Annotated in this window: 48 protein-coding genes (1 of these 48 running past the window's edge); 26 read left to right on the forward strand and 22 right to left on the reverse strand. The window is 65.0% G+C overall.

What is annotated here, in order from left to right:
• Window positions 1-312: 312 nt before the first annotated feature.
• From AC3ENJ_RS09760 to AC3ENJ_RS09780, 5 genes are all read right to left on the reverse strand, one after another.
• Window positions 313-3,678: a DEAD/DEAH box helicase family protein gene (locus AC3ENJ_RS09760; protein ID WP_431813889.1), complete on the reverse strand. Its 3,366-nt coding sequence runs from the start codon at window positions 3,676-3,678 to the stop codon at window positions 313-315.
• A complete protein-coding gene (locus AC3ENJ_RS09765; RefSeq protein ID WP_431814078.1) occupies window positions 3,678-4,814 on the reverse strand; it encodes a restriction endonuclease subunit S in 1,137 nt (378 codons plus the stop codon). The genes AC3ENJ_RS09760 and AC3ENJ_RS09765 overlap by 1 nt, the downstream gene beginning before the upstream one ends.
• Before the next feature lie 2 nt (window positions 4,815-4,816).
• On the reverse strand, window positions 4,817-6,277 hold the full coding sequence (locus AC3ENJ_RS09770; protein WP_431813890.1) for a type I restriction-modification system subunit M: 1,461 nt from the start codon (window positions 6,275-6,277) through the stop codon (window positions 4,817-4,819).
• Window positions 6,278-6,362: 85 nt separating this feature from the next.
• Window positions 6,363-7,025 carry a CPBP family glutamic-type intramembrane protease gene (locus AC3ENJ_RS09775; RefSeq protein WP_320415017.1) on the reverse strand — a complete coding sequence of 221 codons (663 nt, stop codon included), beginning with the start codon at window positions 7,023-7,025 and terminating at the stop codon, window positions 6,363-6,365.
• Window positions 7,026-7,089: 64 nt separating this feature from the next.
• Window positions 7,090-8,547 (reverse strand): SDR family NAD(P)-dependent oxidoreductase, encoded by a 1,458-nt coding sequence (locus AC3ENJ_RS09780; RefSeq protein ID WP_431813891.1) that lies wholly within the window; start codon window positions 8,545-8,547, stop codon window positions 7,090-7,092.
• A 161-nt stretch (window positions 8,548-8,708) separates the two neighbouring features.
• On the opposite strand from AC3ENJ_RS09780, the gene AC3ENJ_RS09785 reads away from it, so the two are divergent.
• Window positions 8,709-10,055: an APC family permease gene (locus tag AC3ENJ_RS09785; protein ID WP_431813892.1), complete on the forward strand. Its 1,347-nt coding sequence runs from the start codon at window positions 8,709-8,711 to the stop codon at window positions 10,053-10,055.
• Between the two features lie 49 nt (window positions 10,056-10,104).
• On the opposite strand, the gene AC3ENJ_RS09790 is transcribed toward AC3ENJ_RS09785, so the two are convergent.
• A complete protein-coding gene (locus tag AC3ENJ_RS09790; protein ID WP_431813893.1) occupies window positions 10,105-10,560 on the reverse strand; it encodes an Lrp/AsnC family transcriptional regulator in 456 nt (151 codons plus the stop codon).
• A gap of 262 nt (window positions 10,561-10,822) precedes the next feature.
• Between AC3ENJ_RS09790 and pdhA the strand changes: the two genes are divergently transcribed.
• Genes pdhA through AC3ENJ_RS09805 form a run of 3 tightly spaced genes read left to right on the forward strand, consistent with a single transcriptional unit; the run spans window position 10,823 to window position 14,664 of the window.
• Window positions 10,823-12,022 carry a pyruvate dehydrogenase (acetyl-transferring) E1 component subunit alpha gene (gene pdhA, locus AC3ENJ_RS09795; protein WP_431813894.1) on the forward strand — a complete coding sequence of 400 codons (1,200 nt, stop codon included), beginning with the start codon at window positions 10,823-10,825 and terminating at the stop codon, window positions 12,020-12,022.
• Window positions 12,022-13,032: an alpha-ketoacid dehydrogenase subunit beta gene (locus AC3ENJ_RS09800; RefSeq protein WP_431813895.1), complete on the forward strand. Its 1,011-nt coding sequence runs from the start codon at window positions 12,022-12,024 to the stop codon at window positions 13,030-13,032. Before pdhA ends, AC3ENJ_RS09800 begins: the two co-directional genes overlap by 1 nt.
• Before the next feature lie 3 nt (window positions 13,033-13,035).
• Complete coding sequence (locus AC3ENJ_RS09805; RefSeq protein ID WP_431813896.1) at window positions 13,036-14,664, forward strand: dihydrolipoamide acetyltransferase family protein; 1,629 nt, start codon at window positions 13,036-13,038, stop codon at window positions 14,662-14,664.
• Window positions 14,665-14,705: 41 nt separating this feature from the next.
• On the opposite strand, the gene AC3ENJ_RS09810 is transcribed toward AC3ENJ_RS09805, so the two are convergent.
• Both AC3ENJ_RS09810 and AC3ENJ_RS09815 read right to left on the reverse strand, forming a co-directional pair.
• Window positions 14,706-15,827, reverse strand: a complete 1,122-nt coding sequence (locus tag AC3ENJ_RS09810; protein ID WP_431813897.1) for a polyprenyl synthetase family protein — start codon at window positions 15,825-15,827, stop codon at window positions 14,706-14,708.
• 4 nt (window positions 15,828-15,831) lie between these two features.
• Window positions 15,832-17,130: a cytochrome P450 gene (locus tag AC3ENJ_RS09815; protein WP_431813898.1), complete on the reverse strand. Its 1,299-nt coding sequence runs from the start codon at window positions 17,128-17,130 to the stop codon at window positions 15,832-15,834.
• 352 nt (window positions 17,131-17,482) lie between these two features.
• Between AC3ENJ_RS09815 and AC3ENJ_RS09820 the strand changes: the two genes are divergently transcribed.
• The 9 genes from AC3ENJ_RS09820 to AC3ENJ_RS09860 all read left to right on the forward strand — a co-directional run bounded on the left by AC3ENJ_RS09820 (window position 17,483) and on the right by AC3ENJ_RS09860 (window position 24,986).
• The gene (locus tag AC3ENJ_RS09820) at window positions 17,483-17,785 is read left to right on the forward strand and encodes an urease subunit gamma (protein ID WP_190807783.1); all 303 of its coding nucleotides are present in this window, start codon (window positions 17,483-17,485) and stop codon (window positions 17,783-17,785) included.
• A 19-nt stretch (window positions 17,786-17,804) separates the two neighbouring features.
• On the forward strand, window positions 17,805-18,236 hold the full coding sequence (locus AC3ENJ_RS09825) for an urease subunit beta (RefSeq protein WP_190807784.1): 432 nt from the start codon (window positions 17,805-17,807) through the stop codon (window positions 18,234-18,236).
• Window positions 18,237-18,278: 42 nt separating this feature from the next.
• Window positions 18,279-19,994 carry an urease subunit alpha gene (gene ureC / locus AC3ENJ_RS09830; protein WP_190807785.1) on the forward strand — a complete coding sequence of 572 codons (1,716 nt, stop codon included), beginning with the start codon at window positions 18,279-18,281 and terminating at the stop codon, window positions 19,992-19,994.
• A gap of 77 nt (window positions 19,995-20,071) precedes the next feature.
• Window positions 20,072-20,563: an urease accessory protein UreE gene (gene ureE, locus AC3ENJ_RS09835; RefSeq protein ID WP_190807786.1), complete on the forward strand. Its 492-nt coding sequence runs from the start codon at window positions 20,072-20,074 to the stop codon at window positions 20,561-20,563.
• 18 nt (window positions 20,564-20,581) lie between these two features.
• Window positions 20,582-21,271 (forward strand): urease accessory protein UreF, encoded by a 690-nt coding sequence (locus tag AC3ENJ_RS09840; protein WP_223842115.1) that lies wholly within the window; start codon window positions 20,582-20,584, stop codon window positions 21,269-21,271.
• A 50-nt stretch (window positions 21,272-21,321) separates the two neighbouring features.
• The gene (gene ureG, locus AC3ENJ_RS09845; RefSeq protein WP_431813899.1) at window positions 21,322-21,933 is read left to right on the forward strand and encodes an urease accessory protein UreG; all 612 of its coding nucleotides are present in this window, start codon (window positions 21,322-21,324) and stop codon (window positions 21,931-21,933) included.
• Window positions 21,926-22,885: an urease accessory protein UreD gene (locus tag AC3ENJ_RS09850; protein WP_431813900.1), complete on the forward strand. Its 960-nt coding sequence runs from the start codon at window positions 21,926-21,928 to the stop codon at window positions 22,883-22,885. The genes ureG and AC3ENJ_RS09850 overlap by 8 nt, the downstream gene beginning before the upstream one ends.
• 58 nt (window positions 22,886-22,943) lie before the next feature.
• A complete protein-coding gene (locus AC3ENJ_RS09855; protein ID WP_308495943.1) occupies window positions 22,944-24,032 on the forward strand; it encodes a HoxN/HupN/NixA family nickel/cobalt transporter in 1,089 nt (362 codons plus the stop codon).
• Window positions 24,033-24,986 (forward strand): urea transporter, encoded by a 954-nt coding sequence (locus tag AC3ENJ_RS09860; protein ID WP_308495944.1) that lies wholly within the window; start codon window positions 24,033-24,035, stop codon window positions 24,984-24,986.
• A gap of 54 nt (window positions 24,987-25,040) precedes the next feature.
• Here the strand turns inward: AC3ENJ_RS09860 and AC3ENJ_RS09865 are convergent, their stop codons facing one another.
• A complete protein-coding gene (locus AC3ENJ_RS09865; RefSeq protein WP_308495945.1) occupies window positions 25,041-25,649 on the reverse strand; it encodes a LysE/ArgO family amino acid transporter in 609 nt (202 codons plus the stop codon).
• 185 nt (window positions 25,650-25,834) lie between these two features.
• Here AC3ENJ_RS09865 and AC3ENJ_RS09870 point away from each other — a divergent pair, with 185 nt between their 5' ends.
• Window positions 25,835-26,449, forward strand: coding sequence for a malonic semialdehyde reductase (locus tag AC3ENJ_RS09870; RefSeq protein ID WP_190782268.1), 615 nt, complete (start codon window positions 25,835-25,837; stop codon window positions 26,447-26,449).
• 102 nt (window positions 26,450-26,551) lie between these two features.
• On the opposite strand, the gene AC3ENJ_RS09875 is transcribed toward AC3ENJ_RS09870, so the two are convergent.
• Window positions 26,552-27,820, reverse strand: a complete 1,269-nt coding sequence (locus AC3ENJ_RS09875; RefSeq protein WP_431813901.1) for an MFS transporter — start codon at window positions 27,818-27,820, stop codon at window positions 26,552-26,554.
• Between the two features lie 256 nt (window positions 27,821-28,076).
• Here AC3ENJ_RS09875 and AC3ENJ_RS09880 point away from each other — a divergent pair, with 256 nt between their 5' ends.
• Entirely contained in the window at window positions 28,077-29,405 is a 1,329-nt protein-coding gene (locus AC3ENJ_RS09880; protein WP_431813902.1) for a CoA transferase, read from the forward strand.
• Between the two features lie 27 nt (window positions 29,406-29,432).
• Here AC3ENJ_RS09880 and AC3ENJ_RS09885 read toward each other — a convergent pair whose 3' ends face one another.
• The 3 genes from AC3ENJ_RS09885 to speB all read right to left on the reverse strand — a co-directional run bounded on the left by AC3ENJ_RS09885 (window position 29,433) and on the right by speB (window position 32,241).
• Window positions 29,433-29,939 carry a MarR family winged helix-turn-helix transcriptional regulator gene (locus AC3ENJ_RS09885; protein ID WP_190807793.1) on the reverse strand — a complete coding sequence of 169 codons (507 nt, stop codon included), beginning with the start codon at window positions 29,937-29,939 and terminating at the stop codon, window positions 29,433-29,435.
• Window positions 29,940-30,025: 86 nt separating this feature from the next.
• Entirely contained in the window at window positions 30,026-31,207 is a 1,182-nt protein-coding gene (locus tag AC3ENJ_RS09890; RefSeq protein WP_431813903.1) for an aminotransferase-like domain-containing protein, read from the reverse strand.
• Window positions 31,204-32,241 (reverse strand): agmatinase, encoded by a 1,038-nt coding sequence (gene speB, locus AC3ENJ_RS09895; protein WP_431813904.1) that lies wholly within the window; start codon window positions 32,239-32,241, stop codon window positions 31,204-31,206. The genes AC3ENJ_RS09890 and speB overlap by 4 nt, the downstream gene beginning before the upstream one ends.
• Window positions 32,242-32,433: 192 nt before the next feature.
• Between speB and AC3ENJ_RS09900 the strand changes: the two genes are divergently transcribed.
• Together AC3ENJ_RS09900 and AC3ENJ_RS09905 are read left to right on the forward strand one after the other, a co-directional pair.
• Window positions 32,434-33,879 carry a sodium:solute symporter family protein gene (locus tag AC3ENJ_RS09900; RefSeq protein WP_431813905.1) on the forward strand — a complete coding sequence of 482 codons (1,446 nt, stop codon included), beginning with the start codon at window positions 32,434-32,436 and terminating at the stop codon, window positions 33,877-33,879.
• A complete protein-coding gene (locus AC3ENJ_RS09905; RefSeq protein WP_431813906.1) occupies window positions 33,876-35,504 on the forward strand; it encodes a thiamine pyrophosphate-binding protein in 1,629 nt (542 codons plus the stop codon). Before AC3ENJ_RS09900 ends, AC3ENJ_RS09905 begins: the two co-directional genes overlap by 4 nt.
• A gap of 188 nt (window positions 35,505-35,692) precedes the next feature.
• On the opposite strand, the gene fdhA is transcribed toward AC3ENJ_RS09905, so the two are convergent.
• Window positions 35,693-36,916, reverse strand: coding sequence for a formaldehyde dehydrogenase, glutathione-independent (gene fdhA, locus AC3ENJ_RS09910; protein ID WP_431813907.1), 1,224 nt, complete (start codon window positions 36,914-36,916; stop codon window positions 35,693-35,695).
• Window positions 36,917-37,016: 100 nt separating this feature from the next.
• On the opposite strand from fdhA, the gene AC3ENJ_RS09915 reads away from it, so the two are divergent.
• Window positions 37,017-37,445 carry a hypothetical protein gene (locus AC3ENJ_RS09915; RefSeq protein WP_431813908.1) on the forward strand — a complete coding sequence of 143 codons (429 nt, stop codon included), beginning with the start codon at window positions 37,017-37,019 and terminating at the stop codon, window positions 37,443-37,445.
• 31 nt (window positions 37,446-37,476) lie between these two features.
• Window positions 37,477-39,990: an alpha/beta fold hydrolase gene (locus AC3ENJ_RS09920; RefSeq protein WP_431813909.1), complete on the forward strand. Its 2,514-nt coding sequence runs from the start codon at window positions 37,477-37,479 to the stop codon at window positions 39,988-39,990.
• Here AC3ENJ_RS09920 and AC3ENJ_RS09925 read toward each other — a convergent pair.
• The gene (locus AC3ENJ_RS09925) at window positions 39,947-41,254 is read right to left on the reverse strand and encodes an acyltransferase family protein (protein ID WP_431813910.1); all 1,308 of its coding nucleotides are present in this window, start codon (window positions 41,252-41,254) and stop codon (window positions 39,947-39,949) included. The two genes, AC3ENJ_RS09920 and AC3ENJ_RS09925, sit on opposite strands and share 44 nt — an antisense overlap.
• A gap of 170 nt (window positions 41,255-41,424) precedes the next feature.
• Here AC3ENJ_RS09925 and AC3ENJ_RS09930 point away from each other — a divergent pair, with 170 nt between their 5' ends.
• The 5 genes from AC3ENJ_RS09930 (at window position 41,425) to AC3ENJ_RS09950 (ending at window position 47,287) form a co-directional block, all read left to right on the forward strand.
• A complete protein-coding gene (locus tag AC3ENJ_RS09930; protein ID WP_431813911.1) occupies window positions 41,425-42,939 on the forward strand; it encodes a sensor histidine kinase in 1,515 nt (504 codons plus the stop codon).
• A 4-nt stretch (window positions 42,940-42,943) separates the two neighbouring features.
• On the forward strand, window positions 42,944-43,600 hold the full coding sequence (locus AC3ENJ_RS09935; RefSeq protein ID WP_431813912.1) for a response regulator transcription factor: 657 nt from the start codon (window positions 42,944-42,946) through the stop codon (window positions 43,598-43,600).
• Window positions 43,601-43,609: 9 nt separating this feature from the next.
• Window positions 43,610-44,830 (forward strand): DUF4097 family beta strand repeat-containing protein, encoded by a 1,221-nt coding sequence (locus tag AC3ENJ_RS09940; protein ID WP_431813913.1) that lies wholly within the window; start codon window positions 43,610-43,612, stop codon window positions 44,828-44,830.
• Window positions 44,831-44,947: 117 nt separating this feature from the next.
• Window positions 44,948-46,132: an MFS transporter gene (locus tag AC3ENJ_RS09945; RefSeq protein ID WP_223841460.1), complete on the forward strand. Its 1,185-nt coding sequence runs from the start codon at window positions 44,948-44,950 to the stop codon at window positions 46,130-46,132.
• Between the two features lie 624 nt (window positions 46,133-46,756).
• Window positions 46,757-47,287 (forward strand): putative endonuclease domain-containing protein, encoded by a 531-nt coding sequence (locus tag AC3ENJ_RS09950; protein WP_431813914.1) that lies wholly within the window; start codon window positions 46,757-46,759, stop codon window positions 47,285-47,287.
• Between the two features lie 64 nt (window positions 47,288-47,351).
• Here the strand turns inward: AC3ENJ_RS09950 and AC3ENJ_RS09955 are convergent, their stop codons facing one another.
• The 3 genes from AC3ENJ_RS09955 to AC3ENJ_RS09965 form a co-directional block, all read right to left on the reverse strand.
• On the reverse strand, window positions 47,352-49,559 hold the full coding sequence (locus AC3ENJ_RS09955; protein WP_431813915.1) for a M23 family metallopeptidase: 2,208 nt from the start codon (window positions 49,557-49,559) through the stop codon (window positions 47,352-47,354).
• A 138-nt stretch (window positions 49,560-49,697) separates the two neighbouring features.
• On the reverse strand, window positions 49,698-50,222 hold the full coding sequence (locus AC3ENJ_RS09960) for a mycothiol transferase (protein ID WP_190782251.1): 525 nt from the start codon (window positions 50,220-50,222) through the stop codon (window positions 49,698-49,700).
• 143 nt (window positions 50,223-50,365) lie between these two features.
• Entirely contained in the window at window positions 50,366-51,910 is a 1,545-nt protein-coding gene (locus AC3ENJ_RS09965) for an MFS transporter (RefSeq protein ID WP_431814079.1), read from the reverse strand.
• Between the two features lie 196 nt (window positions 51,911-52,106).
• On the opposite strand from AC3ENJ_RS09965, the gene AC3ENJ_RS09970 reads away from it, so the two are divergent.
• Window positions 52,107-52,646, forward strand: a complete 540-nt coding sequence (locus AC3ENJ_RS09970; protein ID WP_431813916.1) for a TetR/AcrR family transcriptional regulator — start codon at window positions 52,107-52,109, stop codon at window positions 52,644-52,646.
• Window positions 52,647-52,727: 81 nt separating this feature from the next.
• Here the strand turns inward: AC3ENJ_RS09970 and AC3ENJ_RS09975 are convergent, their stop codons facing one another.
• Genes AC3ENJ_RS09975 through AC3ENJ_RS09985 form a run of 3 tightly spaced genes read right to left on the reverse strand, consistent with a single transcriptional unit; the run spans window position 52,728 to window position 55,514 of the window.
• Window positions 52,728-53,048 carry an FtsX-like permease family protein gene (locus tag AC3ENJ_RS09975; RefSeq protein ID WP_431813917.1) on the reverse strand — a complete coding sequence of 107 codons (321 nt, stop codon included), beginning with the start codon at window positions 53,046-53,048 and terminating at the stop codon, window positions 52,728-52,730.
• Between the two features lie 22 nt (window positions 53,049-53,070).
• The gene (locus AC3ENJ_RS09980) at window positions 53,071-54,411 is read right to left on the reverse strand and encodes an MFS transporter (protein WP_431813918.1); all 1,341 of its coding nucleotides are present in this window, start codon (window positions 54,409-54,411) and stop codon (window positions 53,071-53,073) included.
• A gap of 35 nt (window positions 54,412-54,446) precedes the next feature.
• Window positions 54,447-55,514 carry an MBL fold metallo-hydrolase gene (locus tag AC3ENJ_RS09985; RefSeq protein ID WP_431813919.1) on the reverse strand — a complete coding sequence of 356 codons (1,068 nt, stop codon included), beginning with the start codon at window positions 55,512-55,514 and terminating at the stop codon, window positions 54,447-54,449.
• Window positions 55,515-55,613: 99 nt separating this feature from the next.
• Between AC3ENJ_RS09985 and AC3ENJ_RS09990 the strand changes: the two genes are divergently transcribed.
• Entirely contained in the window at window positions 55,614-56,543 is a 930-nt protein-coding gene (locus tag AC3ENJ_RS09990; protein WP_431813920.1) for a LysR family transcriptional regulator, read from the forward strand.
• Window positions 56,544-56,694: 151 nt separating this feature from the next.
• Here the strand turns inward: AC3ENJ_RS09990 and AC3ENJ_RS09995 are convergent, their stop codons facing one another.
• On the reverse strand, window positions 56,695-57,671 hold the end of the coding sequence (locus AC3ENJ_RS09995; protein WP_431813921.1) for an FtsX-like permease family protein. The gene runs 1,300 nt beyond the window's last position; only the last 977 of its 2,277 coding nucleotides appear in the window; the start codon falls outside the window, past its right edge; the stop codon is at window positions 56,695-56,697.

Here is a 57,671-nt window from a genome sequence, read left to right on the forward strand (position 1 = left end):
GGTTTAGGCTGGGATCTGCTGGATGCCAATCACCATGTTGATTGGCTTAGCGCACACCGACACCACGTGAATTAGATTTCCAGTATCGGCGCCGCCCACGGGCTTCTGCGCAGGCTAGGGAAACCCCACCGAGTGCTCCCACAAGCCTCACAGCCCCGATTCGCCACTCCACCCCCACCTTTTCCGTCATCCCGGGAGTAGGCATGAACAACGCGACCAACGACCTGCACGAAAGGTACTGCCATTGGGGCCGGTGTGAAGCGAACGCAGCCACGTCCCGGAAACTTCCGTGGCTTACACCTTTCCCAGGAGTTAGGCCACGCCGGCTGCCTCGGCACGGTTCCGCACGTCATGCAGGATGTCCACGATGATGGTCAGGTCCGGGTCGGAGAACACCATGTCCGGCCCGTGCGGCGCACGGTCGGTGTACGGGGACTCGAACAGTCGGGACGGGGCCATGACACCGTTGGACGTAAGTTCATCAACCATCAGCTGAATGAACCGCATCTGATCCACGGAGTACCGGGAACCGTCCAGGAACTGCCGGAAGGTCTCCGCCACGGCCTCTCGATCCAATCCCACCAGGGAACGGATGAATACGCCCAGCCCACCCGATTCGTCAGAAGCCCGTTGAATGTCGGGCTCCTCGCCACCAGCCGCAACGAGCATCCTCTCCAACGATTCCAGATCCGCTGCGGTGAGCTGCTTGTTCCGGCGCAGTTTCTGCAGAGCCACGTGGTCTTCGTGTTTGCGCAGATAAGCCGATGCCTTGGCCCGGAAGCGTTCGAAGTTGGTGCCCGGCGTGACGGCGGATAGTTCGACGTCCGCCCGCTCCCCCAGGGTGTCCTCGAAATCCGTGTAAACCGGGTGCTGCCCGGTCCTCTCCACGAACTGCACCAGGCCGCGCACCCGTAGCCGAACCCGCTCCAATAACTCCAGGGTGACGTCAACCCACCATTCCTCTGTTGCGACCGCTTCCAGTAGTTCCTTCTGCTCCACCACGGACGGAATGGTGAGCTTGCTCAGCAGTGCTCCGGCTATGTCCTGGACCGCCTCCCGAGTCCGCTCGGCCGTCGCGGCGTCGCCCTCGAGTTGCGCGAGCTGGCGTTTGAGAATCAGCAGATCGAACCGCTTGGCCTGTTCGTCCGGGTCCTTCGCCGCGCTGGGAAGGCCTGCGAGCGAGAAGGCCTCCTGGGCGGCGTCGGAGTCCAAGCGCTCCCAGGCGCCCTGGTCGGCGAAGTGCTCAACGGCTCGCCGGTGCTGCCGCACCAGCACATTGTCCATACTCATGCCGCTGACGTACTCGAACAACGACCACGCCGTAGACGCCCGCAGTTTCGCATCCGTGCCGCGCTCGTCCAGCGCGGTGACCAGACCCACACGCTGTTCAAAGATCCGCTGCGACAGCGACTTCTGGGTGGAACCTTCCACGGTAGGGAGGTCTTGCTGGAAGTACTCGAGGTTGCTGCAGAAGTCGAAGACGTAGAAGTTTTCCTTGTCCTGGCCCGGGCCGTAGAGGCCGGGGCACAGCCGAGTACCACGGCCGATCATCTGCCAGAACTTGGACTTGGAGAACACCGTCTTGAAGAACACGAGGTTCACGACCTCGGGCACGTCGATACCGGTGTCGAGCATGTCCACACTGATCGCGATGTGCGGGGCCTTGTCCTTGATCGAGAAGTCGTCGATGAGATCCTGCGCTCGTGACACCTCATGGGTGATCACGCGGGCGAATCGCCCGCCGTATTCGGGCCACCCCGCGTTGAAACGCTTCTCGATGAACTCCGCGTGCTTCTGGTTCTTGGCGAAAATGATGGTCTTGCCCAGCCGGTCTCCGCCCGCGACCTTATGGCCTTCGCTCATGAGCGTTGCGAGGACTTTGTCCGTGGTGTCCTCGTTGAACAGGAACCGGTTCAACTCCTGTGCTCCGACTTCGTCGGGCGTATCATCCTCTCCCCAATCAAGGGCGTCCCACTGATCTTTCTCGTCTGACGAGAGGTCGCTGTACTTGATGCCCTGGCGGAGAAACTTGGTCCCCACGGACACGCCCCTGGGGGGAACCAGGTACGGCGGGACGTGGCTGATCGCCTCCTCCAGGCTGTAGGCGTCGGTGGGCACACCGTCCTCCAGGTTGAACAGGCGGTACGTATTGTGGTCCACCTCGTCCTTGGGTGTGGCGGTCAAGCCGACCAGCAGCGAGTCGAAGTACTCGAAGATCGCCCGGTACTTGGCAAAAACGGAACGGTGGGCCTCGTCGATCACCACGAGATCGAAGAACCCCGGCCCATACTTCCGACCCGATGCCACGTCCACCGCGTTGATGAGATTCAGCATGGTCGGGTATGTCGAGAAGAACACGCGGCCCTCGCCGGATTTGTCTTCCGTGAGTTTGACCAGCGGCGCGGAAGGTAGATGCTCCCTGAAGGCGTTCGCCGCCTGCGTGACCAGGGCCGTGCGGTCGGCCAGGAACAACACGCGCTTGACCCACCCCGCTTTGGATAGCTGATCGACCAGGGAGATCACCGTGCGGGTCTTACCTGTGCCCGTTGCCATGACCAGCAGGGCCTCGCGCTGCTTCTTATCGAACACGTCGTCGATGGCCCTGATAGCGCGGGTCTGATAAAAACGACCGGCGATCTCGGAGCTGACGGGAAAGTCCGACAGCGAACGGCGCGTGGCCCGCCGCTGGATCAGCAGCTCCAGTTCGTCGCGAGTGTAGAACCCCCGGACCTCGCGCGGCGGGTAGCCCGCGGCGTCGTCCCACAGCCAGTGCTCATAGCCATTGGTGTAAAAGATGACGGGGCGCCGATCAGTCTCCCGCTCAAGAGCATCCGCGTACTGCTTGGCTTGTTCCTGGCCGGCGACGGCGCTCTTGCGCGTTCGTTTCGCCTCCACCACCGCGAGCGGCAGGCCGTCCGAGCCCCACAGGACGTAGTCGACGAAACCCCTGCCGCCACCGGGGAGACCCGAAACGGGGTACTCGCGGTCGCGTTTCTCCGACAATGTCCACCCGGCCTCGCGGAGCAGGACGTCGATGAAGAGGTCCCGGGTTTCCGCCTCGGAGTAGTCATGGGTGTCCACGGCGGTCTTGGCGGCCTGCGCCTGCCGGACCTGTTCCCGCAGCCGCGCGTTCTCTTCCTCGTACGCCGCCTCCCTGGCCTCGGACGCGGCGCGCTCGCCGGCGAGGGCCTCGTCCTGCTCCTTGAACTTCCGCGCCAGGTCCAGCACCTGGTCGTGGGTGAGAGGCGCGGACTTCGCGGCCAGGGCCGGATCGAACTGGGAGCCGGTGGGGACTGACTCGGGCCGGGTGGAGTAATTGAAGGCGGCCCAGATAATGACGTCGTAGAGCTGCCGGAGCACGTCGACCGCCGTGCGGGCCGGGATGGGGCGGCTGTCATGCACCGCCGTGTTGCCCACCCGGCGCAGGAGGTTCAGCTTCTGCTGGATCCCGCCGCCCACGGTTGCCGTGAACTGTGCGTCGTTGGTGAGCGCCGCGAGATCGGTCTTGTACGGTGCGGGCAGCGGGATGAGCTCGTAAAGATGGCGCACCAGCAGTTCGACCGCCCGGCGCGCGTAGAAGCACGCCGACCGCGGATCCGACGCCATGTAGGACTCCGCCTGCGCGCAGTCCTGATGGATCTCCGAACACTCCGTCTTGATGAACGCGAAGTTCCCCATCACAGCTCACCCCTGAACGCTCGGGACTGCAGGGAGGCGAAGAGCTCGTCGTCGCGGTCGAGGGCCGCAACCATGCTCTCGCGACTCAGGTAAATTTTTCGGGCCGCGCGTGAAAAACTTTGTTGTTGTTCCATCATGGGTAGCGAAATTCTTACGCTAGCGAGAGTTTTCTGGTTTATTTTGTATGTACCATTCGTGGTACGAGCCAGTGATTCGATCTGATCACGCACCATTCTCTGCTTCCAGGCTACATCGAGAAATATTCTGTCGACCTGCCGATCATCGACATCACCGGCAATCATAGTGTCCGGAAATACTGTGTCGTCGAGACTGCAGGTTGGGAACGCACCTGCACCCACGAGTGATTTATTGCCATTACCCCGGCAAATCAAAAAGTCGGAAACATTAACGGTTTTATCTTGGACTGGTGGATTCTCAAATAGGCCTAGTTTGACTGCGGATCCCTCAAAATATCCCCGGGTTATCGCTGACAACGTGAGAACTTTAAATTTGACATGTCCGGTTTTTGACGGTGATATTCCATTCCGAAAACTATGGAAGAGAGAGCCTGCTGAAACTAGGGGGTTTCGAGAGTCACTAAACATGGAGATGAAAATCGACCGCAAAAGGAGATCGGATTTCTCAATCTGTTTTCTGCGCTTGACGCGGATTGCGTCGGCCTGGTCGAGGATCGCCGCGATCCGCCGCTGCTCGCCGAGTGGGGGGAGGGGGATGGGGAACTTGGCCAGCGAGGAGGGGCTGAGCCGTGGAAGATTGACTCCCGTGGTGCGAGACGTTGCATATCGAATCATCTCAGGTTGAGAAAGATAATGGGCGAGATAACCGCGATCAAGTTCCGCATGGGGGCGCAACGGAAGAATATCCGTGCTGCATATACCCGCGAAATCGGGACGACTGATCTTGCCAAGATTTGGGCGCAACTTGCCGTAGAGGATATGTTCCGGAAAAAAATAAAACTTTGAGCTCTTGAGGTCAATGTCTCCGACCTGCGGGTGTGGCAGTATCCGTCCGCCTCGTTCAATATGCTCCAACCCAATGTATGGAGTTTCTGGCGAAACTTCAGAGGGATGCACTCCCTTGCGGTCGAGAGTTACTACTTCCGAAAGGGGAACCATACTCACGACAGCATCCCCTTCAGCTCGCTCAGGCCCTCGAAAATCTCCCGCTCCAGCAGTTCGATGTCCGCGATGATTTCCAGGGGTGAGCGGTGTTCCACCTCTTCGTACTCGATCTCCTTGTACCGGTTCAGGGAGAGGTCGTAGGCCTGGGCGACGATCTCATCCTTGGGGACGCAGAAGGACTTCTCGGTTCGTGTTCGGTCCCGCTCGGTCGTGGTGCGGTTCTGCCACCGCTCCAGCACGTCCGGCAGATCATTGGCCTCGACGGGGTTGCGCTTGTCGTCCAGCGAGAAGCCGTCCGCCTGAACGTCGTAGAACCAGACGTCGTCGGTTCCGCCGGAGTCGGTCTTGGTGAACAGCAGGATGGCCGTGGAGACCCCGGCGTAGGGCTTGAAGACCCCGGACGGCAGTTTCACCACGGCGTCGAGCTTTTGATCCTCGACCAGGGTGCGTCGCAGAGACTTGTGGGCGGTCGAGGAACCGAACAGAACGCCGTCGGGAACGATCACGGCCGCGCGGCCGCCGGACGCGAGCAGCTTGAGAAACAGCGCAAGAAACAACAATTCGGTCTTTTTCGTCTTGACCGTGCGCTGCAGGTCCTTGGCTGTGGATTCGTAGTCGAGCGAGCCAGCGAATGGTGGGTTGGCGAGGATCAGGGAGTACTTCTCAGTGTCGCCGGACGCCCCTTCCGAGAGGGAGTCACGGTAACGGATGTCAGGCGCTTCGATGCCGTGGAGCAACATGTTCATGCTGCCGATGCGCAGCATGGTGGAATCGAAGTCGTAACCGTGGAACATGTTCTGGTGGAAATGCCGGCGCTGCTCGGTGTCGGTGAGCGCCGAGGGGTGGTGCTCGCGAACGTACTCCGAGGCCGCGACCAAGAACCCCGCGGTGCCACAGGCCGGGTCGCAGATCTCGTCGTCGGGCTGCGGGGCCCACATGTCCACCATGAGCTGGATGATGTGGCGCGGCGTGCGGAACTGGCCGTTGGTCCCGGCGGAGGCGATCTTGGAGAGCATGTACTCGTAGATGTCGCCGTTGGTGTCCCGGCTGTCCATGGGAATGTCGTTGACCATTTCCACGACCTTGCTCAGCAAGGAGGCTGTGGGGATGGTGAAGCGGGCATCCCTCATGTGGTCCGAATACGTGGAGTTTTCACCGTTGGGTTGCTGCCCCAGGCGCTGGATGAACGGGAACACCTCGGTGCTAACCACCCGGTACATCTCGTCCGGGTCCAGATTCTTGAAATGACTCCAACGTAAACGTTCCTGCCCGGGCAGGAATCGAGGGTTAGCGATTTCCCCACTGCCGTTGAAACGGGCCTTCTTCTCCTCCAGAGTGTGGAGATCGTCGAGGCGACGGATGAACAGCAAGTACGTGATCTGCTCGATCACTTCCAGCGGGTTGGAGATGCCACCTGACCAGAACGCATCCCACACCCGGTCAATCTTGCTTTTCAATGTTCCTGTCACCATGGCATCGATCCTATGGGCTGGGTACGACGCTAATACGGAAGCGCGCGGCGTGAGCCAAAGGCCCGACCACCTACACCACCCACGGCAACACCAAGAGCATGCTCAGTGACCAAATGAGGTGGGCGATGATCGGCGGGGTCAGCGACTGGGTCCGCTCGCGCAGCACGGCCACCATCACACCCATGGCGGCGGCCGCGAAGGCCAGGAGCGGCACACCGGCCAAGGCGGTGACGGCGGTGTACAGCACCGTGGTCACCAGGATCCGGTAGCCCGGCTTCAGGATCCTCCACAGCGCAGCCCTGTAAAACATCTCCTCCGCGACACCGTTGACCGCGGTGACGAGCAGAACCAACGCCAGACTGCCCACGCGTGCGTAGTCCAGGAGTTCATCCACCGGATCGCGGAGAAAGGGAACGTAGCGCACGAGGAAAGCGCCCGCGAAGAACAGGAGGGCCAAGAGCACCCCGCCCACCACGGCGTCGCGAACTCCACGCCGGGACGCGTGCCATCGAAACCTGCTGCCCACCATCCGCACCGCCACGGAACTACCCACCATGTAGATGGCGGCCAGGATGAACGTGGCCGGATAAAACCACGGATCCCCCGCCTGGATGCGCAGGGACCACGCGAGGACGGCCCCCGCCAGCACCGCCGTGGCCACGACGGCCCTGCGAGAAGCCCCTCCGGGCAATACCGGCAGGTCATCGGCGGAGACTGCTTTTGAATCCCTCACGGTGTTGCCTTTCACAAGGGTTATGGTCGGGTCTCTGTGGTGCCGGACCGCGGGAGACCGAGCGTCAGTCCCGACGCGGGTTCAAGGCCCGAATGGTCCCCGTGAGCACCGCGGCGAACGCGGTCCACCCGGCGTACGGTGCGAGTACCACTGCCTTTTCCTTGGACACCTTGCCAGATCTGCGCACCAGGTCCGCCGTGCTCGCGGCCAGCGCTATTGATTCTACGGCGGCGGGGCCCAGCTTCCGGCGGTCGAAGAACAAAATGCTCCACCCGGCATTGAGCACCAGGTTGGTCGCGAGCGCAGCAATGTATCCGCGTTTTTCCTTGGTGCGCCCCTGCTCGCCCAGATCCGCAATCGTCAGGGAGCCGATCGCGGCGATATCCGCGTAGAGGGCCGTCCAGGCCACGGGGAACAGCCAGGCGGGCGGCTGGAAAGCGGGTTTCTTCAGGGTTTTGTACCAGGTCGAGTTCGGTTTGGTCGCCAGCGATCCAACGACGGCGGTCGCGGTCACTCCCGCGGTGGTCGCCCAGAAAATCTTGTTCCACCGGGTAGTGTCCAGGTTCTTGACCGCGGCGCGCACCGCGTCCCGGAACGAGGTGTAGCCACCCGGCGGCGGGCCGACATAATCGTCCAGGTCGCGCTCGCGCACCACGGTGTCGTGCTGGAGGCTACCGATAAGCGGGCGCACCAGAGTCGACTTCACCGGGGTGACCAAACCGATCCAGTACGCTGCCAGTTCCGCGGTGGTCACCGGTGCAATGAGGAAGAAGCGCGGGATCTTGTCCAACGCATTCGCGTACTCCTTGAGCATGTCCGCGTACTCGAGGGGCTCGGGCCCGCCCACGTCAAAGGTGCGGTTCACGTCCTCGGGTAGGTCCGCGGCCCCCACCAGGTAGTGCATCACGTCCGCCACGGCAATCGGGTGGATGTGGTTGCGCACCCACTTGGGGGCAATGGCACCGGGAAGCCGCTCGGACAAGTGCCGAATCATGGTGAAGGACGAGGACCCGTCCCCGATCACCACACCGGTTTGCAGTGCCGCGGTGGGAACGCCGGAAGCCATCAGCACCTGGCCCACCTCCACGCGGGACCGCAGGTGGTCGGACAGGTCTTCCGTGGCGGTATCCGCGGGGTGGAGTCCGCCGAGGTAGACGATCCTCTTCACGTGCGCGTTGCGTGCGGCCGTGGCGAAGGTGTCCGCCATGGACTTTTCTTCTTCCACGAAGTTCTCTGTGTTTCCCATGGAGTGCAGCAGGTACCAGGCGACCTCTACATCCTCCATGGCGCGGGCGATGTCCTGGGCGTTGGAGGCGTCACCCTCAATGACTTCCGCCTCACCGGGTCCTGCCTTGTGGCCATCGGCCACCACACGATCACCCCAGGACAGGTGACGGACCTTGTCCGCGCTGCGGCTGAGCAGGCGTACCCGCCACCCTTGCTCCAGCAGTTTCTGGGCTACGTTGCCGCCGATATATCCGGTGGCACCGGTGACCAGTGCCAATCGTGTGGTCTCACTCATGTTGCAGCTCCTGACATGGGCGGCGCCTCGATGGCGGGCGGCACCCGTGGTTTTTGAATCACTGTACGCGGAGCGAATCCGCGGCGCCGGGAAGGGGACGGCTGTAAAGCTGTGCGTATCCAATGCGTGCCGTCCGTGCGGCGGCGACCTATTGTCGTGTCATGAATCATGCCGCCGGTTCGTCACCCACTCGCTCCCCGTCCCTGGCCCGCACCGTCACCACCGGTGGGTTGTTCCTGTTCATCCTCGGAGACGTGCTCGGGGCGGGCGTCTACGTCCTGGCCGGGGAGATCGCCAAGATCTCCGGGGGTGCCTTGTGGGTTCCCCTGCTGGTCGCACTGCTGCTGGCCCTGCTGACCGCCGGTTCGTACGCCGAACTCGCCACCAAGTACCCCAGGGCCGGAGGGTCCTCGCACTACGCGACCCGCGCCTTCGGACCGTTCGTCGGTTTCCTGGTGGGCTTCTGCATGCTGTCCGCGGGCATCGTCTCCGTGGGCGCGTTGTCGCTCGGTTTCGCCGGGGACTACCTGGCCGTGTTCGTCGAACTGCCCACGATCCTGGTGGTGGTGTTGTTCCTGGGCTTGCTGGCGGCCCTGAATACCCGCGGCATCTCCGAGTCCCTGGGCGCCAACCGCGTGGCGACAATTATCGAGGTGTCCGGGTTGTTGCTGGTGATCGCCCTCGGTGCCCTGGTGGTGATCCGAGGGGAGGCCGATCTGGGGCGGCTCACGGAACTCGGCACCCCGGAGAACGGACCGATCGCCGCGGTGCTGGCCGGCAGCGTTCTCGCCTTTTACTCGTACGCGGGGTTCGAGACCAGCGCTAATCTCGCCGAGGAGACCAAGGACCCGGCTCGCTCCTACCCGCGCGCCCTGTTCGGTGCGCTGATCGTCGCCGGTGTCATCTACGCCCTGGTGGGGGCGGCCGCATCGGCAGTGGTGCCCACCGAGGAGCTCGCCGGCTCCAGCGCCCCGCTTGCCCAGGTGATCTCCGCGGCCGGGATCGTCCCGCCGATCGTGTTCAGCGCCATCGCGCTGGTCGCCGTCGCCAACGGCGCCCTGCTCACCGGGATCATGTCCTCTCGCCTCGCCTACGGGATGGCGGTCGACGGGCTGTTGCCCTCGGCCCTCACCCGGCTGTTGCCGCGCCGACGCACCCCCTGGGTCGCGATCGTGGTGACCACCGCCCTGTCGGTGCTGCTGGCACTGACCGGAACCATCGAAGTGCTGGCCGGGGCCATGGTGCTGCTGCTGTTGGTCGTGTTCCTCGCGGTCAATGCCTCGGTGCTGGTACTGCGCCGGGACCGCGCGGACCACCGCCACTTCCGCGTGCCCGTCTTCCTGCCCATTGGTGGGATCGTCTCGTGCCTGCTGCTGATGACACAGGTCGAGGGCGAGGTCTGGCGGCGGGGTCTGCCGTTCCTGGCGGTTGCGCTCGTACTCGCCGCAATCGCGGTGTGGCGCCGGAAGTCGAGCCGGGATAAGGCCGCCGTTTCCACCGACAACTGAGCGTCCCCGAGCGCCGGCCGGGAGCCCCACGGCCCGGCCTACTCGCGGCTCACCCCCGCGCATCCACGTCCTCGAAAATAAGGAAGGTCTGGGTGTCCACCACCTCGGGCATGGGTTGGATCATCTCGAAAATCACGTCGCGCAGTTCCGTGGTGCTACTGGCCCTCACCAGCAACATCACGTCGAACGTGCCGCCCACCAGCGCCACGTGCTGCACCTGAGATATTTTCCGCAGCTTGGCGCACAGCGACGGCCACGTGTTCTGCTTCAGCCGCACGGTCACGTACGCGGACGCATCCAGTCCCGCCCGTACCGGATCAATCACCGCCGTGTACCGCAGAATCACGCCCTGATCGTGGAGCTTCTTGATCCGTTCGTAGGCGTGCGCACGCGAAATATGCACCCTGCTCGCCAGCGCCGTCACCGACTGCCGCGCGTCCCGCGTCAATTCGTCCAGGATCCGCCGATCCGTATCGTCCAGATCCGCCCGCCGCTTCTCCGCCATCTCGTTCCTCGTTCTCCGTTCACATCACCGACGACGCCGCCGGCCTCCGCCACGCCCACCCCGCCCACCGGCCGAGGACCGACGGGGTCAATGAGTCATCTGACAAACCGTCATGACGTGCATCACATCAGATCATATTGTCCACGATGAGCCTCTGAAGCGCACTTTCGTCCAGTGTATCTCGGAATTGGGGAGACAACAGGCCGCCAGTTCCCATACTTGGATCACGAAACGTCTGAACCAACCATGGAAGGGGTCGGCCATGAGCGAGCCCACTTCACCCGGCGGCGATCCCGCCTCCGAGAACTCCACTCCCGTGATCCCCGCGGTGGAGGCGTCCAAGAACTTTGGCATCACCCCGGAGGCCTACATGCTTCCGGCGGCCAACGAGATCCAGCTGCTGGCCCCGGACGGTCAGCCCGTTCCGGACAGTGAACAGGGTCCCGAACCGGGACACGAGTACCCCGTGCCCTCCACCGAGCAATTGCTCAAGGCGTACGAGAAGCTCGTGGTGGGCAGGCGCATCAATGACCAGAACATGGCGCTGGTCCGCCAGGGCCGCATGGCCGTCTACCCCTCCAGCCACGGCCAGGAAGCCTGCCAGGTCGCAGCGGCCATGTGCCTGGGTGACAACGACTGGCTGTTCCCCACCTACCGCGATTCCGTGGCGGTGATGTCCCGCGGCGTGGACCCGCTCGAGGTCATGAGCACGTTCCGCGGTGACTGGCACGGCGGCTTTGACCCCCGTGAGTACAAGGTCAGCATTCAAGCGACCCCGCTCACCACGCAGCTGCTGCACGCGGTGGGTGTGGCCCACGCGGCCAAGCTGCGCGGCGAGGACACCGTCACGCTGGCCATGTGCGGTGACGGGGCCACCTCCGAGGGCGACTTCCACGAGGCCCTCAACTTCGCCGCGGTGTTCCAGCTGCCGGTGCTGTTCCTGGTGCAGAACAATGGCTACGCGATTTCCGTGCCGCTGTCCTCCCAGACTCACGCTCCCACCTTGGCGCACAAGGCGGTCGGCTACGGCATGGCCGGCGAGCGCGTGGACGGCAACGACCTGGCGGCCCTGCTGTCCGTGCTCGGCCGTGGCGTGGAGCTGTGCCGGCAGGGCAAGGGCCCGCTGCTGGTGGAAGCCATGACCTACCGCATGCAAGCGCACACCAACGCGGATGACGACACCCGGTACCGCGAGCGCGACGAGGTCTCCGAATGGGTGGCCAAGGACCCGATCACGCGGATGCAGCGCTACCTCACGGATCAGGACGCCCTGGGCGACGCCACCTCGGAGCGGATCTCCGCGCACGCCGAGGACATGGCCAAGCGCCTGCGCGAAGCCATGGCCGGCAAGCCGGAACTGGATCCCCAGGACTTGTTCCGCCACGTGTACAGCGAACCCACCCCCCAGTTGCGCGAGCAGGCAGACCTGCTGGCCGACGAACTGTCCCGAGAGGAGGCATGATGAGCGTTTCGAAAATCAGCTTTGCCAAGGCGCTGAACACCGCCCTCGCGGACGCCCTGGAAGCCGATCCGAGCGTGTTGGTCTTCGGTGAGGACGTGGGCACCCTCGGTGGTGTCTTCCGCATCACCGACGGCCTGACCGCCACGTTCGGTCGTGAGCGTTGCTTTGACACCCCCCTGGCGGAGTCCGGGATTATCGGCACCGCCGTGGGCATGGCCATGAACGGCATGCGCCCGGTGGTCGAGATGCAGTTCGACGCCTTCGCATACCCCGCGTTCGAGCAGATCGCCTCGCACGTGGCCAAGATGCACAACCGCACCCGCGGCAAACTGGGCATGCAACTGGTCATCCGCATCCCCTACGGCGGCGGCGTGGGCGGCGTGGAACACCACTGTGACTCCTCGGAGTCCTACTACGCCCACACCCCGGGCCTGAAGGTCTTCACCCCGGCCTCCGTCACGGACGCCTACCTGATGTTGCGCGAGGCCATTGATTCCCCGGACCCGGTGGTGTTCTTCGAGCCCAAGCGGCTGTACTGGTCCACCGCCCAAATCGACCTGGACGAGCTGCGCGAGCAGTACGCGAACGGCACCGCTGCACAACGCGAGGGGCACGCCGTCGTCGCCCGGGAAGGTACGGACGCAACCCTGATCAGTTACGGCCCGTCCGTCCCCGTGTGCTTGTCCGCGGCGGAAGAAGCCGCCCGGGACGGTCTGAACGTGGAGGTCATCGACCTGGGCACCATCGTTCCCTACGACGACGAGACGGTCGCCGCCTCCGTGCGCAAGACCGGCCGCGCCGTAGTGGTTGCCGAGGCGCAGGGGTTCGCGTCCGTGGCCTCGGAGATCGTGGCGCGCACCCAGCAGCGCTGCTTCCATTCGCTGGCCGCGCCGGTGCTGCGGGTGACGGGATTCGACATCCCCTACCCCTCGCCGGCCTTCGAGCACCATCACATTCCCAGTGTCGAGCGGATCCTCGACACCCTGGACGAACTGCAGTGGGAGGACTGACCCGTGAGTATCAATGTGTTTCACCTGCCCGATCTGGGCGAAGGTCTCACCGAGGCGGACATCCTGCATTGGCTGGTCGCCGAGGGTGACACCGTGGCCATGGACCAGCCCATTGTGGAGGTCGAAACCGCCAAGTCAGCGGTGGAGATCCCCAGCCCGTTCGAGGGCACCGTTCACAAACTGCACGGTGCCGAGGGCGAGACGCTCACGGTGGGCCAGGCGCTGATCGCGGTCTCCGACGGCGCCGAACCCCCGGCCTCGGAGGGTGCCCCGGCGCCCGCGGCGGAGGCCTCACCCGCCGGCACTGCCGATTCCCCCGAGCCCACCCAGGGCGCCGGCTACCGCGAGGAAGAGCGCGCGGGCACCCAGCCGACGGCCGAGGAATCCGCTGATGACAGTTCCGATGAGTCCTCCGGCAACGTGCTGATCGGGTACGGCACCACGTCCGGAGGTTCCTCCCGCCGACGCCGCCGCGGCAAGCCCGCGCGCACCTCCGGCGGGTCCGCGACCGGCCAGGCCGGTGCCGCCTCCCACACCCACGACGCGCTCACCGCCGCACCGAGGATGGCCCCCACGGTCATCTCGCCGCTGGTGCGCAAGCTCGCTAAGGAGCACGGCGTGGACATCACCTCGCTCACCGGCACCGGCCCGGGCGGGTTGATCATGCGCCAGGACATCAGGTCCGCCCTGGACCAGGTGGACGATCAAAGGCGCCGCTCGGATTCCGCGGGACCCGCGCCCACCGGTCTTGCCACGCCACCGCCCGCTCCCCCGGTTCCGACCGCTCCGGCGGCTCCCGTACCGTGGCCCGCCAACGCGTCCGACCCCGGCCATTCGCTTCCCACCAGGGGCGGCGCGGCACCGGCTGCGGGCGCGGCGGCGTCGTCGAACGTCGGCGCGCAGGACGTGGACCCGCGAACCGGCCTGGCCGTGGCGCAGCGTGAGCCCGTCAAGGGAGTGCGCAAGGCGATTTCCGACGCAATGACGCGCTCGCGCACCGAGATCCCCGAGGCCACCATTTGGGTGGACGTGGACGCGACCGAGCTGCTGAACCTGCGCGCAAGTTACAAGGCGAAGGACCCGGAGAACGCGCCAAGTCTGCTGGCGCTCCTGGCCCGCTTCACGCTGGCCGGGCTGCGCGCCTACCCGCAACTGTGCTCGCGATGGGAAACGCACGAGGACGGCACCCGGTCGATAGCGCGGTTCACCGGCGTTAATTTGGGCCTGGCCGTGGAATCCGAGCGCGGGCTGCTGGTACCGAACCTGCGCAACGCGGACCAGCTCACCACCGTGGAACTCAACCAGCGGATGCGCGAGGTCATCGAGGTGGCCCGTTCCGGCAAGGCGAGCCCGTCGGAACTGTCCGGGAGCACATTCACGCTCAACAACTACGGTGTGTTCGGCACGGACGGCGCCACACCCATCATCAACCACCCCGAGGTGGGCATCCTGGGCATCGGGCGCATCATCGACAAGCCGTGGGTGGTCAACGGTGAACTCGCGGTCCGCAAGGTCACCACCCTGACCCTGGCCTTCGACCACCGCGTGTGCGACGGCGGTTCCGCGGGCGGCTTCCTGCGGTTCATCGCCGACGCCGTGGAGGACCCGACCAGCGCGTTCCTGCGGATGTAACTGGTCAAATTCCTGCGGACGCAACGCATTGTGCGGTGGGCCTACCGGGTCCGCCGCATAATAGCGTCCGTGGCCTCCGTCAGTTGCGCCACCAGTGCGGCCGGTAGCTGCGAGTCCTCCAGCAGGTTCTTGGCCCGCTGGGCGGCCTGCTCGGCCATCCGCTCCACGCCGGCGCGCGCGCCGCAGCGTTCCAGCAGGTCCTTGGCCGCGTGGGCGTCCCCGTCGCTGAGACCGCCTACCGCGACCCGGTCCAGGATCTCCCGCAGCTTGGGCCCGTACGGCCCGTGCTCGGCCAAGGAAATGAGCATGGTCCGCTTGCCCTCGCGCAGATCAGATTGAGCCGACTTGCCGGTCCGTTCCGGGTCCCCGAAAACGCCCAGGACATCGTCCGCGAGCTGGTAGGCCGTACCCATGGCCCGCCCGACATCACCGAGCACGTTGACGTCCGCCACGGGAGCCCCACCCAGCACGGCTCCCGCGGTCAGCGGTGCCTCGAAGGAATACGCGGACGTCTTCAGCCGGGTGGCCAGCAAGATCTCCTCGTTGGACACGGTCACCCCCGGCAGCGCGTGCTCCACGTCCAGGAACTCGCCGGCCGCCGAGCGGAACACCGCTTCGTCCAGGATCGCGAGCAGTCGCAGCAGCCGCGATTCCGGCGCGTGGGACGTGGCGATCAGCCGATACGCGCCCGTGAGCGCGAGGTCCCCGGCCAGGATCCCCACGCTGCGGCCGTACTGTTTCGTGTGTTCCGTTTCCACCGCCGACGCCGCTCGGTCACCCACCGCCATGCGGGTTGCGGCACGACGTTCGGCCGCCGCGTTGATCGTGAGTTGGTGGCGGCGTAGCTCGTCCTGGTCGATCACGTCGTCGTGGATGAGCAGAGCGGTGTGCAGCAGCTCGAACCCCGCCCCCGCGGCATTGATCACCGGGTGCACAGGCCGGGCCGGATACGAGTGGGCGGCCATGTGCAGCAATTGCGGACGCACGCCCTTGCCGCCGTTGGCCACGCGGGCGATTTCCCGCCACAGCTGCGCGAACCGCGGATTGACCTGCTCGGCGCGCTCAATCGCGTTGTTCAAGAACCCCTGAAGGGTCTTGGATGCGGTGAACTCCTCCACGGGCCGGCCGGTGCCGCTCTGCGTGTAGGAGGAGTACTTCTTCATGCCCCTATTTCAGCACACCGCTCTGACCGGCTGCAGCGTATCCCACGCGCAATCCTTCCACGCGGTAAGCGGCAATCAACGGGTCCGTGAACAGTTCGGGCGTGGTCAGTTGTATGACGTCTCGCTCGAACAGTTCCCGCAGGAACACGTCCGATTCCTGGATGGCCACGAAGTGGCCGGGGCACCGGTGAGCGCCGTCGCCGAATGCCGCGCCCTCGGGACGAACCCCGCGCGCAATGTCGCGTCCGGGACAGACTTCCCGGGGCGTGTCGAAGACCTCGGTGTCCACGTTGGTGTCCTTGATGGACATCGTGATCAAGTCACCGGCGGGAATCTTGTGGTGCTGACCGCGGTGCTCGAGTTCGATGTCCTGGGCGGCGCGCCGATAAAGCAAACCCACCACGGGTTCCAGGCGCAGAATGTCGTACAGGATCGCGTACCGCTCACCCTGGCCGGCCACCTTGTACCGCTCCAGTAGCTGTCGGTTGTCCAGCAGGTGCCACGCGGCCATCGCGATGAACTCGCGCGTGGTGATCATGCCCGCCGCCGCGTAGGTGAGGCACTCGGTGGCGATCTCGGTCAGGGTGTACTGCTGATCGAGCAGGTGCGAAATCACGTCTGCTCTGCGCCGCCTCTTGCGAGCTCTGACCGCCGGGCGGACATCGCGCCACGTGAAGGTGGCCACCGGCAGGTTGCCGATCACCGAGCGGATGGCAAACCATGCCCTGCGCCAGGGCGTGCGGGGCGCCTCGGTGGGATCGCCGTGGTCGCCGAACAGTTTCATGAGGCGCTTGCCCATGGCGTCGGGGTCGCTACCCTCAAGGCCCACGATGTGGGCGGCCACCCGCACGGAGTACCCCATGGTCGCCTCGCTCAGATCCAACGAACCGGTGCGGTCCAACTCGGCCATGGCCTCCCTGGCGTACCGGTCCATCAGCTCTCGATAAGTGGTGTCCACGGTGGTCGGAGCGAAGAAGCGCGCGATCTTGGAGCGTTGTTCGCGATGCTCGGGGCCGTCCGCGAACAGCACCGGGATGCGGGCTTTGCGCAGCCCCGCCCGCGCTTGTTCGGCGCGGAAACCGGCCTGCAACGTTCCCTGGCTGCGCAGCACCTGACGCGCCAGCTCCAGTGACGTGATGCGCCAGGTGTCCCCCACACGCTCAAGGGGAACGTGGGTGTCCCATTCACCGTCGGTAGCTTTTCGCTGGTCCGGGTCCTGACTGTCGGTGCGCCCGGTGACCGGGCAGTGGTTCGTGTCCGAGGCGCGCTCGGATCCTTCGGGCGCGGTGTGTTCGGCACTCATATCACCCATTGTCACTCATGAGGGCGCACGTGGATACAGCGCGCCAGACTTCCGATGCTGAGCGCGCCCATGTGTCGCCAGCACCTGCGCTCGTTCTCGGACGGGGCTCGCGTCCGAATACAGCCGTTCCGGGCATCCGCGTTTCCGGTGGTGCGGGATTTCGCGGTGGACCGCTCCGCCAGGGTCATCTCCTGCCTGGTCAGGCCGAACATTCATATGCTGTTCTTCTGAAAGTCTCCTTGGGGAGCAAATTTAGTGAGGTACGCTATCCTTCTTCCCGATCTACCAGGTGGGCAACCAACGGCAATGGACCACAGGCAAAGACGGGACCAACTGCGAGAAGGGACCGAGCATGCATTTGCAGCCCAAAGATCAAGAAAAACTCCTGGTGGTGGTTGCCGCTGACCTGGCCCGCAGACGGCAAGCTCGCGGCCTCAAGCTCAACTACCCGGAAGCCATCGCCATCATCACCTACGAACTCCTGGAGGGGGCCCGGGACGGCCGTACGGTGGCAGACCTCATGAGCTGGGGAAGCACGATCCTGACCAAGGACGATGTCGGGGAGGGTATTGCTGAGATGATCCCGGATGTCCAGGTGGAGGCCACCTTCCCGGACGGCACCAAACTCGTGACCGTGCACCACCCCATCCGTTGAGATGAAGCGAGGAAGAATCATGAACCCCGGAGAGTACATCCTGGCCAAGGACCCCGTCGTGTGCAATGAGGGACGCGAGGCCATCAGCCTCGAGGTCCTCAACCGTGGTGACCGCCCCGTGCAGGTGGGCTCCCACTTTCACTTCGCCGAGGCCAATCGCGCCCTGGAATTCGATCGCGAAAAGGCCCTGGGCCACCGCCTGGACATCCCCGCCGGGACCGCCGTGCGCCTGGAGCCGGGGGATTCCACCACCGTCAAGCTGATTCCCCTGGGAGGCGACCGCATGGCCTTCGGTTTCCGCGACCTCGTGGACGGTCCGCTGGACGCCCGCGCAGCCACACCGTTCGACGGCGGCAGCTCACACGAGAACTCGCCGCGCCACGAATCCGCCGCCGGCGACGCGCCCCAGCCGCTCCATCAACGTGACAACTTCTCCAACGAGACCCGCTGAACGCGGCCTTTCCACGACACGACGCCAGACAAGAGGGCAAGCATGAGTTTTGAATTGAGCCGAGAGCAGTACTCGAGCCTTTACGGGCCCACCACTGGTGACGCCGTGCGCTTGGCGGACACCGAACTCTTCGCCGAGATCGAGAAGGACCTCACCACACCGGGCGAGGAAGCAGTCTTCGGTGGCGGGAAAGTGGTTCGGGACGGCATGGGCCAGAACGGGCAGCTGGTGCGCGACGTGGGCATTCCCGACCTGGTGATCACCAACGTGATCATCATCGACTGGACTGGGATCTACAAAGCGGACGTGGCCGTGCGTGACGGTCACATCCTCAAGATCGGCAAGGCCGGAAACCCCCACATCATGAATGGGGTGGACATCGTCATCGGAGTGGCCACGGACGTGATCGCGGGCGAAGGCAAGATCCTCACCGCGGGCGGGATCGACACCCACATCCACTTCATCAGCCCGGACCAGATCGAAACCGCATTGGTCTCCGGGATCACCACGATGATCGGCGGTGGCACCGGGCCCAGCGAGTCCAGCAAGGCAACTACCATCACACCCGGCGAGTGGAACATCCACAACATGCTCCGCTCCTTCGAGGAATTCCCCATGAACTTCGGGATTCTCGGCAAGGGCCACGGCTCCTCGATCTCCCCGATGGCCGAGCAGATCCGGGCTGGGGCCATCGGGCTGAAGATCCACGAAGATTGGGGGGCCACCCCCTCGTCCATCAACACCTCCCTCCAGGTCGCTGACGAGTACGACGTGCAGGTTGCAATCCACACCGACACCCTCAACGAGGCCGGGTTCGTGGAGGACACGCGCGCGGCGATCGCTGGCCGCGTGATCCACACCTTCCATACCGAGGGCGCCGGCGGCGGTCACGCACCGGACATCATCGAACTGGCCCAGGACCCCAACATCCTGCCCGCTTCGACCAACCCGACTCTCCCCTACACGCGCAACACCATCGAAGAGCACCTGGACATGCTCATGGTCTGTCACCACCTGAACCCGGACATCCCGGAGGACGTGGCATTCGCCGACTCCCGCATCCGCAAGGAAACCATTGCGGCCGAGGACGTGCTGCAGGACATGGGGATCTTCTCAATGACTTCCTCGGACTCCCAGGCCATGGGACGGGTGGGAGAAGTCATCTTGCGCACCTGGCAGGTGGCCGATTCCATGAAGCGTCAGCGCGGCAAGCTGCCCGAGGACGAGGGGAAGACCGGGGACAATTACCGCATCAAGCGGTTCATTTCCAAGTACACGATCAACCCGGCGATCGCCCAGGGCATCTCCCACGCGGTCGGTTCGGTGGAAGAGGGAAAGTTCGCGGATCTGATCCTGTGGGAGCCCAAGTTCTTCGGTGTGAAGCCCGAACTGATCATCAAGGGCGGGCAGATGGTCCACGGGATCGTGGGAGACCCCAACGCCTCCATTCCCACGCCGCAGCCTCGGTGGTACCGCAAGGCCTTTGGTGCGTACGGTAAGGCCGTGGCGGGCAGCTCGATCACCTTCATGTCCAAGGCCTCGATCCGCGCGGGCGTACCCCGCCTGCTGAAGCTGGACAAGGTGGTCCGGGCCTGCCGGGACATCCGGAACCTGAAGAAGTCAGACCTGAAGTTCAATGGTGAGACCCCCCAGTTGCGCGTGGACCCCGAGACCTACGAGGTCCGGGTGGACGGTGAACTCGTGACCTGCGAACCGCAAGAGCACCTGCCGCTGACTCAGCGTTACTTCCTGTTCTAGCGACAACGAGCCGCACCGGGAGCTCAAGAACCCCAACCGTCCCCATCAAGGACAGGACTTCAGAAAGGGAGGTTTTCGTGATCGTCACCAAGATTCTGGGCAACGTCCACGTCCCGTCCGACCAAACGCTGCTGGCCGGACGACACGTGGAAAAGGTGACCCTCTCCAGCGCCGATCTGGTCAAGCGCATCCAACGGCTGCACACCGATCACGGCCACGAACTCGGCCTACGTCTGCCGGCCCAGGCGCCGGACCTCAAGGACGGGGACATCGTGATGATTGATGACTCCGGAGAACAGGGCAACGCCGTTGTGGTCCAGGTGCTGCCCACCGATGTATTGGTGATCACCGCCCATAGCATCCAGGACATGGCATTCGTGGCTCACAGCCTGGGTAATCGGCACCTGCAGGCCCAGTTCTTCGGGAAGGACAGCGAGTACGAGGCCGAGGTGATGGTGGTTCAGTACGACCACACGGTCCAGGACTTCCTGGACCATCACGGGGTCCCGTACTCCCGTCAGGAACGCGTAATGCCCGTGCCGTTCCGCCATTCCGAGCACACGCACTAGACCGTGCCGGAATCAAGTATGCCCAGCATCCTGGGCCTCATGCAGCTCACGGACTCGGCCTTACCCACTGGGGCGTTCAGCCACTCCTTGGGTTTCGAGACGTACATGCACGCTGAGTGGGTGAAGGACGAACAGTCCTTCTCCACCTGGCTGGAGATGTTCGTGGAGCAGCAGCTGACCTACACCGACGCCCTGGCGATCCGGCTGGTCTACATGGCCACGAGTTTCGAACAGATCGAGGACCTGGACGAACTGGTCACGGTACAGGCCCTGCCCCGACAGATCCGCGAAGGCGGGATGACGATGGGCAAGCGCCTGCTGAGTATCGGGGCGGCCTCATACCCCGGCGACTGGGTGGAACGGTACCGACAGGGCGTGGCCGACGAGCACTTGCATGCCCACCAAGCCACGGTCTGGGGAGTGCTCGCCCGGAACCTCGGCGTCGCGGAGGAGACCGCGGTGGCATCCCACCTGTACGCCACGGTGATCTCGTTGACCCAGAACGCGGTACGCGGTATCCCACTGGGGCAGAACAGCGGTCAAGGAGTGATCCGCAAGGCCCAGGACTGGGTGATACGCGGCGTCGAAACCTCTCGGGAACTGGCCGAAAAGGGGCTGGCCGAGGAGGTCCTGGGCTCGTTGGCCCCGGGCCTGGAGATCGCGCAGATGAACCACGAAAGGCAACGTGCCCGGCTCTTCATGAGTTGAACGCGGTGTACCAGAAATACCAAGCAGATACAGAATCGCAGGAGAACATTATGGATCCCGTCATCATCGGCATCGGAGGCCCCGTCGGGGCGGGCAAGACCCAACTCATCGAGCGATTGACGCGTGCCATGAGCAAAGACATCTCGATGGCCGCCATCACCAATGACATCTACACCATTGAGGACGCCAAGATCCTGGCCCGCAACTCAGTGCTGCCCGAAGACCGGATCGTCGGGCTGGAGACCGGCGGCTGCCCGCACACCGCGATTCGCGAGGACACGTCCATGAACGAAGCCGCGATCGAGGATCTGAAGAAGAAATTCCCGGACCTACAGGTGATCTTCGTGGAATCCGGTGGAGACAACCTGTCCGCGACCTTCAGCCCCGAGCTGGTGGACTTCTCGATCTACGTGATCGACGTGGCCCAGGGGGAGAAGATCCCGCGCAAGGCCGGTCAGGGCATGATCAAGTCGGACCTGTTCATCATCAACAAGACGGACCTAGCCCCGTACGTGGGCGCGGATCTCAGCATCATGGAAAAGGACTCCAAGGTTTTCCGCAAGGACAAGCCCTTCGCCTTCACCAACCTCCGGACCGATGAGGGCCTGGAGAAGGTCCAGGACTGGCTCCGCCACGACGTCCTATTGCTCGACCTTGTCTGAGACCGCTATCGGGTCCGCTACGACCTCGCCCCAGGCCCCCGCCGCGGGGAGCCCCCGTTCCGAGACGACACCGCCCCGTTCGGCGTGGACCGGCCAGTTGCGTCTGTCCGTGACGACCAGGGAAGGCCGCTCCTATGCGGCCAGGCAATTTCACGAAGGCGCGCTGCGGATCATGCGTCCGCATTACCTGGACGATTCCGGGCAGGTCACCTACACGGTGATCAACCCGGGGGGTGCGTACTTCGGGGCTGACACCTACCTGATGGACGTGGAGCTCGCAGAAGGTGCGTCTTTGGCCCTGACCACGCAGTCCGCGACCAAGGTTTATCGCACTCCGCAGGGCCCGGCCTCTCAGCACCTGAACGTGCGGCTGGGGCCGGGTAGCGTGCTCGAGTACATCCCGGACCAGCTGATCGTCTATCGCGGTGGTTCCTACCTCCAGAAGACTCTCGTGGAGATGGACTCCACCGCCTCACTGTTGCTCGCCGAGGTCGTCACCCCCGGGTGGTCCCCCTCCGGGAAGTCCTTTGCCTACGACGAGCTGCGAATGCGCACAGAGGTCCGGGTACTCGCCCCCCGGGAAGAACCTCACACCACTGTCGCCCGCGCGCGCCGCCTGGTGGTAGATCAATTGCGGATCCGACCCGGTGAGCACGAGGACGTGACCGGCATGGGTCTCATGGAGGGCAACAGCCACACCGGTCAGCTGTTGATTGCGGATCGCCGTCTGGACGCGGTCAGCTATGAGCGGCTGACCGAACTGGTAGACGCCTCACGGACCCATTCGGGCATTACCCGGGTCGATACGGGTGCAGTTCAGGGGGTGCGGTGCGTGTGTATCCGTTCTCTGGCCGGTTCCACCGAGGACATCGCGTCCCTGCATCGGGCTGTGGCCGACGTCCTGCGCCGGGAATGGCGCGGACAGGATCCCGTATTTCTGCGGAAGTACTGAGCCCTGCCCCAGCGCAGCCATACTCCTACTTCTCCGCATTGTCCCCAGAAAGAAGATCGTGACCGCTGCACCCCACTCATTCATCTACCGCCGATACGTGACCGAACGCGACCGGCTGCCGTTGCGCGTACGGGTCACGCTGACGTTGGCGGCCATCGCCGCCATCCACCTGCTGGCCGCGGGCTTGCTCGCGACTGCTTTGACACCCGGCAGCCAACCGCTGGCGTTGGGGATCGTGCTGACCGCTTATGTGGCCGGCATGAAACACAGCTATGACTGGGACCACATCTCCGCGATCGACAATTCCACCCGTAAATTCGTGGCGGACGGGATGAACCCGGCCAGCGTGGGGTTCGCGTTCAGCCTGGGGCACTCGCTCGTAGTGACTCTGGCGGGAACCATGGTGGTCGCGGGCGCGCAGTTCGTACACGGCGCCTTCGAGGAAGGAAGCATCGCCAATCACGTACTCGGCCTGATCGGCGCGGGGGTGTCCGGGGGATATCTGTTGCTCCTAGGCCTGTATAACTCCAGCGCTTCGGTGCGTCTGATGCGCAGGCTCTCCCGCGGTGAAAGAGTTTCGGGGGGACATCATCACGGGGAGGACGGCAACTGGGGTCTGATCTCGAGGTTGTTGAAAAAGCCGTTGGAACGGGTGCGCCGCCCCCGGGACATCTTCATCATCGGTTTCCTGTTCGGACTGGGATTCGACACCGCGACAACAATCGGTTTGCTGGTCCTGACCGTCACGGCTTCTCTGGCGGGCGTCCCGCCCCTGGCCCTGTTGGGCCTGCCCGTAGCCTTCACGGCCGCCATGACCCTGTGCGACACCCTGAACGGGCTGGGCATGATGAAGCTGTACTCCTCTGCCCTGACCGGGGCCGGACAAAGGTTGCGTTTCAACACAACAGTCACCGTGATCTCCTCAGTCTCCGCGCTGTTCATTGCCGTGATCACTCTGGGCGGCTTCTTCAATGAACTCCTGGGGCTGCAGGACCCGGTGACCTCCGCGCTGGCCGAGGTGGACCTGGGCGACGCCGGGTTGCTCCTGGTTGCCGTCTTCGCGCTGGTCTGGCTCGCATTCTGGCTGAGCCTCCGGGCAAAGCCGGGAAAGAACGCGGATGACACAAAGATCGAGGTCAGAGCATAAGTGGGGCTTCTCACCAAAACGTTCGAGGGTTTCGGCATTGTGTTGCGTGGGATCGCGCAAGTCTTTTTCCTCAATAACCCGTGGAGCGGCGCATTGCTGCTGATCGCAATGGGCTTGATACATCCCTGGATTGCCGCCGTGGTGTTCCTGGGCAGCGCGCTTCAATCCCTTGGCGGTTGGGCACTGAATTCTCGGCAGGCCGTCCGGGAGGGGACGATGGGATATAACGGCGCACTGGTGGGTGCCGCCGCCGCGGCCGCCCTGGGTGCCCCCGGTCCGGCGGTACTCATGACCGTCGTCGGTGCATTGGCCTGCATCCCGGTGCACGAGATCGTGCGCACGCTCTTCGCCTCCAGGGCCTTGGGATGGGCCCACCTGCCGGTTTCCACGGCCCCGTTCTGCATCGTGGCCGGGCTGCTGTTCGATCTCCTGTGGCCCTTGGTCCAGCCCGGGACCCCTACCTCCCGGGAAGACCTCTTTGAGGGCATCATGCTGGGTCTGTTCAACAACTTCTCCGAGGTGGTCCTCTCCGACGGAATACTGCCGGGTCTGCTGATCGTGATCGCGCTGTTCGTGGGCGGGATGCGTATCGGCGTCTTCGGGCTTGTCGGTAGCCTCACCGCCCTCGCGGGGGCCTTCCTGGTTCACGAAAGCGTGATCCAGGTCTCCTCCGGGATGCTGGGTTATTCGGCAGTTCTAGTCTCGATCGCCCTGGGTGCCGTGGTGTGGCAGGGCAAGCCGCTGTGGATGCGGGCCGGCGGTGCCATCGGGGGTGTGGTGCTGACCATGCTCCTCCAACCGGTGCTGAGCCTCACCCCGGTCCCGCTTTACACGTGGCCCTTCCTGTTGAGCCTGTGGACGAACATGCTGGCGGTGGCGGCAGTGGAGCGACTACGACGGGGCAATACGGGTGTTGTCTCGGCGCGAAGCGGGCCCGAGTACCAGCCTTCTTGAGCTTTGTACGGCATCTCAAGAGAAGTCTGTAGGGACGGGTCAAAGGTGGAATCTTCAGACCGCCGGGTTCAGCGCCAGCATGAGCGCAATGACCAACATGACCACTCCCACGAAAACGTCCACGATGCGCCAGGTCAGCGGCGTATTCAAGACCCGTGACAGCGCCTTGGCTCCGGTGCCGAGCGCAATGAACCAGATGACGGAGCCCAGCATGGCGCCGATGGCGAAGACCCAGCGCTGCTCGCCCTGCTGGTTGGCCAGGTTGCCCAGCATGATCACGGTGTCCAAGTAGACGTGGGGGTTCAGCCAGGTCAGGGCAAGGGTCGTGAGCACCACGGATGCCCGGGAGCCGCTGCCCTCCCCCGCAGCCTGCAACCCCTGCGGTTTCATGGCCGAGCGGAACGACTGGATGGCGAAGCCCACCAGGTAGATCACGCCACCCCAGCGGAAGATCTCGAGCAACCACGGCACGCGTTCGATCAGGAACCCGATTCCCACGGTGCCCGCGGAAATCAGGAACACATCCGAAGCAATGCACAAGAGCACCACGGCCCAGACGTGCTGACGTCGAATGCCCTGCCGCAGAACAAATGCATTTTGGGCACCGATCGCCACGATGAGGGCCAACCCGGTCAGCATGCCGGGGATGAACACGGAAGTCACCCGACCAAACTAGTGCCTGCATCCAACCACCCCGAATCCCGGGCTGCGCGCGACGTTACCTTCCTTACATCGGGACTATCTCGGTCACCCGCACCGTTATACTTTCCGATGAAACAATTTCCCGGAAAGTGCCCGCGCGTCGTCGGCGTGGGTGCGCGAACCGGGAGAACACGAGAGGACGCATAATGACCGAGACCGCAATCGCTGACCTGACCGTAGCCATCGACCGGGACGCCGTGGACCGCCTGTTCTACGACGCCCGCACCGCAAGTCACTTCACGGATGCCCCCGTGACCGATGAGCAGAAACGCACCATTTACGAACTCACCAAAATGGGCCCCACCGCGTTCAACTCCCAGCCCATGCGCATCACCTGGGTGGAGTCCCCCGAGGCCCGCGAGCGCCTGGTCCAACACATGAGTCGCGGCAACCAGGAGAAAACCCGCAACGCACCGCTGACCGCCATCCTCTCCTATGACGAGAACTGGCACGAGCACTTCCCCGAGTTCCTCCCGGCTGCCCCGCACATGAAGGGTATGTACGACGAGAACCAGGACATGCGCATCACTAGCGGCAAGGCCAACTCGCACATCCAGGTGGGTTACTTCATCATTGCCGCCCGTACCGCAGGCCTGGCCGCCGGCCCCATGACCGGATTCGACCCGGCCGGCGTGGATGCCGAGTTCTTCGAGGGCACCGGCAAGCATTCCATCGTGGTGGTCAACCTGGGCACCCCGGTCGAACCCGAGTACGCGCGCAACCCGCGCTTTGACGTCGAGGATGTCACCGAGACCATTTGATCTCGCCTTCGCATCGACCGGCTGCAAGAGCCCACGACGCCGCTGGGCCCGGTTCCGCACGAACGGAACCGGGCCCAGCGGCGTCGTGGTGACGTGTGAGTCCTACTCGACCAACTCGGGCTCATGCGATTCGAAGAAGTTGCGCCCCAGGACCACGACCACCAGGGCCAGAACGATCACAGCGGCCGCGAGGTAGAAGGCCCATTCCGGCCCGAAGGCTGCGCCCACACTTGCCGCGGTGAACGGGGCCAGGGCACCGCCGATCCAACGAACAAAGTTGTAACCGGCCGAGGCCACAGGACGCGGAGAGTCCGAAACCTCCATGGCCAACTCGGTGTAGAGCATGTTGTTGGTGCCGATCAGAGCACCGGCGAGGATCGTGAAGAGCACGATCAACCCGATGTTGTGGAAGCTGGCGCTCACGCCCAGGGCAATGAGATCCAGGGCGAAGACGAGCAGAGTGCCGCCCAGTAACCTCAGTGAACCGATGCGGCGCTGAATCATGGGGGCGAACACCGCAGAGAACAGTGCGACCATCACGCCCCACCCGAAGAACACCGCGCCGATACCGTATTCGCCCATGTGCAGAGTGAACGGCACATAGGACAGCACGGTGAAGAAGCCGAAGTAGTACAGCAGACCCGAGGCTGAGGTGAGTCCCAGACCTTTGTGTGTGAGGGCGAGCAACGGATCACGGAACCGCGTTTTCTGCTCGGGCACCGTGGACTCGGGTAGCAACACGGCAATGGCCGCGAAGGCGATCACCATCAGGATGGCCGTGCCGAAGAACGGCATCCGCCAGTACCAACCACCCAGCAGTGCCCCCACCAGCGGGCCGAAGGACAGACCCAGACCCAGGGCGGCCTCGTACAGCACAATGGCCACCGACGACCCGCCGGAGGCGACGCCCACGATCACGGCCAAAGCCGTGGCGACGAACAACGCGTTGCCCAGACCCCATCCGGCACGGAAACCGACCAGTGCACCCACCGTGGGGGACAGCCCGGAGAGTGCAGCGAACACGATGATCAGGGCCAACCCGATCAGCAGCGTCTTCTTACCCCCGATCCGCGATGACACGACGCCGGTGATCAACATGGCCACGCCGGTGATCACAAAGTAACTGGTGAACAGCAACGACACCTGCGCGGGAGAGGCCTGCAGGTTCTGCGCGATCGCCGGAAGAATGGGGTCCACCAGGCCGATCCCCATGAACGCGAACACGGAGGAAACGGCCACGGCCCACACCGCCAGCGGCTGACGGAGCAGAGCAGACTTCTCGTGCTGGAGATCCCCTCCCACGGCTTCCGCCACATGTCCGTGGCCGTGCTCGCGGGAGACTACGGGTAGCTGATCAGTTGCGGGGGTCATTCCGTTTCCGTTCTGCGGGTAATAGCGCGCTCGGGGTCAATGGCGGAAGAACGTCGCCTCATGCGTGGTGTCCTGGCCAACTGGCGGCGAAGAATGAGGCTTCGTGCTTCGGATTATACTTAGGTAGCCTAACTTAATGCCCGTTGTGCCGCAACGAATGCGGTGAATTGCCGCTCCGGGCCCACCTTCGCCCGCCGAATGGGTTTACGCTGTTCACCCAGCATTTCCTGGACCCCGGACAGCGAAAAGAGCAGCCATGCAAGGCATCCTCACCGCTCTCGACACCCTCGAACCAGAACTAGCCACGCGGGCATCCCGCGCGGTTACCGGCCCCGGCGGTTGGTGGCAGGGCCCGCTGGACGTTGAAGCGCTCGCTCGCTCCTCGGTGGGTTTGGCCCTGGCTGCGGTGGAAACATTCGCGACGACAGTTCGCGGACAGAACCTTCACGTGACGGCGACCTTCGACGACGTCGCCGCGTCCTTTGGCTCCATATCCCACCTGCGGGTGGCGGGCAGCGCCGTCAAGACCTTTGCGCCCAACTCCGGCTTCTTTCCGACCGCCGACGGGTGGGTCAGGACGCACGCGAACTATCCACACCATGCCGAGAGACTCCGGTTGGCGTTGGAAGTCTCCCGCGATGATCTCGTGGCGCCCGCGCTGCACGACCTGGCGAGCGAGGAGGCGGAATTGAGAATTGTCGGGGCCGGTGGGATCGCGGCCGCAGTCGCCACCGTGCCGGAGTGGGTTGCGCACCGTGCGCCTGAAACGGGACCGTGGATCTCCCTGACCCCGCGGGACTATCCAACCCGACGGCTCAGCCGCATTACCTCGGATGACCATCCGCTGCAGGGCGTGCGCGTGATCTCCCTGACACGGGTCATCGCGGGACCGACCGCCGCCAAATTCCTTGCCGCGCTCGGAGCCGATGTGCATCGCATCGACCCGCCCCAGCTCCCGGAACTGCGCGATTCACACTTGGATACCGATCTCGGGGTGCGCTGTATCGAGTCCGACCTGAAAAACACCCAGGGTCTTGAAGAATTACTGACACTGCTGCGCTCGGCAGACGTGCTGCTGACGGGATACCGCCCTCAGGCATTGGACCATGTGGGATTGACGGAGGAGGTGTTGCGGGACGCCTGCCCGCACCTGATCCATGTGAATCTCAGCGCGTGGGAACCCCAAGGAGCCCGAACCGGCCAACGCGGCTTCGACAGCATTGTCCAAGCGGCCACGGGCATAGCTCATCTATACCGCATGGTCGATCCCGTTCGTGGGTGGCGCCCGGGCGCACTCCCCGTTCAGGCCTTGGACCATGCAACGGGTTACGGCATGGCCGCGGCCGCTGTGGCGTTACTCGTGCAGCAGCGAGCAGGCAGGGCCGACCTCTCGCTCGAACGCACGGCGAGATCACTGCTCAGCACGGCACCTGGCGGTCACGATGTCCACGACATCCGGGATTTCACGAACATGAGGTTCAACCCACAACGCCTGGCCAGCATGAAGAGCACCGACGGCGAGGTGCTGTACGTCCCGGTACCCGCTCGAGTGAATGGAACACTCAGTGCCGCGCCAGGATCATAGGCACTGCACCACCACGTCGGCGGGTGATTAATTCCCGCGAGCCCCTGGGCGGGGCTGGTGCTCTCCCGTCATGCCGCCGAGCGGACTGGCGAGTTTCTCGAGGATGGGCATGGCGGCGTCGAGCACGGCCAGTTCGTCGTCATCCAACCGCGCCAGAACTTTGCCAACCACCTCGTTGCGGTGGCGATCTTCGGCCGCGATCACCTCGTGGCCTCGGCGCGTGAGCTTCACGAGAACCGCACGAGCGTCGGCGGGGTCCGACTGTCGTTCTACCAGGCCGGCCTTCATGAGGCGGTCCACGCTCTGGGTTGCGGTGGGGGTACGGACTCCGAGGTTGGCTGCAATAGTTGTCATGCGCACCCCGCCGTCTGTCAACATGGACATCAGGCTGATCTGCTGACTGGTGAGTTCCCGCGTGTTGTCCAAGCGCCGGAGGAAGAACACCCCGTGACGCAGTGCCGTTCGAAGCTTCTCGGCGCTTTCAATGGGCGCAGGACCCAGGGACCGGCTCTCAGCATCGGGAGTCTTATCCATAATTAGCTAAGCTAACTTATGCTGTGGAAAATAGCAAGGTGTCCCTCGACCGGACCGATGAATCTCGGTGGACGTGCCGGTCCGGCTCACAGAATCTGCGCGAACCGCCTCACGCCCTCCCGGATCCGCACCGGCGATACACCGGAGAACGCCAATCGCACGGCATCGGAGGGCCGACCGTCCGAATAGCACGCGGACCCGGGTACCAGGACAACGCCCTGTTCGATCACGTCCCGCAGCAGATCATGGTTCTCGGCTAGTCCGGGCACCGTGACCCACGTGAGGAAACCACCGGTTGGTTCCGTCCACGACGCGCGCTCGGGCATGAACTCCATCAAGGCCGCGTTCATGGCTTCCCACCGCTCCCGGTAGAGCCCCACCGCCTGGTCCAATGTCGGTCCCCACTGCTCGGAGCCCACCCACGCGGTCACCAGCGACTGCGCCAAGTTGGACGGGTGGATCACCACGGATTCGGCCGCGATCTGCAGCCGCCCGCGCACCTCCGGCGGTGCCACGAGCCACCCCACGCGCAACCCCGGGGCGAAGATCTTGGAGAAACTACCCAGGTAAATCACGTGTTCCGGGTCCATGCCGTGCATTGCCGGCAACGGGTCGGAGCGGTCGAAGGACAGCAGGGCGTAGGGGTCATCCTCAACTATCAGCACGTCACGTTCCGCGCAGATCCGCACCAATTCACTGCGCCGCTCGGTCGGCATGCTCACGCCCGTGGGATTCTGGTAGCTCGGGATCACGTACACGAACGGAACCCGTTTACCCTCGGCAGCCAGCTCGTCCAACGCGGTGGCGACGTGATGGGGATCCAGTCCGTGCTCGTCCACTTCCACGTGACGAACATCCACCTCGTACGCGCCAAAGACACCCAGAGCACCCACGTAGGTGGGTCCCTCTGCGAGGACAACGTCCCCGGGATTGCAGAACAGCTTGGTCACCAGGTCCAGACCGGCCTGCGAGCCCGTCGTGGGAAGCACGTCCGCGGAGGTGATATTCGAACCACCCCGGGACATGAGGTGCACGACCAGGTCTCGCAGCGGCGTCGTCCCCGCCCCGGAACCGTACTGCAGAATCTCCCCGGCCCGTTCGGTCAACAGGGAGGACGCCAGGGCGCCGATGTCCCCGCCGGGCAACACGGACAGGTCCGGATTGCCACCGGCGAGCGAGACCACGGACGGGTCCATCGCGGTTTCGAAGACCGCACGCACCGGTGAAGGACGGAACTCTGCCGCGCGTGCCGCGAACTCCGCCGTCATTTCCCCTCTCCGTAACGCGCGCCAGAGATGCCGTACGCCGGGCCGTCGGGGGCGGCGTCGGGGCCCAGGCTGATAAGCGTGATCAGCTCGTAAACCACGTGAGCCGCGGCGATACCGGTGATCTCCGCGTGATCGTAGGCGGGGGCGACCTCCACGACATCGCTCGCGATCACATCCAGGCCGCGCAGGCCGCGCAGGATCTCCAGAACCTCACGGCTGGTCATGCCGCCGGCCTCGGGAGTGCCGGTGCCGGGCGCATGGGCGGGATCCAGGACGTCGATGTCCAGGGAGATGTAGAGCGGGCGGTCCCCCACGCGCTCACGCAGGGTCCGAACCACCTCATCCACGCCGGAGCGCATGATGTCCGCGGAGGAGACGATCTGGAAACCGAAGGACGAATCGTCCTCCAGATCCTTGGTCCCGTAGAGCGGTCCGCGGGTACCCACGTGCATCACGGCGTCCGTGTCGATGATGCCCTCTTCGAACGCGCGGCGGAACGGCGTGCCGTGCGTGAACTCCGCGCCGAAATAGGTGTCCCACGTGTCCAGGTGGGCGTCGAAGTGCAGCAGCGCGATCTTGCCGTGCCGGGAATGAGCGGCACGCATCAGCGGCAGCGCAATGGTGTGGTCGCCGCCTATGGCCACGATCTTGGTGCCCGAACCCATCACTTCGAGCGCGCCGGTCTCAATGGCCGAAATCGCGTCCTTGATGTCGAACGGGTTACCCACCAGATCACCGGCGTCCGCAACCTGCAGGTGGGCGAACGGCGAATGGTTCTGAGCCGGGTTGTAGGGGCGTAGCAGCCGCGAGGATTCCCGCACGTGATTGGGTCCAAAGCGAGCGCCGGAGCGGTAGGAGACTCCGGAGTCGAAGGGGATCCCCACCACGGCGATGTCCGTGTGGTCGACCTGATCCGTGCGCGGCAAGCGGGCAAATGTGGCGGGTCCCACCCACCGGGGGGTGAGGGCGGCGTTGACCGGCCCCACGCGTTCGTGCCCGTCAGCCGTGGTTTCCACAATGCGTTCCGGTTCCATGGGATCTCCCTTCTTCCCGAGGATCACTCGGGACACCACACGCCCCGAGAGCGACCAGGATGGGGTCGGCTCGGGGATCCAGCAGTGATATTTTTTGTGACCTAGTGCATAAACCCTATGCCCTCAACCCGTTTTGCGAGATCAACCCCGCGCACAACAGCGGCCCCGCCAGATCGCAAGGAGAACCCCTTCATGAATGTGCTTGTCATTGTGCTGTACCTGGTGGCCATGGTGGTCATCGGCCTATGGGCGGCACGCCGGGCCAAGACGGCCACGGACTACCGCGTGGCCGGCCGCCGCCTGGGCCCGGGTCTCTACACTTCCACCATGGCCGCGGTGGTCCTGGGCGGTGCGTCCACCGTGGGCGGCGTGGGGTTGGGCTACCAGTACGGCATCTCCGGCATGTGGCTCGTGGTCGCCATCGCCACCGGCTTGGCCGCACTGAGCCTCTTCTTCGCCGGGCGCATCCAGTCACTCAAGGTCTTCACGGTCTCGCAGATGCTGCAGTTGCGCTACGGCGCCCGCGGCGGTGCCAGCGCGTCCTCGTTCGTGATGCTGGCATACACATTGATGATCTCGGTGACCTCCACGGCGGCCTACGCATCGATTTTCTCCGTGCTGTTCCCCATTTCCCGCCCGTGGGCCATCCTGCTGGGCGGTGCCGTGGTGATCGCGTATTCCGTGCTGGGCGGCATGTGGTCCATCACGCTCACCGACTTGATGCAGTTCGTGTTCATGACCATCGGCATGTTCCTGATCCTGTTGCCGTTCTCGATCTCCGCCGCCGGCGGCATCAATGGGCTCACCGAACGCCTGGACCCCACCTACTTCCATTGGGGCTCCATGGGCTTCCAGGCGATCATCACGCAGTTCGTGGTCTACGGCTTCGGCATGCTGATCGGCCAGGACATCTGGCAGCGTGTCTTCACGGCACGTTCGCCGCAGGTCGCACGGTGGGCCGGGGTGGGTGCCGCCGTCTACGTGGCCCTGTACGGCGTGGCCGGTGCGCTCATCGGCACCGCCGCGGCAGCCGTACTCCCCACCCTTTCCCTGCCGGAAGAGGCCTTTGCGGCCATGGCTCAAACGCACGTTCCCGCAGGCCTGGGCGGCGTGGTGCTCGCGGCCGGTGTTGCGGCCATGATGTCCACGGCCTCCGGCGCCATGATCGCGGCCTCCACGGTGGCCCGCGTTGACGTGATCCCCACTCTCAAGGGCCTGTTCGGAGCTTCCCACGACGACGTCGCTCGCGCCCGTTCCGAGGATGCCTCCGTCGTGAAGGACCGCGTCTACGTTGTGGTCGTGGGACTGGCGGTCACGTTCATCTCCATGCTGGTTCCCTCCACCGTGGTGGCCCTGACCATTGCGTACAACGTGCTGGTCGGCGGGCTGTTGGTCGCCATTCTGGGCGGGCTGGTGTGGAAGCGCGGAACAGCAACGGGTGCAGCTGCATCCATGGTGGTGGGCTCATTGGTCACACTGGTGTCGATGGCGGTGTTCGGGGTGCTCGCCAACGCCCCCATTTACCTGGGTCTCCTGACCTCGCTGCTCGTGTATGTGGTGGTGTCACTGCTGACCAAACGCACTTCGTCCGACATTTCCACCGAATGGTCCCGCCGGATCAAGGAGGCCAAGTCGTGAGCGACACCCCAGATAACCACGCGACGTCGTACCCCCAACGCACCGTGGCCCGCGCGGCCCTAGAGACGCTGCGTGGCTACGGGATCGACACGGTATTCGGCATTCCGGGCACGCACTCTCTTGAGTTCTACCGGCCGCTGCGCGAGCTGGGGATCCGGGCGATCACCACGCGGCACGAGCAGGGCGCATCCTACGGCGCGGACGGCTGGTCGCAGGTGCGCGGGCTGCCGGGTGTGGTCATCACGACCTCCGGGCCCGGGCTGCTGAATTCGCTCTCCGGGGCGGCCACCGCCTACGCGGAATCGCGACCCATGATCCTGCTGTCCCCGGGGCGCCCGGTGGGGCAGGATTTCCGGGACATCGGGTCTCTGCACGAGACCAAGAACCCTTCGGCGGCCGTGAACGCCATCGTGGGTCAGTCCCGCCGCGTGACCTCCGGGGCCGAGGCCGTGACCATGATCCACGACGCCATGCGCGACTTCGCCCACTCCCGCCCTCGTCCCATCCACATCGAGATTCCCTTGGACATCCTGGAGGGTCCCGCGGACGTCCCCGTCTCAGCCACCGCCCCGCGCCCCCTGGGCGAACCGTCCCCGGCTCCCGAGGCCGACGTCGCCGCGGCGGCTACCGCGCTCGCCGCAGCGTCCCGACCGGTCATACTGGCCGGCGGCGGCTCGTTGGCCGCGGGCCCCCAGCTGTTGGAGCTGGCAGAGCTGCTCGAAGCTCCCGTGATCACCACGACCAACGGTAAGGGCGCGATCCCGGAAAAGCACCGGTTGTCCCTGGGCGCGGACCTCCGACTGAGCACCGCGCATGCATTCCTGCGCACCGCCGATGCCCTCTTGGTCATCGGTTCCAAGGTGGGCGAGGCGGAGCTGTGGGGCGGCGACATCACCCCTCAGGGGCCGATCATTCGCGTGGACATCATGCGCGACCAAATGCTGTGCAACCTCACGCCGGACATCGAGGTCCCGGGTAACTCCGCCGCGGTGGTGCCGCAGCTGCTGGCGGCGCTGCGCGCGGAAGGCGGGAGCGCCGTCAGCAATCGCGTGGCGCCGGACCTGCGCGAGGTGTTCGACGCCATGGACAACGAGGGGCGCCAGTGGGCACCTGACCTGGCCGCGCTCAACGAGACCATCATGGAGGTGGTCCCGGACAACACGATCCTGGCCGGTGACTCGTCCCAGGTGACCTACATGGGCTCCACCACGTTCTTCCGCGCACCCACCCCGCACTCGCTGCTGTACATGGGCACGTACGCAACGCTGGGCTACGGACTACCCGCCGCGATCGGTGCCAAGTTGGCCGCTCCAGATCGTCCCGTGGTGTGTCTGCTGGGCGACGGCGCCCTGATGTTCAGCATCCAGGAACTGATGACGGCGGTGGAACTCGAGCTGGACCTGCCGATCATCTGCGTGGACAACGGTGGGTACGGCGAGATCCGGCAGGGCATGGTGGACCGTGACATCGACCCGCTGGCCGTGGACCTCAAACAACCGGACTGGGTGCAGCTCGCGGAAGCCTTCGGCGCTACCGGGCTGTCCGCGACCATGGCCAGTCTGGGCTCCACCGTGGAGCAGGCCCTGAGCATCTCCGGCCCGAGCCTGGTACACCTGCGAATCTGACCCCGGGCCCACCCGTAGCCCGATCGACGGTTCGACCACCCGTCGCCGCAGAACGTCATCTGATCGACGATAACGCCCTGGAACTCAGTCATTAAGGTCGAAACGTCGATCAGATGACGAGCCCGCGGGTGCAAGGGTCGTACCGTCGATCGGATGACGCGGTGAGTTTGCGACGCGCCGGCGAGCACCTACGCCGCGGCTGCCCCCAGATACCCGTTGGGATCCAGGACGAACTTGGTGGCCGCGCCGTGGTCGAAACGGTCGTAACCCTTGGGAGCGTCCTCCAGAGGGATGGCCGTGGCGTTGACCGCCTTGGCGATATGGATGCGGTCGTGCAGGATGGCCATCATCAGCTGGCGGTTGTACTTCATGACCGGGCACTGACCGGTGGTGAAGGCCAGGGACTTCGCCCATCCGGTACCCAGCGACAGGGACAAGGAGCCCTTCTGCGCGGCCTCGTCAACGCCGCCCGGATCGCCGGTGACGTACAGCCCCGGGATACCGAGTTCGCCGCCCGCGCGGGTGAGCTCCATGAGCGAGTTGAGCACGGTGGCGGGCGCTTCTTCGGCGTCCTTGCCGTGACCGCGCGCCTCGAAACCAACCGCGTCAATGCCGCAATCCACCTCGGGCACGCCCAGAATCTGCTCGATCTGATCCTGCGGATCACCCTCCGTGAGGTTGACCGTCTCGCACCCGAAGCTGCGGGCCTGCGCCAGCCGATCCTCGTTCATATCGGCCACGATGACCACGGCCGCACCGAGCAGCAACGCCGACGCCGCCGCGGCAAGCCCCACGGGCCCCGCACCGGCGATGTACACGGTCGAACCAACCGTGACCCCGGAGGTCACGGCACCGTGGAACCCTGTGGGCAGAATGTCCGAGAGCATGGTCAGGTCCATGATTTTCTCCAGGGCCTGGTCCCGATCGGGGAACTTCAACAGGTTCCAGTCCGCGTAGGGCACCAGGACGTACTGCGCTTGTCCTCCGACCCAGCCGCCCATGTCGACGTAACCGTAGGCGGAACCCGGACGGTCCGGGTTCACATTCAGACAAATGCCCGTTTTACGTTCCTTACAGTTGCGGCACCGACCGCAGGAAATGTTGAACGGGACCGAGCAAATGTCACCGACCTTGATGAACTCGACACCGGGCCCCACCTCCACGACTTCTCCGGTGATTTCATGTCCCAGGACCAGATCCTGGGGAGCCGTGGTTCGGCCGCGCACCATGTGCTGATCGGAACCGCAGATGTTGGTGGCAATGGTTTTCAGAATGACACCGTGGGGAACCTTGCGTCCCACATTGGCCGGGTTCACACCGGGGCCGTCCTTGAGTTCGAACTCCGGGTAGGGGGTGTCGATGACTTGGACCTTGCCTGGACCTTCGTAAGCAACCGCTCGATTGTCGGCCATAACGGATCTTCCTTCCGATGAGCTACATGCGTGCTTTTTTTGTGATGTAAATCACACGCGGTCCTGCCCATCGTACCCCCCTGGCTTTTATGGTTAATGCATGAACCGACCGTTCGCATCCCTCGTGAAGAAAATCCGCAACGTCCGTGGGGGCCAACCAGAGGCATTCCTGGTCTTCCAACGCCACCCCGAGTCCTCGGATGCACCACTCGTGGCAGTCACTCGTACCGAGTTCAATGCCCGCGCCATTGAGAAGCAACAACTGTCCGTCCGGCCCACCTATCGGGTGACGTGGCAGCGCTTCACCATTCCCGACGCGACCGCGGTGGGCAACGGCGATCGGCTGTTCATTGTTTTCGACGGCAATCGCAGCCGACATTCCCCTGCGTCGGTGGAGCGGAACCCGAAACCACTGGGTGTATTCGCCACCGAGAAGGCCGCACAACAGGTCAACGGCGCAAAACACCTCCGGGCGGTGACCGTTGGCTGGCAGGATCACAACGTGTGGGAGCACCTGGAGCGATCATGAAAACCGCAGACACTCCTGCTATCCATGAGCCATGACCCAGGCCGCTGAGCACTTCGACATTCTCATCATCGGCGCCGGCCTGAGTGGTATCGGCGCGGCCTGCATGTTGAGTCAGGAACATCCGCACAAGACCATCGGCATTCTGGAGTCCCGCGGCGCCACGGGAGGCACCTGGGACCTGTTCCGCTACCCCGGTGTGCGCGCAGATTCGGACCTGTACACCTATGGCTACGGGTTCCGGCCGTGGAGCGGACCGCAGGCCATGGCCGAGGGCTCGGCCATCCTGCAGTACATTCGTGAAACCGCCGATGAGTACGGCGTGAACGATCTGATTCGATTCAACCAGCGCATGGTTGCCGCGGATTGGTCCTCCCGGCACGGTCACTGGCGTGTCACCGTGGAACGTACCGCCGCACCTGAGGATGAAAGCCCCGACCTCGGACACCGCATCCAGAGGCCCCCCTCGCAAGGCCGCGCGGCGGCGTCGGCGACAAGCGAACCCTCCGGAACGGGCGAGTACCTGGAGCTGACGGCATCCTGGCTCTTCAACGCCACCGGCTATTACCGCTACGACACACCGAACGAGCCGGACATCAGGGGCCTGCGGGACTTCGCGGGCACGGTGGTGCACCCGCAATTGTGGCCCCGGGACCTGGCGGTCGCTGGCAAGAACGTGGTGGTCATCGGCAGCGGCGCCACCGCCGTCTCCCTCCTGCCGGCGCTCGTGGACCGGGGCGCGGACGTGACCATGGTGCAACGCACGCCCAGCTACATCATTCCCGTTCCCACGCAGAATCGGCTGGCCAAAGTGCTGGAGCCGCGGCTAGGTGAGCAACGGACCGCGCACGTGGCCCGAGCGGTCGCCACGCGACAGCAGCGGTTGCTCTGGAAGACGAGCAAGATCGCGCCGCACCTGGTCAGGGGCGCCATCGCGGCCGTCAACAAGACGCAACTGCCCGACGACGTGTCCGTCAGAGAGCACTTCAATCCGCCCTACAAACCGTGGGATCAACGCGTGTGCGTGGCTCCCGGCGGGGATTTCTACCGTGCCCTGAGCTCCGAGCGCGGTCACGTGGTCACGGGGACCATCGACGAAGTCACCGAGTCTGGTGTGCACATGGACAACGGCCGGGACATCCCCGCGGACGTCCTGATCACGGCCACCGGGTTCAATGTGCTGTTGTTCGGCGGGGCCCGGTTCAGTGTCGACGGCGTGCCCGTGGACCTCACCGAAAAGATCGCCTACCGCGGCGTCATGCTCAGTGACATGCCCAACTTCGCATTCGCCATCGGGTACATCAACGCGTCCTGGACGCTCAAGATCGGTTTGCTCGTGGACTGGTTTTCTCGCCTCCTCGCGCACATGGACGGGGTCGGTGCGACCTCCGTGCGGCCGGTCGCGCCGGAGGATCTCCCCACCAAGCCCCTGCTCGACTTCGACGCCGGGTACGTCCAGCGCGCCCTCGACGACCTCCCGCGACAGGGCACCCGCAGTCCGTGGCTGATGTCCATGAGCTACCTGGCGGATCGCCGCGAGCTCAGGTCGCGGCCCGTGGTCGACGAGTTCTTGCGCTTCGACGACGCCGCCGCCCCCGTTCTCGAGGAACTCCCGGCCCTGCTCGCGGGGCCGGGAGACACGGGAGTGGAGCACATCGTGGACCTCGGCGACGGCCGCACCATGTGCGTTCGCATTCACGGCCCCGAGGACGGGCCGGTGGTCATCTTGATCACCGGCTTGGCGTTCGACCTCACCGCATGGCCCATTTCATTCCTGAAGTCCCTGGTCGGGAAGGGATTTCGCGTGGTGCGCATCGACAACCGGGACGAGGGCCGCTCGTTCCGCGCCACGTCCAAGGCACCGTCGGCGCGGCAATTGCTGAGCGGTGATCTTCCCGAGGGTCAATACACCGTGGAGGACATGAGCGAGGACGTTGCGGACACCATGCGGGCCCTTGGTATTGCGCGCGCGGACGTCATCGGCTTTTCATTGGGCGGGATGATCGCCCAATCGCTGGCCGCTCACCACCCGGAGCTGGTCCACCGTCTCGTCTCCTTGTGTTCAACCACCGGTGACCCCGAGGTGGGGACCACCGCAACGTCCACGGCGGCCATGCTGATGCTTCCGGGAGCCCCCAACCGGTCCGTGTACATCCGAGCTCGCGTGATCATCGGACGCCACTTGGCCGGACCGGGCTACCCGATCGACGAGGCCTACGAGGCACAGCTGGCCGCCGCCCATTGGGACCGCAGCCTCGACCCTCACGGGGAATCCGCGGCCATGCGGCGCCAGATCGGTGCCATCCGCGCCTCCGGGAACCGGGCCGAGGTGCTCGCGAACATCACCGCCCCCACCCTGGTGATCCACGGCGACAAGGACAAGATCGTGCGCCCTGACGGGGGCCCGGCCACCGCGGACGCCATCCCCGGTGCCACATTCATTGAGATCCCCGGCATGGGCCACCAACTCCATCCCGCGTTGATGCCCACCCTGCTGGGCTACGTCAACGAACACCTCGTGGCGCCGGAACAGCGCCCCACTTCATGATCCCGATGCACACCACCGATCCGGCCGCACCCCACAACACCAGCATGGGGGTCAGGAGCGTGATGATTTCCAGCAACGGTGGAATCACCGCGCAGATCAGCCCGATCAGCACGGCCGGAGGTGTCAGCCGAAGCTCGCCCCACGGCGTCGCAGGGGCCCGCTCAGCCCTGACCAGTGCGGCGGCCACAGCGAGCACCGCGGCCCAGCACACCGCGGCCAGGGGTACCCGCAGCAACCACCACGCCCCCGAGCCGGGAACGGGGTCGTAACCGCCCGCAAAGAACCACGCCGCCATGATCAGAATGATCACGGGCAGGTGCCACAAATAAATGGTCATGGCGCGCGTTCCCACCACGACCACGACCGCTTGTGACACGCGCCAGCGCATGAGGCGGTTGAGCGCCGGGGTGCACACTTGCAGCACACAGGCCTGGGCCAGACCCAGCAAAACCATGCACACCGTGGGTGGGTTCAAATTGGTGAGCATGTCCGGCGCGTACCGCCCTGAGACCACGCATACGGCCAGCAATCCGTAACAGAGCACGGCGATTGCAATCAGGGTGATCGTGCGGCGTGCGGCGAACCAGCCGTCCGCTCGGAAGAACCCCAAGTGCTGAATCAGCGGCCACACGAACAGCATGTTCAACAGCCCCCACCACTGTTGATCCGTGCCGATCCGCAGCAGGTCCACGGCCACCACGCACGACAGCAGGAACCAGCACCACACCCAGCCCATGCGCTCATGGACATCCAAGAAGGCGGGGGCCAGCGCCTGCGAAATCAGGTAGGCGGCCAGGAACCACAGGGGCATGCCCATACCGGAGAGCGCGAACGTCACCAGTTCTTCTCCGACACCGGCCACCAACGCAATCCACGCCCCGGCGGCAAGGACCAGCCACAGCACGGCCGCGGGCTGCATGAGTCGCAGGGTGCGTTCGCGAACGTATTCGGCCGGAGCCGCTCCCCTGGCCCGACGCCGCCGGATCGCCCCCGCGGTGGCCACCCCGCCGACCACGAAGAACAGCGGCATGACCTGCGCGATCCACGTGGCCCACCAGTACCAGGGCTGTTCGGTGGGAACCATGACGGAGCGAAGTTCCCCGGTGGCCGGGTCTGCCGTGAGGGTCACCATGAGGATGTGACTGAACACCACGGCAATTACACAGCCCACTCTGGCGGCGTCCGCTGCAAGGTCCCGCTCCGCGAGCACCGCAGATCCCGCGGCCCGGGTCGGGGCGGAGTGGGTCTGCACGCCGTCGCTCATGAAAATCAGTGTAAACAGGAAACATTTGGGAGTTGACTTTGGCCGCGCCGGGACAGCGACATGTCGCGGTGCGGGCACGGCCCCCGGGCACGCAGGTGGGGAAAACCCCACCTCGACTCGGTGGTTAGCTCTGGCGCGGACAACAGGGGCAGAAACGTAGCGTTATGGACATGAGCACTCCAGACCTGCGCCAGACTCCCCCGTGGGAATCCACGGAAGCGATATCGGCCGACACAGAGCACACCCGTCCACTTCCACCGCACGGAACAGTGCAGCCCCCGCAGAGCATGCCACCTTCGCGCGGCTCCACAGCTACTCAGAACTCCTCCCCCGAGTGGAGTGCCTTCTCCCCCAAAACCATGTTCTTCGGAACGCTCGATCTGGTGATCGATGCGCTGCTGAACTTCTTCTGGGTCGTGGTGATCGGCACGCTGATCGTCACCGGTATCGCCATGATCCCCGCGGTGGGCCTGGGGCTGCTGGTCCTGGCCGGAACCGTGTACGTGATCTGGGCTGCGGTGTGGCTGGAACGGCGGCGATCGGCGTCGTCATTCGGTCTGGACCTGCGTGACCCGCAACGGCGCCGCACCCCGCGCACAGACTGGGTGCGGGTGCCCCACCAACTGTGGCTGGACGCGACCGACGGTTCCATGTGGCTGGGATTCCTGCACCTGATCCTGACCTGCATTCTGGGTGTGCTCTCCACCATCTCGTTGGTGATCATCGGCGCCGGCATCGTGGGCGCGTTGTCACCGCTGTTCGCCCCAGCGGACTCCATTGCCCAGCGTTTCCTTGTGCCCGTACCCGGATGGCCCGAGTGGTCCGGTGTGCTGGCAAGCATCCTGACCGCCCTCATCGGTCTGGTCCTGCTGGTTCTGCTCACCCTGGCTCACCGTGGCCTGTCCGCCACGCTGCTGCGGCTGAGCGAGGCGGCCGCTCTTCGACGTGAAGCGGACGAGTCCCGCCGTCAGGTCGAGTACGCGACCGAGGCCCGCGAGTCCGCGGTCCGGGGCGCTCACACCGAACGCTCCCGCATTGAACGCGACCTGCACGACGGCGTTCAGCCCCAGTTGGTCTCGGTGGCCATGAACCTGTCGATGGCCAAATCACGCATCGATACGGACCCCGCTGCGGCCAAGGAACTGATCACCGAGGCCCACGGCACCACCAAGGCCGCCATCACCGAGTTGCGCCGCCTGGCCCGTGGTTTCCACCCCGCCGTTCTGGAGGACCGCGGGCTCGACGCCGCCATCTCGGCCGTGGCCGCTCAGGCCTCGTTCCCCGTCACGGTGAACGTGACCGTTCCGCGGCTGAAGCCGGAGACCGAGGCCGCCGTGTACTTCGCGGTGTCCGAGTCATTGACCAACGCCGTCAAGCATTCCGGTGCTCGCACGGCTGACGTGGCCGTGTCCATCCAGGACGGTGACATTCCCGGAACCTCCACCGTGGTGGCCGGAATTCGCGACTACGGTCGCGGCGGCGCACGCGTGGTCCCCGGTGGCGGACTGTCCGGGATCGAGGATCGGATCCGGTCCGCGGGGGGTCGGTTCTTCTTGAACTCCCCCACCGGCGGCCCCACCGAAGTGATCGTGCAGCTACCGCTGGGCGAACCCAACCGCCGTGAGACCACCTTGCCTGACGGCAACCGGGGTGCGAGCGGCGTCGTCGACAATCAAGGAGCGTGACCCCGTGCGTATCGTGATCGCCGAAGACGCCGTACTGCTGCGGGCCGGCCTGGTCCGCCTGCTCACCGATGCCGGCCACCAGGTGATTGCCGAGACCGACACCGCCGAGGGCCTCGTGAAGGCGGTGGAGGAACACCACCCGGACTTCGCGCTGGTGGACGTGCGCCTGCCACCCTCGTTCACGGACGAGGGGATCCGCGCCGCGGTGCTCATCCGCTCCGCCCACCCCGAGGTGGCCGTGCTCGTGCTCTCCCAGTACGTGGAGGAGCGCTACGCCTCCGAACTGATCGCCTCCCGCCGCGAGGGCCTGGGTTATTTGCTCAAGGATCGCGTGGCGGACGTGGACCAGTTCCTGGAATCCGTGCAGACCGTGGGCCAGGGCGGGACCGTGCTGGACCCGGAGGTGCTGACTCAGATCCTGGTGCGCTCCCGGCAACGCGAGGACCTGCAACTGCTCTCACCCCGCGAGCGCGAAGTGCTGGGACTGATGGCGCAGGGGCTGTCCAACGCGTCCATCGCAACCAACCTGTATCTGACCGAATCGGCCGTGGAGAAGCACATCGGCTCGATCTTCATGAAGCTCGGGGTGACGTCAGCGACCGGCAACCGCCGCGTGCTGGCTGTCCTCAAGTACCTGGGCTACCCGGATCACTCACTTTAGGACACCACCATGAGCACACACTTTCCCCCTTCCCAGTCCGACGGCGCTCCCCACGGATCGCCCGAACCCTCACCTGACCAGGCGCGCCAGTCCGTACCCGCCGCGGGGCCGCACCCCGCCAATCCACCCATCAGCCGGGGCCAGCGGCGCGGCTGGAACACCGCGACCGGCATCATTGGCGGCCTGTGCGCTCTGTCCTTGCTGGTGGGCGGCGCGGGAGCCGCGGCCGCTGCGGTAATGACCCAGGAACGCTCGGACACCTGGACGGCCTCCTCGGATGCATCACGTATCGAGGTGGACGCCCAGAGCGCCAACGTTCACGTCGTGACCAGTCCCACCGCCGAACACGTGGAGGTCGAGTGGCAGGAAATCGGCTGGGGATTGGACGATCAACGCAGCCCGCGGGAAGCGGACGGCGTGATTCGCGTTGCCGCCCCCGAACAGTCCTCACGGTGGAACGGCGGCATCAACAACATTCGGATCACCGTTCCCGAGGACGATTCCCTCGCGTCCCTGGACCTCACGGCAACCCACGGGATCGTGGACATTTCCGGCGCATTCGACCGGGTCGACCTCAGTTCCGAGTACGGCTCCCTGAGCGGTCGCTCCGTGAAGGCCAAAGAACTTGCGGCCCGCACCGTCAACGGTCAGGTGCTGCTGGACGGTGTGGAGGTCAGCGACCGTCTGGACGCCCACACCCGTCACGGCCTCACGTCCGTCCGCGTGAGCGGCACTGCGCCCAAGCAGACGTCCGTGACCGCCGAGAACGGGATCTACGAACTCAAGCTGCCCACCGCCGACTACTGGTACCCCGCCACCTCGCAGCAGAGTTTCGCCGACCCACGCTCGCCCGAGACGGTCACCCCGGAGCGGAACCGGTACAACGGGTCGTTCGATTCAAGCTTCGGTGACTACGACGCCGCCCCGTCGTCCTCGGTGAGCCCCTCCGCCACCGCGGGTGGGTCGCCGAGCGCTTCCCCGAGTGCCGAGGCATCGAGCACGCCCGGTGCGGCACCGTCGAACTCCGCTCGTGACCGGTCCGGGTTCGTCACGGCGTGGAGCTCCCAGGAGGCTTGCGCATCAGCGCCCGGCGATCGACCGTGTCTGTTCGTGGCCGGTGAGCCCGTCGGTTCCCAGGACAGCGCGGACATGCGCTACTGGCGCGAGCAGTGGAACTCCGCCTACGACGATGCCATGACCAACGACCCATGGAATGATGTGGACAAGTGAGCGGGTGAGAACCGGCTGACTTCCATGCGCATAGGCCAACGCACGCGGGTCCGTACCTCCGAGTGAGGTGCGGACCCGCGTTTTCGGTGGCTGGACTGGGGCCCTACGCTGGTTCCCGTGAGCCCATCTCGCATCCTCAAAGCCCGCATCGCGGTGTCGTTGTTGTTCATGACCAACGGCGCGATTTACGCGAACCTGCTGCCGCGCCTTCCCGAGATCAAGGACATGTTCGAACTGTCCAATGCGATGTACGGTCTGGTGCTGATTGCCCTACCCATTGGCGGTGTGGTGGCGGGGCCGCTGCCCGCGCCGATCATTCGGCGCTTCGGAACGGCCCCCGCCGCAGCAGTCGGTTCGGTGCTGTTGGCCGGCGCCGTGTTCTTCGCCGGGTCCATACCCCACGTGGCCGTGTTCTTCGTGGGGCTGCTCCTCGCCGGCGCCCTGGACGCGGTAGTCGACACCGCCCAGAACGCCCAAGGGCTGCGCGTGCAACGACTCGCGGGTGTCTCGATGATCAACTCGATGCACGCGCTGTGGAGTGTGGGTGCCGTGCTGGGCGGTCTCATGGGCACCGCGGCGATCGCCCTGCACCTGCCTCTGCCAGTGCACCTGGGACTGAGCGGCGTCCTGTTCGCGGTGGTAGCGCTGGCGGCCATGCGGTTCTCGCTCCCGGACAGCCATGAGGTTCCCGCGGAGGTCATGACGGACACCGCCGGTGTCCCCATCATTCCGGCGGGCGCGGGGAGGGCGCTGCTGGCCCTCGTGCCCTTCGCGGTGATTGCGATGTCCGGGGTGCTCGTCGAGGACGTCGGCAACAACTGGGCCGCCGTGTACCTCCGGGACACCCTGGGTGCCGCGGCCACCGTAATGGGCTTCGGGTACGTGGTCATGGTGGGCGCGCAGTTCATCGGTCGTCTGCTGGGCGACCGGATGATCAATGCCTTCGGGGAGGTGAATATCACGCGCTTCGGCGGGGCCCTGATCTTTCTGGGCATGGGCACCGTGGTTCTCGCCGGCAACGTTCCCATGGCCCTGGTGGGCTTCGGCCTGGCCGGGTTCGGTTGCGCGACCCTGGTGCCCAGCGCGTACGCCGCCGCGGACCGCGCCCCCGGTCTCAAACCCGGCACCGGGCTCACACTGGTCAGCTGGAGCATGCGGTTGATCTTCCTGATTTCTCCGCCCGTGGTGGGTGCTCTCGCGGATACCGTGGGACTTCGAATTGCCATCACGTTCGTGCCGCTCATGGGCCTTCTGGCGATCATCTTCGCCCGGTCGCTGCGGATCCGCGGCAGGGGCCGCTGACCTCCCGCCCCCGGAGGTTTAAGGTTCCCTATTACTGTTTCGAGCGGGGATTTCGGTAATAGGGAACCTTAAACCGTTGCTGCTCCTCCAACACGGCCGACCGCAGCCTGTGGATGACGGAATCCGCGTCGGTGAGTATTCGCGTAGGTTCCAGGAATGAAACGTGTTCCTGCTCTGGACCTGGGTGAGTGCCCGGTGGTGAAGCCCTTTGCTGACTGGGGCCGCCGGAACGAGCAGCTCTTCCGGGACCCCACCATGCAATTGCTCGCCAGAGGGGTCTGGGTGCAAAGATCCGAACCGTTGTCACACCTTCAACGCGCAGCATTGCTGCAACAACACTTACGGACGCACGACAACCATTTGCGTGTCACCGGACTGAACGCACTTGAGCTCTTGGATCTGCCCATTGGGGAAACACAGAGTTGGGTCAATCCACTGCTGGGCCACCGGGCGGCCGAGAGGGGGCTGGAGTTTGAGATAGCCAGGTTGATTCCTCATTTGTCGTGGCATGGAACCCGCATTCGGACTTTCGCCGGTCAGCTTCGGATAACCAAGTCCCGTGGTCTCAACCGGTATTACGGCCCGTGGGGATGCTTTGTCGCGCACCCGGTAGAGGCTCTGGTTGTGGCGGCGCCCTATCTGTCGATGTGGCGACTCATTGCGTGCATTGACGCTTTGCTGTCACGCAGAATCGTGGTCGATGAAAAAATCCCGCTGCAAGAGTTCACCGCCGATGTGATCGACGACGCCCTCAATCTGTTCCCGCCCAATTCGCCGTCCGTCCGACGTGTGCGTGCCGCTCTCAGCGCCGCATATGACCAGGTGTGGTCGCCCAATGAGACGTTGACCCGGCTCATCGCGCTACGCCACGGTTGCCCTCCACCCAGGACCAATTACCACGTGACACCGCGAGGCAGACATTTCTACATCGATCTGGCCTGGCCCGATGCAATGACCGCGATCGAATACAACGGGGAAGTTCACTACAAGAAGCGGTCCCACTACGAGGACGAAAATTACCGGATCCAACTCCTGCGGGAGTCCGGCTGGGACGTGCACGTTCTCGTGTGGCGCGATCTTTGGGACCCTGCGCGGCGTCGAACATGGCTCGACTTCTTGGCCGGGAAGCTGGGAACGCCTTCCGCAAAGATTTAAGGTTCCCTATTCCCAATTTTTGGGTCCGAAAGGGGAATAGGGAACCTTAAATCCAGAGTGGGGGTCAGCCCGCCTGGGCTGCCGCGGGGTCCACATAGGCGGGAACCTTGACGAGCATTGTCTGCAGCTTGGTGAGTTCCGCGGTGGCCGCGTCCGTGAGCTTCTTGTTCTTCGGAGCGGCTGCTGCCTTCTCGACCGCAGTCTGCGTAGCCGCCAGCTGGGCCGTGAACTTCGGGTCCTGCTGATCCAGCTCGGCGGCGACCAATTGCTGAGACAACAACGGCAGCTGAACGTTCAACTGCGAACGCGGGCCGAACTGCTGCTCCGGAGTCAGCGTCAGCTGCTGATTCACCAGCACCTGGGTGCGCTGCTGTAGCTGCTCCAGCGTGGTCAGCGTGGTGATGTCCGCGGTGTAGGGATTGACCGTGGGCTTCGCGGGCTTGTCGGTCTTGGGCGGAGTTTCGGGCTTGGGTGCCCCGGTCGGGGTGCCCGGTTCGGCCGGCGTACCGGGAACGGCTGGCTTAGTGGTCTCCGGCTTCGGGGCCTTCGATGAATCCGCTGGCTTAGTGGTTTCTGGCTGCGGAGCCTTGGTCGTCTCGGGCTTCGGGTCCTTCGGCTTATCGGCCGGCTCAGCGGTTTCGACCGGCACCGGCTTCTTTGTATTGGTAGGCGCGGGCTTGGGCTTGTCGGTCTCGCCAACTGTCGGCTGGGGATTCGACGTGCCGGTCTCGCTAGGAGTCGGTTGCGGCGTCGGTTTGCCAGTGTTCGCGGGAGCGGGCTTGACCGGGTCGCCCGTTGACGCGGGTTTGGTGGGCTCAGGGACGGCGGCGGGCTTACTCGGCGTCGGCTTCATAGTCGCGTCGGGCTTGTCGACCGCGTCGGGCTTCTTACCGGTTTCCTTCTCGGACGAATTCGACGACGCACCGGTACCGCTTCCCTGCGACGTACCGCCGCTCGGGCGGGACGGAGTGGCATTGGGTGCTTCGTCAGACGGGCCGCCCGCGTTCACGCGACCCTCGGCGTCGTCGTCGGAGCCTGAGGAGCTCCGGGACGGGCTGGGCTGAGCGGAACGAGATTCAGCCGAGGAAGACTGCGAGCCGCCACCCGTGCTGGGCCGGGCGGAACGGGACTCGGTGGGTGAGGCCTTCGGCTCTTGAGACCGACTCGGTTGCGCCTTTGCTGCGCTCGGCTCGGGGGTCGGGGCGGGGGCAGCGCCAGCGCCGCCATCGGAACCCGAGCCATCCTCGGAGCCGGACCCGGAGCCAGCGCCCTCGTCAGGAGATCCGGCAGCGACGTTGTCCGCCGGGGCCGTTTCCTGGCTCAGCGCAATGATGCGGTCCTGCTCCTCCACGGGGACCTCGGACACGGGGCCGTTGTCCGTTCCGGGTACGGAACCGTTGTCGGTGGTGGCCTGATCGGTCCGCGCCTGGTCCTCCAGGGAGTACTTGGGGCGGGAAGCGGGGATGATGCCCTCGCCGGTCTCCCAATCGAAGGACTGGGCGTCCACGGCTTTGCCCTGCACCCACGTCTCGAAGTGAAGGTGTGGACCGGTCACGCGCAGGCCGGTCTGACCGATGGTGCCAAGCTGCTCGGAAGCCTTCAACGGGTCACCCACCTGCACCATGACGTCCTTGAGGTGGTTGTAGGTTGTCTTCACACCGTCCGCGTGGGAGACCTCCACGCGGTTGCCGCCCCATTCGTCCCAGAACACCGCGGTAACGGTGCCTTCCAGGGCAGCGACAACCGGGGTGCCCTCAGAGGTGGAGATGTCCGTGCCGTTGTGGAATTCTCGGTCCCCGGTGTCCGGGGCGGTACGCCACCCGAACTGACCGCCGTCCAGAACCGTGGGGGGCTGGGCAGGGGCGATGATCGTGTTGAAGGGCAGCTCACCCTCAAACGTGGCGGGGGCACGCTTGGCCGGGGCCACCGAGGACGGCCCCGACTCGGTCCCGCGATCCGACACATTACGAACCTGGCTGGCCAGGTCGTCCTGGGGGGTGTCTTGAACGTCCGGAATCAGGGCGTCGTCCGGCACCGCGGCGAACAGTGAGGGGCGGGATTCACCCTGATCGTGGGCGGTGACCTGTTCGAACGTGCCGCGGCTCTGCTGACTTTCTGACGCCTCGCTGGCGTACGCGGATTCCCACGGCGCTGGGGCTGAGCCATTGCTCAAAGCAACGCTGACCACCACCAGGGCGGAGAACGACGCAAAGGCGGTCAACGCCATGGACGGGCGTCGAGCCGCCGTGGGACGAACACGTGAACGAGCCATCATCAGTTGTAATCTCCCCGGTGCTTGACATCGACATCGTTTGCCCGCGATCTCGATGATTAGTAAAGCAATCGTAAGTGAATCCAGGGTTGATAAACAGTGTCGCCTCTCCCACCTAACGGCCCGATTTTACGAAACTCAGTACTTACCGCGCCACGAGTCCTGCACCAGCCCGCGAACGTACGCCGCCTGCCCGAGGTGCTGTGCGGCGTCGTCGATCGTGGACACGATCCGCACCCCGCGTGTCACGGGAGGATCCCACGAATCATCAATGACTTGGTCCAGATCGGAGTCGCTCAGGGTACCCAGATAGTCGACCGTTGCCGAGGTGACAGCATTCAGGTAGTCCCGCAGCAGGTCCGGGTCGGTAACGCGAACGCGCGCGACGTCCTCCGGGCCGTCCCCGAAACCGAAGTCGTCCGGGCCCCGATCCAAGTCAAATTTCTCGTCCCAGCCCTGCGCGGTCCACACCTGTTGCTTTTGCGAGAGGTTCGCTATCTGCGCGTCCTGCTGTCGGGCCGCGTGCCAGATCAACCACGCAATCGAGTTCTGCGTGTCCCCGGGCATGCAATGGAGCGTGTCTCCCGAGATTCCCTCCAAGACGTCACCGGCCACCTGCGCGGGCCGTTGCGCCGCGTCCACCAATAGGTCATTCGCGCTCATGCTTGACTGCCTTTCGCTCGACGTCTCCGCTGGTCACTTTACGACGACGCCGCTGGGCTCGAAAGGGGTCGCGCACCGGGGACGCACCAGCCGGGGTCTCCGTGCCGCACCGGCAGGGAAAGGCTCAGCGCCCCGGCTCGGCCTCAGTCGAGCTCGATGCGATCCGTGGGCAGGGAATCGTGGAAACGAACCCTGCGATCTGCCCGCAGCACACGGAAGACCACGGCGGCCACCACCACTACGGCGAGGCCTCCCACCAGGCTGCTCCCCTGCATGCCATAGGAGAAGGCCGCGGTTGCGGTTTCCATGACGCTCTCTGTCCACGGACCACCCTGGGCCACCTCAACGGCGCCGCCCAGGGTTTGGCGAGCAATGTCCGACTGTTCCGGGCTCAGCGCCTGGGGAAGACTCAACTGGGACTGGTAGAACGCGGTGGTCAGGCCACCGAGCACGGCAGTACCCAGGACCGCGCCCACTTCGTACCCGGTTTCGGACACGGCCGACGCCGCACCCGCCTTGGCTTCGGGCACCGAGGACACCACCAGGTCGGTGGAAAGCGTGGTGGCGAGACCTCCGCCTGCGCTCATGGCCGCAAAGCCCACCAGCACCGGAAGCGCGGAACTCTGCTGATCGGTGAAGGCCACGATTATGAACCCTCCGGCAATCAGCAACAGGCCCGTGACAATTGCCATGCGCACACCGAACGTCACGGCCACCTTGGCGGCTGCCATGCCCGTCACGATGGCCAGCAGCAGACCGGGGACCATCAGCAGACCCGCGGTCATGGGGTCCTTACCACCCACCAGCTGCAGGTGCTGGGTCAGGAAGAAGAGGAAACCGAACATTGCGATGCTGGCCGTCACGTTGACCGTGAGACCACCGGAGAAACGTGAGCTGCGGAAGAAGCGCAGGTCCAGCATCGGGTAGTTCTTGGCCACCTGACGGTGGGCGAACAGCACTCCGTTCAGCACGCCGAACGCCATGATCAACAGCCCCTGCAGCACGGAACCACCGGTGGCCAGGGACTTGATGGCGTAGACGACCGGAGCCATGGCCAAAATGGCAAGCACGATGGACAGCGGGTCCACGGGTCCGGGATTGGGGTCCCGCGACTCCGGCAGGAGCAGCGGGCCCGCGATCAAGAACGCCACGAGAACCGGGATGGCCAGCAGGAACACCGACCCCCACCAGAAGTGGTTGAGCAGAAAACCACCGGCAATCGGCCCCAGTGCGGCGCCGGCGCTGAAGCCGGCGGTCCAGATGGCAATGGCCAGGCGCCGCTGGTGATCATCCCGGAACACGGTGGGCATCAAGGACAGCGTGGCCGGCAACAACATGGAGCCGAATACGGCGATCCCCACGCGAGCGGCCACCAACCACCCGGCAGTGGGTGCGAAAGCGGCCAGGGCGGAGATGACGCCAAAACCCGTGGACCCGATCATGAGGATTTTGCGCCGTCCGATCCGATCCCCCAGGCTGCCCATGGGAATCAGGAGGGCGGCCAGGATCAGCGGATACACGTCCACGATCCACAACAGCTGCGACGCCGTGGGATGCAGCGCCCGCGAAATGGCGGGCAGCGCGAAGCTGAGAGCCGTGTTGTTCACGGACACCAAGAGCACCGGCAACATGAGGACGGCCAGGGCGCCCCACTCGCGGGCACCAGCTTTCTGCCGCTGATCGATCATGGTGGACACGATGAAGACCTCCTCGGTTCTCTGCTGCCGGCTGGGCGGCGTGGATTCGCGAAAAGTACTTCGTCGTACTGCGCGGGCGATGCCGTCGTGGAACGGGCCAATTAATTACTGTACCGACTAGACGGTACAGTTAACGACGAACGCGGGGCAATATTCCCCGGATCCGTCTGGGAGAGGTTTTGCTCACATGCCCCGCAAACCACTGGCTCGGGACAAGCTACTCGAGGCCTTCGAGCGCATCGTCCTCACGGACGGCGAGCGCGCCGCAACGCTCGACGCCGTGGCCGCGGCTGCCGGTGTCTCTAAGGGTGGCCTGCTCTACCACTTCCCGCACCGGCAGGCCCTGGTGGGCGCCATGCTGGTCGACCTCGAGTCCCTTGCGGCCGAGGACCTCGAGCGATTGACCGCCTCACCGCGTGGTGCCGCGCGCGAGTTCCTTGCGACCTCGCTCTACGAAGACAGTAAGTTGGACCGCGCCCTGGTGGTCGCCTCCCGCCTCATTCAGGCCGGCGACGACGACGCTCGCGCCGCCTACACGCGCATCGAGAAGAACTGGTTGACCGCGGTGGTCGAGGACGTGGGTGACCCCGTGGTTGCCACCGCCGTGGTGTGCATGGGCGACGGGCTCTACCAGCAAGCCTCCTTGGGGTTACTGCCCGCGAGCCCGGAGGAGAAACAGAAGACTCTCGAGCACCTTATGACCGCGTTGGACCGGTTGACCGCCTAGGTACAGGGTCGCCTGACCGCACAATCGCGGACCGGGGGGTGCACTATGTCGACCGGCGAGCAGTCGCAGCCGTCGGCACGATCAGCCCACCCGTACCATGCCCTCCACCGGGGTGACCCGGGTGGCCCGACGCACCCGGGCGGCCGAGGCGAGCACCGCCACCACCACCGCGGCCACAATGATCGCGAGGAAACCGGGCCACGGAACCGTGGGCTCCACGGTCATCCCCTCGGTCACCAAGGACATCACGCCCAGCGTTCCGAAGGCCCAACCGACCACCAGGCCCACGATCGTGGCCACGGGGCAGTGGAGGCCTACCGGCTTGCGCATCGAGATGTTCCGCACGCCGTAAGGTCGAACCCGATGATGGCGGGCCACCCGCCCTGGGTGGCCCGCCATCATCGGGTAGCCGTTCTTTTGGGTGTTAGTCCAAGATCTTGCGGGTGCCCTCCGAGGTGAGCAGCACCGCTACCAGGCCAGCGACCATCACGGCGATCCAGAATACGGCGACGGCGGGCATCCCGCCGGCGAGCATGAGACCGGCGGCGATCATTGGGGTGAAGCCGGCACCCAAGGTGGAGGCCCCCTGGTACGCCAGGGAAGCCCCGGTGTAGCGGACGCGGGTGGGGAACTGCTCGGCAATGTAGGCCCCGATCGGCCCGTAGAGCAGCCCCTGGACTAAACCATTGCCGATAACGATTGCGATGGCGAAGCCCCACATCGTGCCGCTATCCAGCAGCATCAGCAGGGGGTAGGCGAGCACGATGCCGGCCACGCCGCCGATGACCAGTATGCGACGGCGGCCGAAGCGGTCGGACATGCGGGCGGCCCAGAACGTCACGATCAGTGTCAGGACGGCCGCAACGGCCTTCCAGTTGAGTACGCCCTCGCGGTCGACGCCATTGCTCACAGCGATCGAGACGCCCCACATAGTGAGGATCGCTTGGCAGGCGTAGAAGCTCATCGCGGCCAGCAGCGTCAGCAGGACCGCCCGCGGGTGGTGGCGCAGCACGTCCAGGATGGGCAGACGGGTCTTGCGGTTATCGGCCTCGTCCTCAAGTTTCCGGAACATCGGCGTCTCGGCGACCTTGAGGCGGATAACCATGCCTACGGCGATCAGCGCGGCCGAGAGCAGGAACGGCACGCGCCAGCCCCAGGTAAGGAAGGCGTCCCCGGTGACCGCCGAGAAGAAGGAGACGACAAGTGTGGCCAGAATGGCGCCGGCCGGCCCGCCGGCGTTGGCGAAGGCAGTGGCGAAACCCCGTTTGCTCTGAGGGGCGTGTTCCAGGGCCATGAGCGCCGCTCCGCCCCATTCACCGCCGACGGCGATGCCCTGCAGAACCCGTAACAGCACGAGCGCGACCGGCGCGATGATGCCAATCTGCGCCGTCGTCGGCAACAAGCCGATGAGCGTGGTACCGGCACCCATGAAGAGCATGGACAGCACCAGCATCTTCTTGCGGCCGACCAGGTCGCCGAAGTGCCCGAAGACGATGCCGCCCAACGGGCGGGCCACGTAGCCGACGGCCAGGGTAGCGAAGGACGCGAACACGGCAAAGCCATCGTCGAGATTGGCGAAGAAGACGCGGTTGAAGACGATTGCCGCGGCGGTGGCGTAGAGGATGAAGTCGTAATACTCGATGGCGCTGCCGACGAAGCTCGAGGCGAGGATGCGCCGCATGTCCTTGGTATTCAAGGACCCATTGGCAGATTCGGCCTGGACGATGGCGGCGTCAGCCTGCTGGGACTGAGATGTGATGGCCACGGGGACCTCCTAATGCGGGATGGGTTAGGTGTCGTTTAGGCGGAGACGCGGTCCATTGCCGGCCGTAGTGCGATGGTGTCGAGATCATCGGGGACGAAGAACAGTCCGTCGAAGTGTCGGCCGGCCTCGGCCCAGACCTCGGGCTTCGCGGTGCCGGGGACCAAGTGGTGCAGGGCAAGTTGACGGGCCCGGGCCTCCCGGGCCACCCGGGCGGCACCGGCCACGGAGGTGTGGGACTTGTAGTGGTGGTCCCGGGCGGCGCGGTCGCCGTCGGTGGCGGCGTTGGCGTATTTGTGCTCGACGAAGTCGAAGTCGATGGCCTCGTGCAGCAACAGGTCCGTGTCCCGGGCGAGCCGGACCATGTTCGGGGTGTAGCAGGTGTCCCCGGAGAAAGTGACCGAGCCGGCCACCGTCTCAAAGCGGAACCCGAAGGCCGGAGCGATCGGCGGGTGCTCCACGAGGATCGCGGTGACCGTAACCAGCTCATCCCGGTAGATCTCGAAGGGTTCCATCTCCGGGGTCGGATTGTCATTGGGGTGGTACCCGAGGCCGTCCGGGATCACGATGTCCGAGGCCGTGAACAGCTCGTGCGGACTTGGACGCAGGGAGTCGATGATCCGGTCGTTGAGATCCGTGGCGTTCGCGCGCATCAGCAGATCGAACATCTCCCGAGTACCCGGGGTGGGGCAGTCCGGGGCCAGCGGCCGCGGGGGGACGGCAGTCCGCGGGGAGGCCGGGGGCAGGACACCGCGATTGCACGGGCCGATGATGTGCACCGGATCGCCGGACCGACCGAGCAGTTCGTAGAGGCCGAAGAGTGCCAGTGAGCCCAGGTCTACGGTGTGGTCGGAGTGCAGGTGAGTCAGGAAGATCCCCCGCAGGTTGCGTAGGGACAGGCCGGCCTCATTGATCCGGCGCCCGACGCCGTGGCCGCAGTCCACCAGGTAGAAGGAGTCGCCGACGACGACGGCGGTGGCGATCCCGGTCCGGCGGATCGGCTCACCGACGTTCCACCAGCGCGGTCCGCCTGCCGTGCCCAGTGCGATGATGCGCGGGCTCAGGTCTTGAGGATCACTGCCGAAGGGCTGGACCACTGATTCCATGATTCGATGCACCTCTCAATTGATTGACTTTCTCAAGTGTGTGCCACATCACTTAATATAAGAAGCCAATAGAATCAATGAGGTACATGAGGAGAGTTGATGACTGATTTCACGTTGCGCCAACTGGAGTACTTTGTGGCCGCCGTCGAGACGGCATCGATCACGGCCGCCGCCGAACGGTGCTACGCGTCTCAGGGGGCGGCGTCCATGGCGATCGGCCAGCTCGAGAAGGCCACAGGGGCACCCCTGCTGGTCCGCGGCGGTTCGCGTGCGGTTGTCCCGACCCCGGCGGGCCAGGAGTTCCTGGTGCATGCCCGGGACATCCTGGACCGGGCCGAGGAAGCGCGAGATGCCGTCTCGGAGAGTCTGGACGCACTGCGCGGCACGCTGCGTGTAGGGGTGAGCACGACCCTGTCGCCGAGGCTAGTCCCGATCCTGGCCGCGCACTTCACCACCGAACATCCACAAGTGGACCTTCAACTCATCGAGAGAGCACCGCATGAACTCCAAGAGCAGGTGCTCGGCGGCCGGGTCAGCCTTGCCTTCCTCTACGGTTTACAGGCAGAGGAGGGCCTGACGATCACCGAGGTGGCACCGGTCCAACTACACCTGATCCTGCCGGCCGGGCACCGACTGGCCGGCGAACACAGCGTTTGGCTACGCGACGTCGTCGAGGAGCCGGCCATCCTACTGGACGTCCCGCCGACGGCCGACCGCATGACCGCGATCGCGGAGTCAGTGGGACTGACCTTGGACGTGCGCTGGCGCAGCGCGAATATGGACACCATCCGATCACTTGTGGCGGCCGGACTGGGCTTCTCCTTTGCCAACAGCATCCCCGCCACGGGGGCGGCCTATTCAGGCGGCTCGGTGGTCTACCGGCCTGTGGCGGACGACATCCCCCGGAATTACATCGTGGCTGCGACGCTGCCGGGGAGGGTGCCGCGACGAGTGCAGACAGCCATCGACCTCGTGACAGCAACGGAGTCTCCGCCCCCCCTTCCCGCGCCTACCTCGGTACCGAGGTAGGCGATAACCATAGCCCTCGAAGAATTAGCCGGGGCAATTAGGCGTATTGACCCGTGACGTCATGTGACGCGGACGGCGTATGGTGGTGGGCACGGGCACCTGGATGCTCTCGGGAGCATGTGGAAGCAACTACCCTGTGTGGTCAATACGGTCAGTCCACCCGCGCCATGCCCTCCACCGGGGACACCCGCGTGGCCCGACGCACCGGGGCAGCCGAGGCGAGCACCGCCACCACCACCGCGGCCACAACGACCGCGAGGAAACCGGCCCACGGAACCGTGGGCTCCACGGTCATCCCCTCGGTCACCAGGGACATCACACCCAGCGTGCCAAAGGCCCAACCAACCACCAGGCCCACAATTGTGGCCACCAGTGAAATGACCAGCGCCTCGCGCCGAATCATGGCGCCCAACTGCCGTCGGGTCAGGCCCAACGCCCGCAACAGGGAGTTCTCGCGAACCCGCTCGAGCACGGACAGGGACATGGTCGAGGCAATGCCCAGTACGGACACCACCACGGCCGCGGCCAGCAGTCCCAGGGTGACCGTGAGCATGACGTCCAGGATGGACACGTAACTTGCTTTCTCCATAAGCGCTCCCTGGAGCTCACCCGCTGTCAGGTTCAGGATCTCCGCGACCTTTTCCTGCAGCTCGGCCGCGGAGGAGTTGTTGAGGGACTGGGCGGCATCGATCTGGGCGATCGCCCCGTCAGCGTCGGCCGGGTCCGTGGTCTTGACGCCAAGCACCCCGTTGAGCTCGGAAATTTGCTGCACCTGTTCGAGGCTCACCTGTCCCGCGCTGGCCGGAACGGAGATGTCCACGGGACGGTTCTGGTCCAATTCGTTGAGGAGGTTGACCCGGGCCACGTGCTGGCCGGTGAGCACCGTTGCGACCAACAGCACGCCGATCAACAACGCTGTGGCGGTTGTGGCCGTACGCGCCGGATAGCGGGCAGCGTTCACGGCCGCCAGCCGTGAGGGCTGGCCCCCGGGCAAGAGGCGGCCCAGGCCCTGGACGAGCGGTGGCAGGTACAACCGGGACGTCATGACCACTCCCAGGAAGCTCGCCAGACCGCCTATGATCCCCAGGATCGGATTGCGCTCCGACGCACCCAACACCAGGGTTCCGG

It is taken from the genome of Kocuria sp. cx-455 (assembly GCF_057707085.1).

What these genes read in the sequence shown, in the direction of transcription:
- AC3ENJ_RS09760 (WP_431813889.1), bottom strand. Translation starts at nt 3,678, where the DNA reads ATGGGGAACTTCGCGTTCATCAAGACGGAGTGTTCGGAGATCCATCAG.
- AC3ENJ_RS09765 (WP_431814078.1), bottom strand. Translation starts at nt 4,814, where the DNA reads ATGGTTCCCCTTTCGGAAGTAGTAACTCTCGACCGCAAGGGAGTGCAT.
- AC3ENJ_RS09780 (WP_431813891.1), bottom strand. Translation starts at nt 8,547, where the DNA reads ATGAGTGAGACCACACGATTGGCACTGGTCACCGGTGCCACCGGATAT.
- AC3ENJ_RS09785 (WP_431813892.1), top strand. Translation starts at nt 8,709, where the DNA reads ATGAATCATGCCGCCGGTTCGTCACCCACTCGCTCCCCGTCCCTGGCC.
- AC3ENJ_RS09790 (WP_431813893.1), bottom strand. Translation starts at nt 10,560, where the DNA reads ATGGCGGAGAAGCGGCGGGCGGATCTGGACGATACGGATCGGCGGATC.
- pdhA (WP_431813894.1), top strand. Translation starts at nt 10,823, where the DNA reads ATGAGCGAGCCCACTTCACCCGGCGGCGATCCCGCCTCCGAGAACTCC.
- AC3ENJ_RS09800 (WP_431813895.1), top strand. Translation starts at nt 12,022, where the DNA reads ATGAGCGTTTCGAAAATCAGCTTTGCCAAGGCGCTGAACACCGCCCTC.
- AC3ENJ_RS09810 (WP_431813897.1), bottom strand. Translation starts at nt 15,827, where the DNA reads ATGAAGAAGTACTCCTCCTACACGCAGAGCGGCACCGGCCGGCCCGTG.
- AC3ENJ_RS09815 (WP_431813898.1), bottom strand. Translation starts at nt 17,130, where the DNA reads ATGAGTGCCGAACACACCGCGCCCGAAGGATCCGAGCGCGCCTCGGAC.
- AC3ENJ_RS09820 (WP_190807783.1), top strand. Translation starts at nt 17,483, where the DNA reads ATGCATTTGCAGCCCAAAGATCAAGAAAAACTCCTGGTGGTGGTTGCC.
- AC3ENJ_RS09825 (WP_190807784.1), top strand. Translation starts at nt 17,805, where the DNA reads ATGAACCCCGGAGAGTACATCCTGGCCAAGGACCCCGTCGTGTGCAAT.
- ureC (WP_190807785.1), top strand. Translation starts at nt 18,279, where the DNA reads ATGAGTTTTGAATTGAGCCGAGAGCAGTACTCGAGCCTTTACGGGCCC.
- AC3ENJ_RS09840 (WP_223842115.1), top strand. Translation starts at nt 20,582, where the DNA reads ATGCCCAGCATCCTGGGCCTCATGCAGCTCACGGACTCGGCCTTACCC.
- ureG (WP_431813899.1), top strand. Translation starts at nt 21,322, where the DNA reads ATGGATCCCGTCATCATCGGCATCGGAGGCCCCGTCGGGGCGGGCAAG.
- AC3ENJ_RS09870 (WP_190782268.1), top strand. Translation starts at nt 25,835, where the DNA reads ATGACCGAGACCGCAATCGCTGACCTGACCGTAGCCATCGACCGGGAC.
- AC3ENJ_RS09875 (WP_431813901.1), bottom strand. Translation starts at nt 27,820, where the DNA reads ATGACCCCCGCAACTGATCAGCTACCCGTAGTCTCCCGCGAGCACGGC.
- AC3ENJ_RS09880 (WP_431813902.1), top strand. Translation starts at nt 28,077, where the DNA reads ATGCAAGGCATCCTCACCGCTCTCGACACCCTCGAACCAGAACTAGCC.
- AC3ENJ_RS09885 (WP_190807793.1), bottom strand. Translation starts at nt 29,939, where the DNA reads ATGGATAAGACTCCCGATGCTGAGAGCCGGTCCCTGGGTCCTGCGCCC.
- AC3ENJ_RS09890 (WP_431813903.1), bottom strand. Translation starts at nt 31,207, where the DNA reads ATGACGGCGGAGTTCGCGGCACGCGCGGCAGAGTTCCGTCCTTCACCG.
- speB (WP_431813904.1), bottom strand. Translation starts at nt 32,241, where the DNA reads ATGGAACCGGAACGCATTGTGGAAACCACGGCTGACGGGCACGAACGC.
- AC3ENJ_RS09900 (WP_431813905.1), top strand. Translation starts at nt 32,434, where the DNA reads ATGAATGTGCTTGTCATTGTGCTGTACCTGGTGGCCATGGTGGTCATC.
- fdhA (WP_431813907.1), bottom strand. Translation starts at nt 36,916, where the DNA reads ATGGCCGACAATCGAGCGGTTGCTTACGAAGGTCCAGGCAAGGTCCAA.
- AC3ENJ_RS09915 (WP_431813908.1), top strand. Translation starts at nt 37,017, where the DNA reads ATGAACCGACCGTTCGCATCCCTCGTGAAGAAAATCCGCAACGTCCGT.
- AC3ENJ_RS09920 (WP_431813909.1), top strand. Translation starts at nt 37,477, where the DNA reads ATGACCCAGGCCGCTGAGCACTTCGACATTCTCATCATCGGCGCCGGC.
- AC3ENJ_RS09925 (WP_431813910.1), bottom strand. Translation starts at nt 41,254, where the DNA reads ATGAGCGACGGCGTGCAGACCCACTCCGCCCCGACCCGGGCCGCGGGA.
- AC3ENJ_RS09930 (WP_431813911.1), top strand. Translation starts at nt 41,425, where the DNA reads ATGAGCACTCCAGACCTGCGCCAGACTCCCCCGTGGGAATCCACGGAA.
- AC3ENJ_RS09940 (WP_431813913.1), top strand. Translation starts at nt 43,610, where the DNA reads ATGAGCACACACTTTCCCCCTTCCCAGTCCGACGGCGCTCCCCACGGA.
- AC3ENJ_RS09955 (WP_431813915.1), bottom strand. Translation starts at nt 49,559, where the DNA reads ATGGCTCGTTCACGTGTTCGTCCCACGGCGGCTCGACGCCCGTCCATG.
- AC3ENJ_RS09960 (WP_190782251.1), bottom strand. Translation starts at nt 50,222, where the DNA reads ATGAGCGCGAATGACCTATTGGTGGACGCGGCGCAACGGCCCGCGCAG.
- AC3ENJ_RS09965 (WP_431814079.1), bottom strand. Translation starts at nt 51,910, where the DNA reads ATGATCGATCAGCGGCAGAAAGCTGGTGCCCGCGAGTGGGGCGCCCTG.
- AC3ENJ_RS09970 (WP_431813916.1), top strand. Translation starts at nt 52,107, where the DNA reads ATGCCCCGCAAACCACTGGCTCGGGACAAGCTACTCGAGGCCTTCGAG.
- AC3ENJ_RS09975 (WP_431813917.1), bottom strand. Translation starts at nt 53,048, where the DNA reads ATGATGGCGGGCCACCCAGGGCGGGTGGCCCGCCATCATCGGGTTCGA.
- AC3ENJ_RS09985 (WP_431813919.1), bottom strand. Translation starts at nt 55,514, where the DNA reads ATGGAATCAGTGGTCCAGCCCTTCGGCAGTGATCCTCAAGACCTGAGC.
- AC3ENJ_RS09990 (WP_431813920.1), top strand. Translation starts at nt 55,614, where the DNA reads ATGACTGATTTCACGTTGCGCCAACTGGAGTACTTTGTGGCCGCCGTC.